The sequence below is a fragment of the Chitinophaga sp. Cy-1792 genome, from assembly GCF_011752935.1.
Classification (GTDB): domain Bacteria; phylum Bacteroidota; class Bacteroidia; order Chitinophagales; family Chitinophagaceae; genus Chitinophaga.
The window spans coordinates 1-57,671 of the sequence record NZ_VWWO01000001.1 but is presented as its reverse complement, the minus strand read 5'-3'; the positions used below and the strand labels follow the sequence as shown (position 1 = coordinate 57,671).

At 45.5% G+C, this 57,671-nt stretch carries 46 protein-coding genes and 2 tRNA genes; 25 read left to right on the top strand and 23 right to left on the bottom strand.

Translation table 11 applies throughout. From position 1 onward, the window contains the following. Positions 1–8: 8 nt before the first annotated feature. The 3 genes from F3J22_RS00240 to F3J22_RS00230 are packed head-to-tail and all read right to left on the bottom strand — an operon-like array spanning position 9 to position 3,777. The gene (locus F3J22_RS00240; RefSeq protein ID WP_167013129.1) at positions 9–1,634 is read right to left on the bottom strand and encodes a glycosyltransferase family 39 protein; all 1,626 of its coding nucleotides are present in this window, start codon (positions 1,632–1,634) and stop codon (positions 9–11) included. A 19-nt stretch (positions 1,635–1,653) separates the two neighbouring features. Beyond that, positions 1,654–2,328: a phosphatase PAP2 family protein gene (locus tag F3J22_RS00235; protein WP_167013127.1), complete on the bottom strand. Its 675-nt coding sequence runs from the start codon at positions 2,326–2,328 to the stop codon at positions 1,654–1,656. Positions 2,329–2,340: 12 nt separating this feature from the next. Then, complete coding sequence (locus F3J22_RS00230) at positions 2,341–3,777, bottom strand: LptF/LptG family permease (RefSeq protein WP_167013119.1); 1,437 nt, start codon at positions 3,775–3,777, stop codon at positions 2,341–2,343. A gap of 126 nt (positions 3,778–3,903) precedes the next feature. Between F3J22_RS00230 and F3J22_RS00225 the strand changes: the two genes are divergently transcribed. After that, positions 3,904–4,518 carry a hypothetical protein gene (locus F3J22_RS00225; protein ID WP_167013117.1) on the top strand — a complete coding sequence of 205 codons (615 nt, stop codon included), beginning with the start codon at positions 3,904–3,906 and terminating at the stop codon, positions 4,516–4,518. Here F3J22_RS00225 and F3J22_RS00220 read toward each other — a convergent pair. Further along, on the bottom strand, positions 4,515–4,895 hold the full coding sequence (locus tag F3J22_RS00220) for an START-like domain-containing protein (RefSeq protein WP_167013115.1): 381 nt from the start codon (positions 4,893–4,895) through the stop codon (positions 4,515–4,517). The two genes, F3J22_RS00225 and F3J22_RS00220, sit on opposite strands and share 4 nt — an antisense overlap. Positions 4,896–5,259: 364 nt before the next feature. Between F3J22_RS00220 and F3J22_RS00215 the strand changes: the two genes are divergently transcribed. From F3J22_RS00215 to F3J22_RS00175, 9 genes are all read left to right on the top strand, one after another. After that, a complete protein-coding gene (locus F3J22_RS00215) occupies positions 5,260–6,129 on the top strand; it encodes an RNA polymerase sigma factor RpoD/SigA (protein WP_073083942.1) in 870 nt (289 codons plus the stop codon). Between the two features lie 263 nt (positions 6,130–6,392). Further along, entirely contained in the window at positions 6,393–7,721 is a 1,329-nt protein-coding gene (gene ffh / locus F3J22_RS00210; protein WP_167013113.1) for a signal recognition particle protein, read from the top strand. A 182-nt stretch (positions 7,722–7,903) separates the two neighbouring features. After that, positions 7,904–8,353: a 30S ribosomal protein S16 gene (gene rpsP, locus F3J22_RS30730; RefSeq protein WP_167013111.1), complete on the top strand. Its 450-nt coding sequence runs from the start codon at positions 7,904–7,906 to the stop codon at positions 8,351–8,353. Between the two features lie 74 nt (positions 8,354–8,427). After that, positions 8,428–8,949 (top strand): ribosome maturation factor RimM, encoded by a 522-nt coding sequence (gene rimM, locus F3J22_RS00200; RefSeq protein WP_167013109.1) that lies wholly within the window; start codon positions 8,428–8,430, stop codon positions 8,947–8,949. Positions 8,950–8,994: 45 nt separating this feature from the next. Continuing rightward, entirely contained in the window at positions 8,995–9,666 is a 672-nt protein-coding gene (gene trmD, locus F3J22_RS00195; RefSeq protein WP_167013107.1) for a tRNA (guanosine(37)-N1)-methyltransferase TrmD, read from the top strand. A gap of 118 nt (positions 9,667–9,784) precedes the next feature. After that, positions 9,785–10,132 carry a 50S ribosomal protein L19 gene (gene rplS / locus F3J22_RS00190; protein ID WP_167013105.1) on the top strand — a complete coding sequence of 116 codons (348 nt, stop codon included), beginning with the start codon at positions 9,785–9,787 and terminating at the stop codon, positions 10,130–10,132. A gap of 166 nt (positions 10,133–10,298) precedes the next feature. Beyond that, the gene (locus F3J22_RS00185; protein WP_167013103.1) at positions 10,299–10,556 is read left to right on the top strand and encodes a twin-arginine translocase TatA/TatE family subunit; all 258 of its coding nucleotides are present in this window, start codon (positions 10,299–10,301) and stop codon (positions 10,554–10,556) included. 56 nt (positions 10,557–10,612) lie between these two features. After that, positions 10,613–12,058 carry an Asp-tRNA(Asn)/Glu-tRNA(Gln) amidotransferase subunit GatA gene (gene gatA, locus F3J22_RS00180; protein WP_167013101.1) on the top strand — a complete coding sequence of 482 codons (1,446 nt, stop codon included), beginning with the start codon at positions 10,613–10,615 and terminating at the stop codon, positions 12,056–12,058. 10 nt (positions 12,059–12,068) lie between these two features. Next, positions 12,069–13,319, top strand: coding sequence for a lytic transglycosylase domain-containing protein (locus F3J22_RS00175; RefSeq protein ID WP_167013099.1), 1,251 nt, complete (start codon positions 12,069–12,071; stop codon positions 13,317–13,319). Between the two features lie 313 nt (positions 13,320–13,632). Here F3J22_RS00175 and F3J22_RS00170 read toward each other — a convergent pair whose 3' ends face one another. From F3J22_RS00170 to gap, 3 genes are all read right to left on the bottom strand, one after another. Then, entirely contained in the window at positions 13,633–15,054 is a 1,422-nt protein-coding gene (locus F3J22_RS00170; RefSeq protein ID WP_167013097.1) for a cation:proton antiporter, read from the bottom strand. A gap of 138 nt (positions 15,055–15,192) precedes the next feature. After that, positions 15,193–16,383 (bottom strand): phosphoglycerate kinase, encoded by a 1,191-nt coding sequence (pgk, locus tag F3J22_RS00165; RefSeq protein ID WP_167013095.1) that lies wholly within the window; start codon positions 16,381–16,383, stop codon positions 15,193–15,195. A 168-nt stretch (positions 16,384–16,551) separates the two neighbouring features. Next, the gene (gap, locus tag F3J22_RS00160; protein ID WP_167013093.1) at positions 16,552–17,568 is read right to left on the bottom strand and encodes a type I glyceraldehyde-3-phosphate dehydrogenase; all 1,017 of its coding nucleotides are present in this window, start codon (positions 17,566–17,568) and stop codon (positions 16,552–16,554) included. A 140-nt stretch (positions 17,569–17,708) separates the two neighbouring features. Between gap and F3J22_RS00155 the strand changes: the two genes are divergently transcribed. After that, positions 17,709–17,780, top strand: a tRNA-Glu gene (locus F3J22_RS00155). A gap of 260 nt (positions 17,781–18,040) precedes the next feature. On the opposite strand, the gene F3J22_RS00150 is transcribed toward F3J22_RS00155, so the two are convergent. Then, positions 18,041–21,226, bottom strand: a complete 3,186-nt coding sequence (locus F3J22_RS00150; RefSeq protein ID WP_167013091.1) for a sensor histidine kinase — start codon at positions 21,224–21,226, stop codon at positions 18,041–18,043. 143 nt (positions 21,227–21,369) lie between these two features. Between F3J22_RS00150 and F3J22_RS00145 the strand changes: the two genes are divergently transcribed. Beyond that, complete coding sequence (locus tag F3J22_RS00145) at positions 21,370–21,816, top strand: SRPBCC domain-containing protein (RefSeq protein WP_167013089.1); 447 nt, start codon at positions 21,370–21,372, stop codon at positions 21,814–21,816. 41 nt (positions 21,817–21,857) lie between these two features. Here the strand turns inward: F3J22_RS00145 and F3J22_RS00140 are convergent. Beyond that, positions 21,858–21,929, bottom strand: a tRNA-Glu gene (locus F3J22_RS00140). 130 nt (positions 21,930–22,059) lie between these two features. Further along, complete coding sequence (locus tag F3J22_RS00135) at positions 22,060–23,316, bottom strand: MFS transporter (protein ID WP_167013087.1); 1,257 nt, start codon at positions 23,314–23,316, stop codon at positions 22,060–22,062. A gap of 190 nt (positions 23,317–23,506) precedes the next feature. Here F3J22_RS00135 and F3J22_RS00130 point away from each other — a divergent pair, with 190 nt between their 5' ends. From F3J22_RS00130 to F3J22_RS00115, 4 genes are all read left to right on the top strand, one after another. Beyond that, on the top strand, positions 23,507–23,911 hold the full coding sequence (locus F3J22_RS00130; protein WP_167013085.1) for a hypothetical protein: 405 nt from the start codon (positions 23,507–23,509) through the stop codon (positions 23,909–23,911). A 187-nt stretch (positions 23,912–24,098) separates the two neighbouring features. After that, the gene (locus tag F3J22_RS00125; protein WP_167013083.1) at positions 24,099–25,181 is read left to right on the top strand and encodes an efflux RND transporter periplasmic adaptor subunit; all 1,083 of its coding nucleotides are present in this window, start codon (positions 24,099–24,101) and stop codon (positions 25,179–25,181) included. Positions 25,182–25,208: 27 nt separating this feature from the next. Continuing rightward, positions 25,209–28,385, top strand: a complete 3,177-nt coding sequence (locus F3J22_RS00120) for an efflux RND transporter permease subunit (RefSeq protein ID WP_167013081.1) — start codon at positions 25,209–25,211, stop codon at positions 28,383–28,385. Next, positions 28,378–29,811, top strand: coding sequence for a TolC family protein (locus F3J22_RS00115; RefSeq protein WP_167013079.1), 1,434 nt, complete (start codon positions 28,378–28,380; stop codon positions 29,809–29,811). The genes F3J22_RS00120 and F3J22_RS00115 overlap by 8 nt, the downstream gene beginning before the upstream one ends. Positions 29,812–29,867: 56 nt before the next feature. On the opposite strand, the gene F3J22_RS00110 is transcribed toward F3J22_RS00115, so the two are convergent. Further along, on the bottom strand, positions 29,868–30,611 hold the full coding sequence (locus F3J22_RS00110) for an SDR family oxidoreductase (protein WP_167013077.1): 744 nt from the start codon (positions 30,609–30,611) through the stop codon (positions 29,868–29,870). A 74-nt stretch (positions 30,612–30,685) separates the two neighbouring features. On the opposite strand from F3J22_RS00110, the gene F3J22_RS00105 reads away from it, so the two are divergent. Next, positions 30,686–31,078, top strand: coding sequence for a helix-turn-helix domain-containing protein (locus tag F3J22_RS00105; protein ID WP_167013075.1), 393 nt, complete (start codon positions 30,686–30,688; stop codon positions 31,076–31,078). A gap of 40 nt (positions 31,079–31,118) precedes the next feature. Here the strand turns inward: F3J22_RS00105 and F3J22_RS00100 are convergent, their stop codons facing one another. From F3J22_RS00100 to F3J22_RS00075, 6 genes are all read right to left on the bottom strand, one after another. Next, positions 31,119–31,526 (bottom strand): DoxX family protein, encoded by a 408-nt coding sequence (locus tag F3J22_RS00100; protein WP_167013073.1) that lies wholly within the window; start codon positions 31,524–31,526, stop codon positions 31,119–31,121. Positions 31,527–31,711: 185 nt separating this feature from the next. Beyond that, the gene (locus tag F3J22_RS00095) at positions 31,712–33,115 is read right to left on the bottom strand and encodes an MBL fold metallo-hydrolase RNA specificity domain-containing protein (RefSeq protein WP_167013071.1); all 1,404 of its coding nucleotides are present in this window, start codon (positions 33,113–33,115) and stop codon (positions 31,712–31,714) included. Positions 33,116–33,140: 25 nt separating this feature from the next. Further along, positions 33,141–33,653, bottom strand: coding sequence for a DUF4442 domain-containing protein (locus F3J22_RS00090; protein WP_167013069.1), 513 nt, complete (start codon positions 33,651–33,653; stop codon positions 33,141–33,143). Positions 33,654–33,661: 8 nt separating this feature from the next. Next, positions 33,662–34,171 carry a thioredoxin family protein gene (locus tag F3J22_RS00085; protein ID WP_167013067.1) on the bottom strand — a complete coding sequence of 170 codons (510 nt, stop codon included), beginning with the start codon at positions 34,169–34,171 and terminating at the stop codon, positions 33,662–33,664. 25 nt (positions 34,172–34,196) lie between these two features. Next, positions 34,197–36,173, bottom strand: coding sequence for a polyphosphate kinase 1 (gene ppk1 / locus F3J22_RS00080; protein WP_167013065.1), 1,977 nt, complete (start codon positions 36,171–36,173; stop codon positions 34,197–34,199). A gap of 11 nt (positions 36,174–36,184) precedes the next feature. Then, the gene (locus F3J22_RS00075; RefSeq protein ID WP_167013063.1) at positions 36,185–37,456 is read right to left on the bottom strand and encodes a Pycsar system effector family protein; all 1,272 of its coding nucleotides are present in this window, start codon (positions 37,454–37,456) and stop codon (positions 36,185–36,187) included. Between the two features lie 72 nt (positions 37,457–37,528). On the opposite strand from F3J22_RS00075, the gene F3J22_RS00070 reads away from it, so the two are divergent. Then, entirely contained in the window at positions 37,529–38,386 is an 858-nt protein-coding gene (locus F3J22_RS00070) for an SdiA-regulated domain-containing protein (RefSeq protein WP_167013061.1), read from the top strand. Next, the gene (locus F3J22_RS00065) at positions 38,383–42,036 is read left to right on the top strand and encodes a BamA/TamA family outer membrane protein (RefSeq protein WP_167013059.1); all 3,654 of its coding nucleotides are present in this window, start codon (positions 38,383–38,385) and stop codon (positions 42,034–42,036) included. Before F3J22_RS00070 ends, F3J22_RS00065 begins: the two co-directional genes overlap by 4 nt. On the opposite strand, the gene F3J22_RS00060 is transcribed toward F3J22_RS00065, so the two are convergent. From F3J22_RS00060 to F3J22_RS00040, 5 genes are all read right to left on the bottom strand, one after another. After that, positions 42,019–44,367, bottom strand: a complete 2,349-nt coding sequence (locus tag F3J22_RS00060; protein WP_167013057.1) for a GAF domain-containing protein — start codon at positions 44,365–44,367, stop codon at positions 42,019–42,021. The genes F3J22_RS00065 and F3J22_RS00060 overlap by 18 nt on opposite strands. A 195-nt stretch (positions 44,368–44,562) precedes the next feature. Continuing rightward, positions 44,563–45,786 (bottom strand): diaminopimelate decarboxylase, encoded by a 1,224-nt coding sequence (gene lysA / locus F3J22_RS00055; RefSeq protein ID WP_167013055.1) that lies wholly within the window; start codon positions 45,784–45,786, stop codon positions 44,563–44,565. A 132-nt stretch (positions 45,787–45,918) separates the two neighbouring features. Further along, a complete protein-coding gene (locus F3J22_RS00050; RefSeq protein WP_167013053.1) occupies positions 45,919–46,317 on the bottom strand; it encodes an RNA-binding S4 domain-containing protein in 399 nt (132 codons plus the stop codon). 71 nt (positions 46,318–46,388) lie between these two features. Next, on the bottom strand, positions 46,389–47,759 hold the full coding sequence (locus F3J22_RS00045) for a dipeptidase (protein ID WP_167013051.1): 1,371 nt from the start codon (positions 47,757–47,759) through the stop codon (positions 46,389–46,391). 315 nt (positions 47,760–48,074) lie between these two features. After that, positions 48,075–48,539 carry a response regulator gene (locus F3J22_RS00040; RefSeq protein ID WP_167013049.1) on the bottom strand — a complete coding sequence of 155 codons (465 nt, stop codon included), beginning with the start codon at positions 48,537–48,539 and terminating at the stop codon, positions 48,075–48,077. 394 nt (positions 48,540–48,933) lie between these two features. On the opposite strand from F3J22_RS00040, the gene F3J22_RS00035 reads away from it, so the two are divergent. The 4 genes from F3J22_RS00035 to F3J22_RS00020 all read left to right on the top strand — a co-directional run bounded on the left by F3J22_RS00035 (position 48,934) and on the right by F3J22_RS00020 (position 51,804). Next, positions 48,934–49,512, top strand: coding sequence for a LemA family protein (locus F3J22_RS00035; RefSeq protein WP_167013047.1), 579 nt, complete (start codon positions 48,934–48,936; stop codon positions 49,510–49,512). 76 nt (positions 49,513–49,588) lie between these two features. Beyond that, positions 49,589–50,044 carry a TPM domain-containing protein gene (locus F3J22_RS00030; RefSeq protein WP_167013045.1) on the top strand — a complete coding sequence of 152 codons (456 nt, stop codon included), beginning with the start codon at positions 49,589–49,591 and terminating at the stop codon, positions 50,042–50,044. A 38-nt stretch (positions 50,045–50,082) separates the two neighbouring features. Beyond that, on the top strand, positions 50,083–50,871 hold the full coding sequence (locus tag F3J22_RS30725; protein ID WP_167013043.1) for a YgcG family protein: 789 nt from the start codon (positions 50,083–50,085) through the stop codon (positions 50,869–50,871). Between the two features lie 21 nt (positions 50,872–50,892). Continuing rightward, on the top strand, positions 50,893–51,804 hold the full coding sequence (locus F3J22_RS00020) for a DUF1835 domain-containing protein (RefSeq protein ID WP_167013041.1): 912 nt from the start codon (positions 50,893–50,895) through the stop codon (positions 51,802–51,804). 143 nt (positions 51,805–51,947) lie between these two features. Here F3J22_RS00020 and F3J22_RS00015 read toward each other — a convergent pair whose 3' ends face one another. Next, positions 51,948–54,479, bottom strand: a complete 2,532-nt coding sequence (locus F3J22_RS00015) for a M1 family aminopeptidase (protein WP_167013039.1) — start codon at positions 54,477–54,479, stop codon at positions 51,948–51,950. A 289-nt stretch (positions 54,480–54,768) separates the two neighbouring features. On the opposite strand from F3J22_RS00015, the gene F3J22_RS00010 reads away from it, so the two are divergent. Together F3J22_RS00010 and truA are read left to right on the top strand one after the other, a co-directional pair. Then, complete coding sequence (locus F3J22_RS00010) at positions 54,769–56,337, top strand: DUF4476 domain-containing protein (protein WP_167013037.1); 1,569 nt, start codon at positions 54,769–54,771, stop codon at positions 56,335–56,337. An 84-nt stretch (positions 56,338–56,421) separates the two neighbouring features. Next, positions 56,422–57,177 carry a tRNA pseudouridine(38-40) synthase TruA gene (truA, locus tag F3J22_RS00005; protein WP_167013035.1) on the top strand — a complete coding sequence of 252 codons (756 nt, stop codon included), beginning with the start codon at positions 56,422–56,424 and terminating at the stop codon, positions 57,175–57,177. The last annotated feature ends 494 nt before the right edge of the window (positions 57,178–57,671 follow it).

The window sequence follows — 57,671 nt, the reverse complement described above, 5'->3', positions numbered from 1 at the left end:
ATAGTGCGTTATTTACGTCTGAAGAATACAAACCCGTTCTTCTCTCCAATTACCTCCAGATTAGGATGATGCCTGTATTCGTCAGCATCGGTGATCCTGCAGATGAAATACGCAGGTTTATCTATCTGACCATTTAGCAGCCAGTCCAGATTATAGTAATTCTGGTTGGCATGCGGCATTTCCCTGCTGTAATAATGCTGTGCATAACTGTGATAGCTCAGTGCCTTCACATATACATCCTTGCCTTGCAGCGACTCAAAGAATTCGATAGCCGCCCGCTGTGAATAGGCTTCCACTTTAGGCACAAAATGTACGACAGTAACCTGTATTGCCACGATAGTACTTACAAACAGGCAGATCAGACCCTGCCTTATCTTTTTCTTTGCCAGTAGTACACCGCTGATAATCACCAATATGGCGTAACCAATGCCGTAACCCGCTTCAGTAACCGACCACGGTACATCTGCCTGTAGGTTAGCAACTGCAAACTTATCGCCGATATAAGGAATCAACTCGTTTTTATATACACCCACCAATGGCAACAGCCCGATGGCAATTCCCAGTATTACACCAATGCAGAGTAATAGGCCAAGAACCCACCCACGAAGGCGTATTTTGCCTTCTGCCAATTGGTAAACCTGGTTGGCAGCCAGGAAGGTAAGCGGAAAATAGCAGAGGGAAGAATAGTGTACGATCTTCGTTTTAACAATAGAAAACAGGATCAGTACCACCCAGAACAATACCCACATCCATTTTTTGAAATCCTTCAATTCCTGGTTAGCAGCACCGCCACTGTAAATAGACTGCTTTTTCCCCTGGAAATACGTGAAAAGAAATATGCTTGCAGGAAAGCAGCCTGCCAGCAACACTATCCAGTGGTAGAAGAATGGCCCGCCATGCCCCGCGTCTTCTGTAGTCAGCAGGCGGATCTGGTATTTCACGAATTCGTTGACAAACCACCAGCCATGGGCAATGATTTCATAACCAAACCAGAGCAGGGTAGTGAAGCAGGCGAATAAAGCGATGAGCCCGATATGCGAGAATCTGATGGCAATACGGCCTTTGTTAACAATCCAGTATACCAGCAGGCAAAGGATGGCTACCAGTATCGCCACAGGTCCTTTGGTCAGTACAGCGAGCCCCAGTAGGAAGCCGCTGATCACCGCCATGTACAACGGTTTCTCAGCAAAGGCAATGCGATGCGCGAAATAGATGGACAGGAAGATAAACAGGTTAAAAGTAGGGTCTATAATCCCGGATTTGAAATAGAAATGAGGTAACCATGAACCTGCATATACCAGTGCCCACCAGAGCCCCAGCTTTTCATCAGCAGTTTTTTTGCCGATAGCATATACAGATAACAGGGTGATGATACCAATGATTGCATTAGGGAAACGTGCTGCGAAGTCGTTGACGCCAAAAAGCATCATACTGCCGGCCTGCATCCAGATGAATAAAGGTGGTTTTTCCCAGAAAGGTCTGAAATCGATTTGAACCTGACTAAAGTTGTGCGTGACAATCATTTCCCTTGCGGCTTCAGCGAAGTTTATTTCGTCCCAGTCAAAAAGGTGCACTGCACCGAGGAAAGGAATAAACAACAAGGCCGCCACGATGGCAATCAACAGATATCTCATTATAAATCAGAAAATTTTTCTAAGCTGGCGCGTTGGCATTTAAAATGGCTTCTGCACATAGTTCATTGGCAGAAGTGGTATTACGGAATTGGAAAAAGCTATAAGCGGCGATGGAACTTAATGTTCCGATGATACTACCTACATAAACATCTGCGAAGAAATGTTGAGCGAGGTAGATTCTGGAATAACCGGCAATGAGTGCAAGCGCAATGAATGCGATACCCCATCTTTTGTTAGGAAGAACAAGGGAAAGAAAGCAGAACATGGCAAAAGCACCGGCAGAATGGCCGGAAGGGAAGCTGTTGCTGCTATGAACAGTTACCCATTTTACGGTATGAACCAATGCGCCTGCCTGGTCGCCAAAATAGCTGATCGGGCGGGGGGCGCAATAATAATGTTTAGCTACCTGTACGATGAGTACGGCCAGCAGAAAAGAAGCCAGCCCGGTAAAAAAGAGCTTGAATCTTTTGGTAACTAACATCAGCAATAATACCAGGCTAAACATGATACCATCGCCGAGATAGGTCATTCCTGTTACTACCATGTCTGCCCAGGAAGCATGTACTCCGTTGATGTGGAGAAACAGCTCACGTTGGCCAATGGAGCAAAGCAATACACCTCCCAGGATCACCCATGAGAAGAATGGCAGAAAGAAGTAGGCATTCTTTCTGAACAGTGTAAGCAGCGTTTTCACTTTTTGTAGGTTTTAAGTTGTAGGTTGCCTTTTAAATCTCCGTAAGAACTTCTTAACTTTTTGTATAATGCGAAAATAGAATTCTTTATTGAAAAGCTGCGAATCATTCATGGCTTTATAAATTAAAAAAGCCGCGATTGGCAACAATACAATATTGGAGAGCCACATCCCCGACCAGGTCATCATGACACCACTTCTGGCCATCTTCTCTCCGATCATGAAAAATACGTTAAATATCACAAAGAAGATAACCGCAAACACAAGTGGGGTACCCAATCCGCCCTTACGGATAATAGAACCCAGTGGAGCACCTATCAGGAACATCACGATACATGCTGCCGCCAGTGTGAATTTACGCTGCCATTCTACTTTGTGCATTAATATAGCTCCATGTCGGTCTTCATAGTCTTTAGCAGGAGTTTCCAGGGCACTTAAGCCTTCACGAACGGTTTGTTCCGCTCTCTCCAGCACATTTCTGCGCTGTTCCAACGGAATAACCTCTTCGAAATCTTTTACTTTAAGGGGTGGTACAGTTTTGGCCCAGGCGCTGTCTTTCCATTTGGAGAAAGTATACCGGCTGGATACATAGGCGTGCATGGTTTTACCATAGGTAGCTTCCACTTTCTGGAGCGAATCGATGGCCTGGTCCAGCTGGCGGACGTTCAGCATCTGCTGGTTGGATGCAAAAAGGTCCATGTTCAGGCGGTTGAATGCAAACGCGCTGAGGTCAAAAGCCTTACTGTATTTATGGAAACCAAACCGGATCATGTCCGGTGGTACGGTGAAGCCACGGTTGCCACGTTCTTCGTATCTCCAGCCGTTTTCCAGGATGAAGTAGAGAAAACGTTTATTGGCAGTAAGCACCATCTGGCCTTTTTCCGCAGTAATAATTTTGTCGCCTCCACCGGTAGAGTGGTCAAATATGATGACCTGGTGGATGGTCTGGTTATCTTTATCTTTCTGGGCTACCTTGATGGTATAGCCGGGAATATCTTTATAAAAAACACCTGCTTTGATATTGAATGCCGGTTTGGCATTGGTGATATCCCAGAGGAGTGATTTGGCCTGGAGGTTGGCTACAGGGATGACGTAGTTGGCAAACAGGAAGGCGCCGATGGCGATGACGGTACAGATGGCCAGGAGAGGTCTGATAAAGCGCAGCAGGGAGATGCCGGCTGATTTCAGGGCTACAAGCTCAAAACTTTCACCCAGGTTCCCGAAGGTCATGATGGAGGAGAGGAGTACAGCCAGCGGAAGTGCCAGGGTTACAAGCGTTGCACTGGTATAGGCAATCAGCTGAATGATTACCATGGTATCCAGTCCTTTTCCCACCAGATCGTCGATGTACTTCCACAGGAACTGCATAATCAGTACAAACAGCGTCACGAAAAAAGTGGCTATAAAGGGACCAAGAAATGTTTTTATAATGAGTTTGTCGAGTTTTTTCACTGATAATGCTGTATTTGATCTGAATCCCGAACTTCGTATACACGAGCTTCCGGGTACTATAAACCGTAAAGTTAGTATGATTTCACAAAGGAGCGTAAAGAACGCCCTAAATTACCGTTAAATTATATGGAAAATTTTGAATTGACAGCAGCGGAGGCATCCATAGCGGCCGATGCGGAGTTATTACGGATGAAGAATCGTGTGATGGTGAAGGCGGTGCAGCTGATGGGGGTGATACAGGAGGGGCTGGCAGGTCATGCGGCGCATCAGCGGTTTCCGTTTGAGGCGGAATGGCTGGGCAGGCATGCGAAGATCTCGAAAGGAGAGCAGTATAAGGGTTTGCCGTGGGTAATGCTGGATTATCCACGATTTTTCAGCAATAGTGATGCGTTTGCGTTCCGCACCATGTTTTGGTGGGGGCATTACTTTAGCAGTACCCTGCATCTTGCGGGAAGGGTGAAAGCTATGTTCAGTAACGTATTAATACGCAACCATGCGGTATTAGCCAGTAATGGTTTTCAGGTTTACCTGGGAGATGATCCCTGGGAACATGATTTTGAAGGAGGGAATTACAGGCCCATAGGAAGTATAAGTTTAGAAGATTGGAGCGTAATAATTAATCGTCATGATTTCCTTAAAATAGCGAAGCCATATTCGCTGGCGCATTGGGGTAAAGTAAGCAGGGAAGTAGTTGCGGCTTACGCAGCACTTCTTGCATTACTAGACACAAAGGCTGGTTAATTGCCGATTCTGTGAAACAGATCTTTTACCTGATATTCCCATAGCTGGCTCTGGTCCTTGATTTCTTTCTTTTCAGCGAAATCTTTTACTACCAGGATGGTTTCGTTGGTAACTTCAGAAATCTGAATCCTGAATTCGAAGTATTCTTCTTTCGGGGCATGGGTCCAATGTAGACGGATAAATTCATCCTCTTCCTGCTCCAGTACTTCCGCTTCTTCTTCCGCGCCGTTCCAGGAGAAAGAGAAAACATTATCTCTGAAGTCAACCTTATCAGCGAACCATTCCTGTAAGCCTGCCGGCGTGGAAAGAAATTCGTATAGAATAGAGGGTGAGCATCTAACCGGGAATTCCAGCTCGTATAGCACTTTCTTAGACATCTCTCAAATAATTAGTAAATCAATATCATCAGTTTGCAATTATAGAAAATTATTTATTCTGTCAAAATAATTTACGGTTTTTTTTTAACTATCTTCAAAAAACTTTCTTCGCTTTAAAAAAAATCTATTTATTATTATAAATAATAATATTAATATATTGATATATGGGTGTATATTCGCGAAGATGGTTTCTATGGTAAAAATTCATAAAAATTGCAAGCGCTTAAACATCAATCGATTTTGTTTTGAAATGTTTTAAAAACCTAAGAAATTTTTTGGTCGGTATCTAAAAAAAGTTATTTTTGTCAGGCATTCATCAAATCTTAACATTTTATTAACCTGTAACTGTTCCGACTCTATGTCAATGCGCCAACTTAAAATCACTAAGTCCATTACTAACAGGGAATCGCAATCCTTGGAGAAGTACCTGCAGGAGATAGGGAAAGTGGACTTAATCACGCCGGAGGAAGAGGTTAATCTTGCTATCCGGATCAAGCAGGGCGATCAGAGAGCGTTGGAAAAGCTAACCAAAGCCAACCTTCGTTTCGTTGTATCCGTTGCTAAACAGTATCAGAATCAGGGCCTGTCGCTCAGCGATCTCATCAATGAGGGCAACCTGGGGTTAATTAAAGCTGCTCAACGTTTTGATGAAACGCGCGGTTTTAAATTCATTTCCTACGCAGTATGGTGGATTCGTCAATCCATCCTGCAGGCTTTGGCTGAACAATCCCGCATCGTGCGTCTGCCGCTCAACAAGGTAGGCCTGAGCAACAAAATCAGTAAAGCGTATTCACAGCTGGAACAGGAGTTCGAACGCGAGCCTTCTCCCGACGAACTGGCTACCATTCTTGAAATCAATACAGATGAGGTAGAAGCTACGCTCGGCGTTGCAGCCCGTCACGTATCGATGGATGCGCCTTTTATTGACGGAGAGGATAACTCCCTCCTCGATGTACTCGAAAATCCAAATGCCGTTTCCGCCGATGAAGAACTGGATCACCATGATTCTTTACGCCGCGAAATTGAGCGCTCCCTTTCCACGTTAACGGACCGTCAGAAGGATGTAATCATGTTGTACTTCGGTATTGCCGTTGAACATCCTATGTCTTTAGAAGATATTGGCGAAAAATTTGGCCTCACACGCGAACGTGTACGCCAGATTAAAGATAAAGCCATCACTAAATTAAGAACTACTTCCCGCAGCAAATTGCTCCGCAATTACCTGGGAAGCTGATAATATTGATATCTTGGTTTAAAGCGATAGGCCCTCCGGGCCTGTCGCTTTTTTATTTTATACAGCTTGTTTACCCGGTGATTTGTCCCGGGAAAGAATGGGCCCGGCCATCGGCCGGGCCCATTCTTTCCCGGTTCCCGCCCGCCTCCGGCGGGCGGGAACCGGGAGAAAACATAATACAGGTCTGCTTTTACAATTCAATTCTTTACTGAAAAAATCTCCGGGAAAAAAACTACATTTGCCATCCGTTTAAAATACCGACAATGTTTGAATCTCTATCAGAGCGGCTCGACTCCGCGTTTAAACAACTTAAAGGGGAAGGCCGTATTTCGGAAATAAATATTGCCACAACCATTAAGGAAATCCGCCGCGCATTGGTGGACGCGGATGTGAACTACAAGATTGCGAAGGAATTTACTGATAAGGTAAAAGATAAAGCACTGGGAGAAAAGGTACTGACCTCCATCTCTCCGGGACAGCTCATGGTGAAGATCGTGAAAGACGAACTCGCTGAACTGATGGGCGGTACCGAAGCCGAATTTGATATCAAAAATACTCCTACTGTTGTACTGATCGCAGGTTTACAGGGTTCCGGTAAAACTACCTTCTCCGGTAAACTGGCGAACTACCTCAAATCCAAGAAGAACAAAAAACCTTTGCTGGTTGCTGCCGATATCTACCGCCCTGCGGCGATCGATCAGCTGAAAGTACTGGGTGAACAGATCGGGGTAGAAGTATACAGCGAACCAGAAAATAAAAACGCCGTTCAGATCGCTGAAAATGCGATCAGACACGCTAAATCCAATGGTAATAATATCATCATCATCGATACCGCCGGCCGCCTTGCGGTAGACGAAGCGATGATGACCGAGGTAGCCAACGTCAAAGCAGCCGTTAAACCACAGGAAATCCTCTTCGTAGTGGATTCCATGACCGGTCAGGATGCGGTGAATACGGCTAAGGCCTTCAACGATCGCCTCGACTTCACCGGTGTGGTACTGACCAAACTGGATGGTGATACCCGCGGTGGTGCTGCCCTTACGATCAAGTATACGGTTGAAAAACCGATCAAGTTCGTAAGTATGGGTGAAAAACTCGATACCCTCGATGTTTTCTACCCTGAACGTATGGCACAGCGTATCCTGGGGATGGGTGATATCACTACCCTGGTAGAACGTGCACAGGCCCAGTTCAATGAAGAACAGGCCAAAAAACTGGAAAAGAAAATCCGCCAGAACCAATTTGATTTTGACGATTTTCGCGAACAGCTCCAGCAAATCAAAAAAATGGGTAACTTGAAGGACCTCATGGGAATGATTCCAGGGGTTGGCAAGGCAATCAAGGATATCGACATCAGCGATGATGCCTTCAAAGGTATCGAGGCGATGATCAACTCCATGACACCTTCAGAAAGAGGAAATCCGGACCTGATCGATGGCAGCCGTCGTAAGCGTATCGCAACAGGTAGCGGTAAAAATATTCAGGATGTAAACCAGTTCATGAAGCAGTTCGAGCAGATGCGTCAGATGATGAAAATGATGAATAAGTTCGGCGGCGGCGGAAAAGGCCTGGGTAGCATGATGAAACGCTAATTTGATGTAACCGCCCGAAGCTTTAAAATGGTATCCGTTTGATTGTCAGGGCTCTAGATAAACCAGGGTAAAGTTTATACTGAGTTATATAAATTTTTTTTGCAAATATCGAATTACAGGTTACATTTGCATCCCTAATTAAACAATATTTCCTAACTCGCAAAAAATAACTCGACTTATTTATGCCAGTAAAAATCAGACTGCAAAGACATGGCGCGAAGAAAAGACCTTTCTACTTTATCGTAGTAGCTGACGCTCGCGCTCCAAGAGATGGTAAATTCATCCAGAAAATCGGTACTTACAATCCACTGACTGTACCTGCTTCAATCAACATCGATACTGAAAAAGCATTGCGTTGGTTACAGAAAGGTGCTCAGCCTACCGATACTGTAAGAAGAATCCTCTCTTTCAAAGGTGTATTGTATTTGAAACATCTCCTCAGAGGTGTTACCCTGGGACTGTTCGACGAGCCTACTGCTTACCAGAAGTTTGCACAATGGCAGGCTGAACACGAACAGAAAGTTTCTGCTCGCCGCGATGGACACAGAAAGTCTAAACTTGCTGCTCCTATCGTTAGAAAAGTAGAAGATACTCCTGCTGCTCCGGCAGAAGGCGAAGGTACAGAAGCATAAAACGGCAACGTTTTACAAATACCTGAAAAGGAAATATTTGCAGCCGCAAATATTTCCTTTTTTAATTTCCAATTATGAGCAATTACTTCAGTATAGGGAAAATGTTGTCCGCACATGGCCTGACAGGGGAAATCCTGGTCAGACATAGCCTGGGCAAGCGCTCCACGCTTAAAGGTGTTGAAGCGGTTTTCCTGGAGGAAAGAAAGAATACTTTTATTCCTCATTTCATTCAGCACGTTACCGCCAAAAATGCGGAACAGCTCTATATTAAACTGGAAGGCATTGATACCAAGGAAGCGGCTCAAAAGCTGCTTCCCGGTCAGATTTACCTTCAGGAAGCTGATTTTAAAAGCCAGGCCGCCTCTTCTTCTCCATTGGCATTACTGGGTTTTACAGTGGAAGATGAACAATATGGAACACTGGGCACCGTAGAGGAAGTTATCGAAATGCCCATGCAGGTATTGATAAAAGTACAGATCCAGGGCAAGGAAGCCTTACTGCCTGTCAATGAGCAATCGCTCGTAAAGGTGGACAAGAAAAACCAGGTAGTGCACCTGCAGCTTCCGGAAGGCCTGGTAGAGCTTTATACCGGCTGATAGGGAATTAAAACAGTAGTGGAACTGATAAAACACACCTGCATTATGCGTATTGACATTATAACTGTGTTGCCGGAACTCCTGGAAAGCCCAATGGGGCATTCCATCATGAAACGCGCTCAGGCAAAGGGTTTGCTGGAGGTACACGTGCATCCGCTGCGGGAGTATTCTACCCTGAAGCACCAGCAGGTGGATGATTACCAGTTTGGCGGTGGCGCCGGCATGGTAATGATGCTGGAACCCATTGTAAACTGTATAGAATCACTGAAAGCCAAAGTGGAGTACGATGAAATCATCTACATGACTCCCGATGGTGAAACCCTGAATCAGAAGATGGCCAACACGCTGTCTATGAAAGGGAACCTGATGATCCTCTGCGGCCATTACAAAGGGATAGATCAGCGTATCCGCGATCACTTTATTACCAAAGAGATTTCCATCGGAGATTTCGTGCTTTCCGGCGGTGAGCTGGGGGCAGCTGTACTGGTAGATGCGATCGGCCGCCTGTTGCCAGGTGTGCTGAATGACGAAACCAGCGCATTATTTGACTCTTTCCAGGACAATCTGCTGGCACCGCCGGTGTATACCCGCCCAACCGAATTCAGGGGCTGGAAGGTACCCGATGTGCTGCTGAGCGGCGACCATCGTAAAATCGATGAATGGCGCCATCAACAGGCCTTAGATAGAACCAAGGAAAGACGACCTGACTTATTGTAAATTAATTACTTAAACATTAGTCCAAAGGTATTTTGAACTTTTTGCAGAATTAATGCACTATTAATTTGGTAAATGTGAATTCTTAGTATACTTTTGCACTCCCATAAATATTTGAAAGATGAACGCAATTTCGTTTGTTCACGAACAACTGACAGCTAAAAAACAGTACCCGAAGTTTAAAGCAGGCGACAACGTCACTGTCAATTATAAAATCGTGGAAGGTAATAAAGAAAGGATTCAGTCCTTTAAAGGTGATGTGGTGAAAATCCAGGGTACAGGGTTTACTGCGTCTTTCACTGTTAGAAAAATTTCTGACGGTATTGGTGTTGAAAGATTGTTCCCGCTTTACTCTCCTAACATCGATGGTATCGTGTTAAACAAGGTAGGTAAAGTTAGAAGAGCAAGACTGTACTACCTGCGTCAACGCGCTGGTAAAGCAGCCCGTATTAAAGAAAAAAGGGTTTAGTAATAAATACAGGGAAATTTGTAATAAGCGGGGCCAGCAGGCTCCGCTTTTTTCGTTTTCTTAAAAAGATATTAAATCTATATCCGCTCCTGTATTTTGGCGGAAAAAAGCGGATTTTATAGTTTACCTTTGTAGACTGAATTTTTAAATAATCAATCAAAAAAAGATGACTGCTGTTTTCGCTAAATCTACTTTTTTATTCCTCGGTGATCTGGGTGGTTCTGAAGTGCTGCTGATTGCTATTGTGGTGTTGCTGCTGTTCGGTGGCAAAAAAATTCCTGAGCTGATGCGTGGCCTTGGTAAAGGCATCCGTGAATTTAACGATGCCAAAAACAATGTGCGTCAGGAAATTGAAGAAGGAATGAAAGATAAACCTGCTGCTCCAACTCAATCATCTACTACCGACACCACCCACGGTGCGTAATCGATAGTACACGTTACGGAGTATCTATATTTTAATCTGTTTTAACTGGTTTAGCTTTGCCTGAATTCAGCAGTATAACTACTTTTCATAAAGCATTATACGCCGGCAATACTACCTGTACGGAAAAGGTACGTAGCTATCTCAACCGTATAGCGGAGCTAAAACATTTGAATGCCTTCCTGGAGGTATATGAAGAAGAAGCCATGGAAAAGGCCCGTCAACTGGACGATCGTATTAAAAACGGTCAGCCGGTAGGCCCCCTGGCAGGTGTGGTGGTAGGTATCAAGGATGTTATTTGCTATAAAGGCCATAATGTAAGTTGCGCTTCCCACATTCTGGAAGGTTTCAACGCTTTATATTCTGCCACCGCAATCGAACGATTGCTGGAGGCAGATGCTATTATTATCGGTAACCTGAACTGCGATGAGTTTGCTATGGGTTCTTCCAATGAGAACTCCGTATACGGTCCGGTATTAAATGCATTGGATACTACCCGTGTTCCGGGTGGATCATCAGGAGGCTCAGCCGTAGCAGTACAGGCTGATCTCTGCCAGGTGAGCTTAGGTAGTGATACCGGCGGCTCAGTCCGGCAGCCTGCCGATTTCTGTGGTATTGTAGGGTTAAAGCCCACATATGGCAGAATATCCCGATATGGTTTGGTCGCCTACGCGTCATCTTTTGATAATATCGGGGTTTTTGGCAAGGATATTGCCGATGTGGCAGCAGTTCTGCAAATTATAGCAGGACCTGATGAGTTCGATAGCACGGCTTCTCAAAAAGAAGTACCAGATTACCAGACAGGTCTCACACACAATAAATCCTATAAATTTGCGTATTTAAGGGATGCATTGTATCATGATGGCCTTGATCCGGAGATAAAGAACGCATTTATAGATCTTTTTGAATCTTTGGTAGATGATGGTCACGAAGTAACCGGCAGCGGTTTTGACCTGATCGATTATGTTGTACCAGCCTATTATGTGCTGACTACAGCCGAAGCATCTTCCAATTTGTCGCGTTATGATGGTGTGAAGTATGGCCACAGAACGGAACAAAAAAACCTCGATCTGACCGATTTTTATAAGAAAAGCAGATCAGAAGGTTTTGGTAAAGAAGTAAAAAGGCGTATCTTACTGGGGACTTTTGTACTGAGCTCGGGCTATTACGACGCGTATTACACTAAAGCTCAACAAGTTAGGCGATTGGTTGCTGATAAACTAAACGAGATTCTCAACCAGTATGACGCCATTTTAATGCCAACAGTGCCTTCAACGGCATTTAAATTAGGGGAAAAAACTGACGACCCTATAGCTATGTACCTTGCCGACATATACACGGTCTTAGCGAATTTGGCGGGTGTACCTGCAATATCGGTCCCCATGTGGAAGCATTCTAACGGGATGCCTTTTGGTGTACAGATCATCACAAAGAAGTTTGACGAGTCTAACCTGTTAAACATTGCCCATCAATTGATGGAACGCAACCAGGGATCGATTGTATAAAATAAATTGTATGAGAAAAATCTTTTTACTTACGCTCTTGCCAGCATTGAGTTTTGGAATTGTGAAGGCGGATAGCAACGGCATACCTAAAAAGACGGATATCGCTACGCGATATGCCGATACTGCTGTATTAAATCAAACCAGGGTAAAATTACCTAAGGATACCGTTCGCGCTACTCCTACTTCCATTGCAGTTAAAAAGGCGGCCCAAAGTCTGCCTAACAATATTCGTAGCCCAAAAGTCTACGAACAGATAAACAATAACCTGGTAGCCGGTTATGTGAATAACTACGCTACCCGTTACAGCCAGCACCTCGCCATCATGATCGAAAAGGGCCAGCCTTATTTCGCCATGGTGGAAAAGATTTTCCGTGAACACGGAATTCCTGAAGAAATGAAATACCTCGCTGTTATCGAATCCAGCTTCAACACCAACGCACGTTCCAGAGTGGGCGCCGTAGGTGCGTGGCAGTTCATGGCAGGTACCGCCCGTATCTTCGGTCTGAGTGTCGGTAAAAAAGTAGACGAAAGAAAAGACTTCTATAAATCTACACTCGCTGCAGCACAGTACCTCAACCAACTGTACGATCAGTTTGGTGACTGGTTACTGGTAGTAGCAGCTTATAACTGCGGCGCCGGCGGCGTTCAACGCGCTATGAAAGCCAGCGGCCGTGAAGACTTCTGGGGCATGCAATATTTCCTGCCAGCTGAATCACGTAACCACGTGTACAAATTCATCGCTACAGGTTATATCCTCGACCGATTCAACAACTTCTTCGGTGTTAGCATGGACGATAACAAAGCTGTAGTTACCAATGCTACAGAAGTTGCCGCTCCTGTTGCTGCCGTAGCAAGAGGTCCGTTGACAGAAGATGAAATCTTTAGCTCTGTTGAAGTAAACGTTACCGGTAAATACAGACTGGAAGCCATCGCTAAAGGCCTCGATATGGACGCCGCAGCACTGGACCGCCTGAACCCTGGTTTCGCAAAAGCTATGGCTTCTCCGGCTAATGCCTACGATCTGCGCATTCCTAAAGATAAAATGAAGCAGTTCCTGGCAGATAAGGAAGAAATCCTGAAAGAGTCTGTTCAAATGACCCTGGATGATAAAGCTTCCGCTGTGGATAAATCTAAATTCCCTGCTCCGGCTAAAATGCCTGAAGCAAAAGCACCGGCTGCAAAAGCAGCTGCTGCTCCCGCAAAAAAATCAGGGACTCACCACCACAGCACCAAGAAGAAACATCACACTAAGAAGAAATAAGCTGCATCGGTTACGATAAAGCATAAACGATATAAAGCAAAAAGGCCGTCTCTACTGAGTAGAGACGGCCTTTTTGCTTTAATAACTACACCCTGCCCCATTAAGCAAATACAGGCGTAGGTGTTAGATCAATATGTGTAATAATATCCGCAATGCAGCCCTGTATTGCTACGCTTTAATCATCTGCCTGAATAAACATACAGACATCATCGTTAGATATACCGGAAAAAAGAAGTCCGGCCGCTACTTAGTAGAGACCGGACTTCTTTTTATATTTTTTTGATTAAATACAAAACGGGTACAGGCGTAAGCGTTATGCCGTAACCGCTTTGGTATCATGTTGTTTACGCTCGGAATAAGCCACAATATCCAGCAGCGGGCCGGTCATGAAGGTCGTTGTCAGCGCCATCAGTACCATCATGGCAAATATTTCCGGAGAGAGGATGCCCAGATCGTAACCGATATTGAGCACTACCAGTTCCATTAAACCACGTGTATTCATTAATGCGCCTATGCTTACCGACTGGCGCCAGCTGGAGCCCATTAAGCGCGCGGTAATGGTGCTGCCACCGAATTTACCACCAACGGCAACCAGCATAATCATACCGAATGCAGCCCAGAGATGTCCCTGGGTAAGTAGCCCGATATGTGTACGCAAACCGGTGAATGCAAAGAAGATGGGCAGGAGAATCAGCAGGGAAACGTCCTGTAATTTGTCGGTGAATATCTTGCGGATCGTTTCCTGTACAGGCATGATGGCGCCTGCCAGAAAAGCCCCGAATAAGGCGTGAATTCCGATTACTTCGGCCATCCATGCAGACAGGAGCAAAGCAAGGAATACGATGCCGGCTGCGCCTTTTTCGTTGGATTTATCCAGCTGGCGCTGAATTACTTTTTTCAGCCACGGACGTACCAGCAGCAGCATGACTGCCACAAATACAATAGCAAGTGCAATAGTAATAATAGCCGTCGCTATACCTGTTGATTTAGCGATCGCTACCACAATAGCCAGGATACACCATGCGGTGATATCATCTGCTGCTGCACAGGTGATAGCCAGCGTGCCCAGGGGGGTGCCTGTTAATTTCCGCTCCTGTACAATCCTTGCCAGTACCGGAAAGGCGGTAATACTCATGGCGATGCCCATAAACAAGGCAAAAGCCATAAAGCTGATATTGGCAGGGGCATATGCTTCAAAGATGAAATAGGCGAGTCCTACGCCCAGGAAAAACGGCACCACAATGCTGGCGTGAGAGATCATCACGGCATCATGTGCTTTATTCTTGATTTTGCTGAGGTCTACTTCCATACCCACAATGAACATAAAGAATGCGAGACCGATCTGACTCAGGAACTGGAGGCTTTTTAAAGAATCCGAAGGGAAGAGGAATCCGGAAAAAGAAGGAGCTACCCAGCCCAACAGGGATGGCCCGAGGAGAATACCCGCGATGGTTTCACCTACCACCGAGGGCTGGCCGATCTTATTGGCCAGTTTTCCGAATACACGCGCCGCCAGCATGATCACCACGATCTGCAACAGCAGCAGGGCAAGCGGATGTTTGAAGTTGTCCAGGTACCTAACCCAGGTACTGCCTGAAGCCAGTACAGTTGCCGGGGAATTAGGGGTGGAAATGGCCTGTTTTATAGGGAGCGCCTGCCCTTTGCTCAGTACGAACCAGATCAGTGCGCCGAATATTCCGATAATAACAGGATACCAGATAAAGCGTTTATTCATATCTATCTAATTGAAATCTATCTGAAAGATAAAAAAAACCTGTTACCCATTAATATTATGAAATTGATCATCTGTATATATTAGAAAAGGTCTCTGTTCAACAGAGACCTTTTCCAATATATTTTATCGTGGAAATGCTTAGATAGCAGCGATTCCGGGAAGGGTTTTGCCTTCGAAGAATTCGAGCATGGCACCACCACCTGTAGATACATAGCTTACTTTATCAGCCAGGCCAAACTGGTTAACAGCGGCTACGCTGTCGCCACCGCCTACCAGAGAGAATGCACCTTTTGCTGTAGCTGCAACGATCGCATCAGCAACGCCTTTGGTACCTTTCTGGAAGGCTTCCATTTCGAAAACGCCCATAGGACCGTTCCAGAGAATGGTTTTAGATTGGCTGATTACTTCGCTGAAAAGTTTTACGGAGTCTGGTCCGATGTCGAGGCCCATCCATCCAGCAGGGATGTTATCGTTGGAAACGATCTGGGTGTTTGCATCAGCAGCGAATTTATCAGCAGCAACAGAATCTACTGGCAGAACCAGTTTCACGTTTTTCACCTTTGCTTTGTCCAGCAGTTCGAGTGCAAGGTCCAGTTTATCGTTTTCCACGAGGGAGTTACCGATTTCTTTGCCTTGTGCTTTCAGGAAGGTGTACGCCATACCACCACCGATGATGATGTTGTTAGCACGTTCCATGAGTGTTTCGATGATGAGGATTTTATCGCTCACTTTAGCACCGCCGAGGATAGCGGTAAATGGAGCTTCTGCGTTGTTCAGTACTTTTTCTGCACTGCTTACTTCTGCTTCCATGAGGTAGCCGAACATTCTGTTTTCAGGTGCGAAGAACTGTGCGATAACAGCAGTAGAAGCGTGTGCACGGTGGGCGGTACCGAAGGCATCGTTTACATAAACGTTGCCCAGTTTGGACAGTTGTTCAGCGAAGGAAGCATCCCCTTTTTCTTCTGCTTTGTGGAAGCGAAGGTTTTCGAGGAGCAGCACTTCACCCATTTGCAGGTCGGCAGCAGCTTTTTCAGCAACAGGACCTACGCAGTCGTCAGCGAATTTAACGGTAGCGCCGTCGAGGAGGGTGATAAGGTGGTATACGAGGTGTCTTAAAGAATATTTATCAGAAGGGCCATCTTTTGGTCGGCCGAGGTGAGACATCAGGATAACTGCGCCGCCATCTTTGAGGATTTTTTTGATGGTAGGAACAGCTGCGCGCATACGGGTATCGTCGGTGATTTCGAATTTATCGTTTAAAGGAACGTTGAAATCTACGCGGATCAAGGCTTTCTGGCCGTTGAAGTTATGATCGGAAAACTTACTCATGGAGTATCAGTTTTATTATAACAGAGAGAGTATTCAATAAAAAAAACCGCGGAACCAACAGCACAAAGCATGGAATCATCCGAAGATAAATCGGTGGTTTGCTGTTATGGTGTAGTTGCGCGGAATTTAAGACAAAGCCCCTGCCATGGAGGCGGGGGCTTGTATTAATTATTTAGAGATCAGCTGAGCGAAATGTTTCACGGTGCGAACGAGCTGAGAAACATAGCTCATTTCGTTATCGTACCAGGATACAGTTTTCACCAGTTGAGTATCGCCTACAGTTTGAACTCTTGTCTGAGTAGCGTCAAACAGGGAGCCGTAGTGGATGCCGATGATGTCGGAGCTAACGATTTCATCTTCAGTGTAACCGAAAGATTCGTTTGCAGCAGCTTTCATAGCAGCATTGATTTCTTCAACGGTAACTTTGGTACCGAGGATAGCGGTCAGTTCAGTCAGGGAACCGGTGATAGTAGGAACGCGTTGAGCGGAACCATCCAGTTTACCTTTCAGTTCAGGGAGAACCAGGCCGATTGCTTTAGCAGCGCCGGTGCTGTTAGGAACGATGTTCGCAGCAGCAGCACGTGCACGACGCAGGTCACCTTTTGGATGTGGAGCATCCAGGGTGTTCTGGTCGTTGGTGTAAGCGTGGATGGTAGTCATCAGACCGTTAACGATACCGTATTTATCCTGGAGAACTTTCGCCATAGGTGCGAGACAGTTGGTAGTGCAGGAAGCACAGGAGATAACTGTTTCAGAACCGTCGAGGATGTTATGGTTTACGTTGAAAACAACAGTTTTCAGATCGCCGGTAGCAGGAGCAGAGATAACTACTCTTTTTGCACCAGCAGTCAGGTGAGCAGAAGCTTTATCTTTATCAGCGAAGAAGCCGGTACATTCGATAACTACGTCAACATCGTGCTGTCCCCAAGGAATTTGTGCAGGATCTTTCTGTGCATATATTTTTACCTCGTCACCATTTACAGTGATTGAATTGTCAGAATTTTTAACCTCTGCATCAAATCTACCCTGCGCTGAATCATATTTCAGCAAATGCGCTAACTGCTTAGGGCTGGTGAGGTCATTGATAGCAACAACATCAATGCCTGGCATTGCGTAAATCTGGCGGTATACCAAACGACCAATACGGCCGAAACCATTAATACCAATTTTGAGAGTAGTTCCCATTTTACATCGTGATTTGAATATGAAAAAATCGAAGGCGAATTTACAATCAATAGATCTAGAAATCAATATATTTTTAGGTTATCAAAATTTTTTTTGGTGGATTCAAAAATATTCCTACTTTTGCAATCCCAAAACGATACGCCGCGTTGGTCAAGGGGTTAAGGCGTCTCCCTTTCACGGAGGAATCACGGGTTCGATTCCCGTACGTGGTACGAAAAAAGGTCTCTACTCAGTAGAGACCTTTTTTATTTATACCATATTCTTCTGTTCTCTTCTTTCTGAAAAACTTCGCAGATAAACGGTACTTCATCTATCTTTTCACCTTTCGTTTTTATATAAGTCCTGGGTGGGGCTTTTTTCTTGCATAAATATTGATTTATAAATTGGTTAACCTTTGATCGGCTGAAGATAACCAGGTGATTGTTTGTGATAACTGACGATCACCGGTTATCGCCGATTTTGGGGCGATATCCTAGTTCAGCTCCACGGGAAACCATAATGTAACCCTTGTCCCTGCCGCATTACCATTTTCATCATATAAGTCCTCGATCGTAAAACCTGCATCCACACCAAATTTGCTGCTGAAAATTGAAAGCCTGTCCCTGGTAATCTGCAAGCCCCTGGAAGAATGCTGGAGGCCCTGTAATTGCTTGATTGCCGCAGACCTCTCCCGGCCAACACCATTATCCTCTATTGTGCAATGTACCCGCTCTGCCACCTCGCGGAAGCATATCGTTACGCGGCCCTTGTCCTTTTTGTGGACGAGACCATGCCAGATCGCATTTTCCACAAAAGGTTGTACGATCATGGTAGGCATCTGTATCATATCCGCATCCAGCGCAGGATCGATATTGATTTTATATTCAAACTGGTCGGTGAAGCGAAGTTTTTCCAGCTCCATATAATTCTCCAGCATGCTTATTTCCCTGGAGATAGAGATGTTGTTTAGCTGGGAGTTGTCCAGCACGTTCCGTATCAGCTTCGCAAACCTGGAAAGGTAAGCCTGTGCCGATTCCGTTTCATTCTTCATCATAAATATCTGAATAGAATTCAGTGCATTAAAGATAAAATGCGGGTTCATCTGCGCCCGTAATGCTTTCATTTCCAGCTGTGCGATCTTCTGCTGTACGGCGTTCCGGTGTTTTGCTTCTTTTCTGATGAGCGATACACGTAGCCTGAAATAGCAATATATGAGTGCTGCCGTCAGCATCAGGGCCAGTAGCCGGAACCAGTTGGTTTGCCAGAAGGCCGGTTTTATTCGTATGTGCAGCTCCGTTATATGCTCTGAAAAAGTGCTGGTGGCATTGGCTGCCTTAACCCTGAATGTATAGCTGCCAGGAGGAAGATTGGTGTAACGCGCTGTCAGCAAGCCTTCTGCGTTCATCCATTTTTCGTCCATGCCTTCGAGCTGGTAGTAGTAGTTGATCTTTTCGGGGTGGTATTGCAGACTTTTGAATTCAATGGTGATGAAGTTCTGGCGGTAGTTCAGCTGGACGGGCTGATTTTCTCTCAGCGCTGCTTCGATCTGTATCGTGCTGTCCATGGCCTTCAGATTAAGTATGGTGACATCCGGCGGTGGCGGCGCGGGCAGCAGGCTGGCAGGATCGAAAGTTACCACATGGTCCGAAGCGCCTACCATCATCATTCCATTCTGCAGTTGGAGGATTCGCTTTCTGACTTTACGGTTATTGTCGATGATATCTGCGCCCTGCACGAAGGAAAGTAGCGTTCCTGTGCGGGTTTGCAGCTTATAAAAGCCGTGTTGCGTCGTTAGCCAGATATTTTTCTGGTCATCTTCCTGTAAGCATAATATCCACTCATTAAACGGCTGTCTGTTTATCAGGAAAGGTTCATAGTAGAAAGTGCGGGTATTAAAGAGCCAGAGGCCATGGTCCGTTCCTATCAGTAAGGTTGAATCATTTTCTCTCAGGATAGAAGTGACATTGCTGTATGTTTTGTCGTTCCACCTGAAGCTGATCTGGCGTAGCAGCTGGCCGGTGGCAGGTTGGAATAATACCAGTCCGGTATTGCTGGTAGCCAGCCAGAGGCGGCCATCACGGCCAGCTTCAATATCCATGACTGAAGTGGGTTTATGCAGACTGTCCAGCAATGTTTTATAATGGTGGAAAGTGTTGTTCTTAGGGTTCCAGCTGGCAAGGCCTTTTTTATACAGGCCTATCCAGACGGCGGTATCACTCAGTGGGAGTATGTGCAGTAGTGTCTGATCGTAGAATGCAGCATCGTGAAAGTGCCTGGTGAACCGGTGTTTGATGGGATCGTACAGGGAGAGGTTTCCATTTTCCTGTCCTACCAGGATGGTGCCGTCTGGCATTTCCGCGAAACTCCATACCAGGCCACGTTCTTCGGGGATGGTATTGTCGCCGGCTTCCCTGCCGGGCAAGTAAGTATTAATGAGTTCGAGGTTGGAATTCAGTACAGCAAAGCCTTTGCCCCAGTACCCGATATATACGTTGCCGTTAGTGCTCTGGAAGATACCGGTAACCTCGCCTGTGGGCAGGCGTTTGGAGGTATTGGAGAAGGTTGTATTGGTATCCAGCTGATGGAAAGTTTGACTGTAGAGGCTCAGGATATTCACGCCATGGTCTGTGCCGATCCATAGCTGGCCTTCGCGGTCGCTGGTCAGGCAGTTGGCTTCGTAGTTGAAATGGAATCCCTGCGGGTCGTTGTTGTTGCCGGTGATATTGAGGTCGAACTTAAGCGTGTGGTAGTTATACCGGAAAAGGCCGCCGTTTTCAGTGGCTACCCAGACATTCTCCTCGACATCACCGGAGACATCAAAGATGGGGTCTTTTTCCTGTGGCTGCTTCATGGTGGCAGGAGGTGGGCGGAAGGAGAAGGAGTCGAGCTGGTGGCTGCCGGGATTGTATTTATAGACATATCCGCCACGGGCTGCCATCCATATATTGTGGTGGATATCTGTATAGAATTTTTTAAAAGAGTGGTTTATGTTGAAGATGGGCAGCTGTTGCGGGTTGTTGCGACTATGATAGACCCGTTTGCGGTCGCTGGAAAGGAGATACAGGCCGTTGCGGCCGCCTAGCCAGAGGTTTCCTGCTTCATCTTCGAGGATGCCGTCCTGTATTTCAGCACGGATAGGCTCGGGGAGGATAGTGGCTTTGTGAAAAGACTGGCTCGCCTCATTGTATTGAAAGAGGCCGTCGCGGGTGGAGGCCCAGATGATACCTTTACGGTCTTCTATGATATTGCTGCATTCCAGGCCTTCGGGAACCTGGCTTTTATCGGCGATGGTGAGTGTCTGGACTTTGGTGGTAACGGGGTCGTATACACGAATATTCTCCGGTGTTCCCATCCAGATACGACCTTTTTTATCTTCACACAGGCAGATATCATCATAATAGATAGAGCCGGGGACTTTATCGAAATTGGCGACTGTTATGAGATTGGTACCGTCGTAGCGCTGCAGGGCAGTGCTGGCGATCCAGATAAAGCCTTTGTGGTCCTGCATGATGGCAGAGACATGGTTACTGGCGAGTCCGTCGGAGATGTCGAGGTGGGTAAATTTGTGAGGTACGCCGGTTTGGGCATTTCCCTGGAAGATAATGGCACAACAAAGTAGCAGGGCAACGACCGCAGCACAGAAAGAGGATAAGCCTGGCATAGAACGAAGCTGGCGCATTATAGGGGTACTTATTATTATGGTTAGTGTAAAGATAGTATCTATCTGCGCAATTTCCGGGATATCCTCCTGCCGGAATTAGATGAACGGTTTTTTTAAGCGCTGCCAATCGGTTATTTTGAAATCGCTTTAATCATCTGCATATGACAGAAAAATTTACCATCAGTATAACGGTTAATTGTACAAAAGCCAGGCTATGGCAGATTTTGACGGATTTAACACTGATACCAATATGGATGGGTGGTGATGAAATGCGGATTACTGTAGAAACGGACTGGCAGTTAAATGCGCCAATGGTAATACGCGGGTTTCATCATGTGGCTTTTGAGAACAGGGGGACTGTTATGATGTGGGAGCCTGAGCGGCGATTGGTGTATAGTCACCTGAGTACTGTTTCACGGTTGCCGGACTTGCCGGAAAGTTATAGTGTTATTGGGTTTGAGCTGAGGGAGAATAATGATGCCACTGATCTGATTATTACTGTCAGTAATTTCCCTACGGAGATTATCCGTAAACATCTGGAGTTTTATTGGAGAGGTACGATTTATAAGATTAGAGAGATGGCGGAGCGATCAACATTTCAGGCATAAAAAAAAAGCTACTCTGTTGAGAGTAGCTTTTTAATTTTTCGTACCACGTACGGGAATCGAACCCGTGATTCCTCCGTGAAAGGGAGGCGTCTTAACCCCTTGACCAACGCGGCGTTTCCGTTTTGGGATTGCAAAGATAGGCAATTGTTTTTAACTGCAAAATTTATTTTCAAATTTCCTGAAATTTTTTTTGCGAGGCGCAATTGCTATCAAAGAACTGGGATGCAAATATCGTAATAAATCTCAATTTTCCTTCACTTCAGCAAAAGAATTTGCAGGTATTTCCTGCATAAGTTGCTGTCTGCGCCTGATAAGACGCAATGAATACAGGCCAAGACACAGTGTGAATAAGCCTTGCAGCATGACGGTGTCTGGAGTGCCAAGTGTCTGGGAAATAATACCAATGAGTAATCCGCCGAGTGGCTGCATCCCGAAAAACGCCATGGCGTACAGACTGATAACCCTTCCACGCATGGATGGATCAACTGTTGTTTGAATGATGGTATTACTGATGGTTATCTGCGACATCATCCCGAATCCGCATAAAGTGGCAAATATCAGTGCCAGCGGATAAAACGTAGTATGAGAGAAAGATATTAATCCGATACCGAATATGATCGTATTGACAGCGAGTATTTTCCGGAGGTTATGTCCCGGCTTCAGAGATGCGAGGTATAACGCGCCAAAGAAGGCGCCTAATCCGATGGCACTGTCGATTACCCCGAAGGTGGCTGCGGAGCCTTTGAAGATATCCTTTGCATAAACTGGGATCAGGGTAGTGTAAGGCAGTACAAAAAGACTCATTAACCCCAGTAATACAAGCACTTGTGCAATGGCGGTTGTTTGCCGGGCATAGGCCAGTCCCTCCTTCAGCTCCGTAAATACCTTTTTTTGCCGCTTTTTAGCCTCATATGCGGGTAATCTCATCATCAGCAATGATCCGATCACGGCGACGAAACTAACCGCATTCAGGGCAAAACACATATCATCTCCCAATTTCTCTAATATAATACCCGCAATACCCGGCCCGATTAACCTGGAAAGATTGACCATAGAGGAATTTAATGCCAGAGCATTGGGAAGGTCTGCCTTATCTTCCACCATTTCATATACCAGCGATTGGCGGGCAGGCACATCAAATGCATTTATCAACCCCAGCAGTGCACTGAGGGCAATAATCTGCCATACCTGGTAATGCCGGAAATAAATAAGCAGCGTGAGCAGTACTGCCTGCAACATGGAGGCAAACTGTGTCACGAGCAGTAATTTGTAACGGTTGTACCTGTCTGAGGCCACCCCTCCGAGGAAAGAGAATACAAAAGAAGGGAACATGCTGGCGAACAGTGTTAATCCCAGCATGAATTTGGAATGAGTCTGGGCGTAAATTACCCAGCTGACAGCCGTTTTCTGCATCCAGGTGCCTATAAGAGAAATGGATTGTCCACTGAAATAAAGTCGGTAATTGCGACTCCTGAATGCACTGAATGTTTGTATCCTCATGATCTGTATCCCACCCTGAAAATAGTAAAGAAACTTTATTAATTAACTTTGCAAAAGTAGCGCCGTACCCTTCCCTGAAATATTAAATCTTCCTTAAAGTTTGAAGTGCATGTCTTAAGTTTCCTATTTATGAAGTTGTTTTACGTTCTAATCGAATTCTAATTTTATTTTAATAGCCTTTGGCGAACAGATGAGAGTAGTTGTATTTTTTGTATGCCTGTGCCTCCTTCTATTCAGAGGGGATGTACGCTTGTTTGCGGAGACGCAACGGAATGGCATCTGCAATACACACGCTCCCTTTACCGACAGAACACAACATGTCATCAAGGCTTCTCCCGCTCAGGATTTTGTACTGATGAATGATGAATCTCCCAACGAGGATAAGGCGTACATGATCAGTGAAACTATCGAGGAAAATGATAATTCGGAGTGCTTCTCTGTCAAATTCAAATTACTATTCAAATACTTTCTCATAGCGTATTACCAGACTTCCCCATCTGGATTAAGTAACCTACATAAATACTTTAAAGCCCCGTCTTCCGATATCGGGCAGGAATCCTGCAAGTATATCCTACAAGGTGTTTTAAGGATCTGACCTGCTTTGTACGTCTCGGCTCATGCTTGCATGTAGGCCCTGGTATATATGTATTTAGCTAGAAACCATTCTTATCTACACATTGCCGTGCCATGCTTTACCTCTGGTCGTTGACTCATGCTGATTGCAGGTTCTCTTAACTATTTACTTCCAACCAACTTGTCGAATAATATCCTTTTTAATTATCATGAATAGAATTGTCATGCTCGCCGGCTTGTCTGCGGTACTATGCTACACAAGCTGTAAATCGAAACCAGAAGAGAAAGAAGAAGCCAGTAAATACACGATCACCAGTCCTGTACGGATGGATACGTCTTTTACGAAGGAATATGTTTCTCAGATTAAATCTGTCAGAAATATTGAAATCCGTGCCCTGGAAAAAGGTTACCTCCAGACCATCCTGGTAGACGAAGGTCAGTACGTAAAAGCTGGCCAGGTGCTGTTTAGAATGATGCCTAAAATGTATGAGGCAGAATTACTGAAAGCAGAGGCAGAAGCTAAAGCTGCAGAGGTAGAACTGCAGAATACTAAAATGCTGGCGGAGAAAAACATTATCTCCAAAAATGAACAAACGGTAGCGCAAACGAAGCTGGACCAGGCCAGAGCGGAAATCGCCATGGCTAAACTCCACCTCGGCTTCACCGAAATCAAGGCGCCATTTGATGGTATCATCGACCGTATCCCTAAAAAACCTGGTAGCCTGGTGGATGATGGTGAGCTGCTCACCAGCCTCTCCGACAACAGCCAGATGTTCGCGTATTTCAACGTTTCCGAACCGGAATACCTGGACTATGAAACGAACCTGAAAAGCCGTGGTGATAACAAGGTAAATCTCCTGCTGGCCAACAATACCCAGCTGAAATATACCGGAGAAGTAACTACCGTTGAAGGTGAGTTCAACAACGAAACCGGTAACATCGCCTTCAGGGCTAAGTTCCCTAATCCTGATAAACTCCTGAAAAACGGTGAAACAGGTAAGGTACTGATGAACATGCCACTGAAAAATGCTTTGCTGATCCCACAGAAAGCCACTTATGAAATCCAGGATAAAGTATACGTGTTCCTGGTGGATAAAGATGGTAATGTGAAATCCAGACTGATCACTGTTGGTAGCCGCATGCCTGACCTGTACGTTGTTACAGATGGTCTGGCAGAGTCAGACAGAATCCTGCTGGATGGTGTACAGAAAACCAAAGATGATGATAAGATCAACTTTGAGTATAAAGCGCCTGCAGACATTATCTCTCACCTGAGATTAAAAGCGGAGTAGTTGTTCAATTACCAATAACGTAGAGAAATGTTAAATAAGTTTATACAAAGACCGGTACTGTCAATAGTAATCTCTCTCATCATTGTATTCCTTGGTGTGATTGCTGTGACCCAGTTACCGATTACCCAATTTCCATCTATCTCGCCACCGAAAGTAAACGTAGTAGCAGAATATCCTGGTGCTAACGGTGACCTGATGATTAAGTCAGTGATTATTCCGCTGGAACGCGCCATCAACGGTGTTCCCGGCATGAAATACATGGAATCCAGCGCCGGTAATGACGGTGAGGCCAATATTCAGGTAGTATTCAATCTGGGTACCGACCCTAACCAGGCCTCACTGAACGTGCAGAACCGCGTGGCTTCTGTAACCAATAAACTGCCGCCACTGGTTGTACGTGAAGGGGTGAAGATCAGCCGTGAAGAATCGAACATGCTGATGTACATCAACCTTTTCAGTACGGATCCCAAGGCCGACCAGAAGTTCCTGTTCAACTTCGCAGACATTAACCTCCTGCCGGAAATCAAACGTGTAGACGGAGTTGGTTTTGCGGACATCCTGGGTACCAGGGAATATGCCATGAGGATATGGCTGAAACCTGACAGGATGCTGGCTTACAAGATTTCTGCAGATGAAGTAATGGATGCACTGGATAAGCAAAGTCTGGAAGCCTCTCCGGGTAAAACAGGTGAAAGCTCCGGTAAAAGATCACAGTCGTTCGAATATGTACTGAAATATTCCGGAAGGTTCAACAGCAAGGAGCAATACGAAAACGTTATCCTTCGCTCCAATGCCAACGGTGAGATCCTTCGCCTGAAAGATGTTGCTGAGATTGAGTTTGGTAGCTCCATGTACGATATCTATTCCAGTCTGAATGGTCACCCTTCAGCGGCATTGGTATTAAAACAATCATACGGTAGTAACGCCCAGCAGGTTATTAAAGACGTAAAAGCCAAGCTGGAAGAGATTAAAGCGACTTCCTTTCCTAAAGGAATGGATTATGAAATCAGTTACGACGTATCCAAGTTCCTGGATGCTTCTATTGAAAAGGTGTTACACACCCTGGTAGAAGCCTTTATCCTGGTGGGTATCGTGGTATTCCTCTTCCTGGGCGACTGGCGTTCTACGCTGATCCCTACCATGGCAGTACCTGTATCCCTGATCGGTACTTTCGTGTTTATGCAGTTCTTCGGTATCACGCTGAACCTCATCACCTTATTCGCATTGGTACTGGCTATCGGTGTGGTAGTGGATGATGCGATCGTGGTAATTGAGGCAGTGCATGCGAAGATGGAAGAAGAGCACCTCGGACCATTCAAGGCTACCAAACGGGCCATGAAAGAGATTGCCGGTGCTATCATTGCTATCACCTTCCTGATGGCGGCGGTGTTCATTCCGGTGGCGTTCATGTCGGGTCCTGTAGGTATCTTCTACCGCCAGTTCTCTATCACCATGGCTACGGCGATCATCCTGTCGGGTATCGTAGCGTTGACGCTGACACCTGCGCTTTGCGCCATGATCCTGAAAAACAACCATGGTAAACAGAAGAAGAAATCTCCTGTAGATAAATTCCTGGATGGTTTCAACAAAGGATTTGATAAAACTTCCAATAAATACCAGAAAATCCTGGGTGTAATTATCAATAGAAGAGTAGTCACCTTCGGTATGCTGGTGGCCTTCAGTATTGGTACTTACTTCCTGAGTGGCAGCGTGCCTTCCGGCTTCATCCCGAATGAAGACCAGGGTATGTTCTACGCTATTATCCAGACTCCTCCGGGATCATCTCTGGAAAGAACAAATGAAATTTCTGAAAAACTTCAGAAGATAGCGGAGAAGGTAGAAGGTGTTAAATCTGTGTCTGCACTGGCGGGTTATGAGATCCTGACAGAGGGTACAGGTTCTAACTCCGGTACCTGTCTGATCAACCTGAAAAGCTGGGAAGAGCGTAAGCATTCTGCACAGGAAATCATCAATGAGCTGGAAGAGAAATCGAAAGATATCACCGGCGCGAATATTGAATTCTTCCAGCCACCAGCCGTTCCTGGTTATGGTGCTGCGGGTGGTTTCGAGTTGCGTTTGCTGGATAAAGCCGGTATGGGTGATGCCCATAAGATGGAGCAGGTGAGCAACGATTTTGTGAAAGAGCTGAGTAAACGTAAGGAGTTAGCTTCTGTGTTCAGCTTCTATAGCGCCAGCTTCCCGCAATATATGCTGGATGTGGATAATGACCTTGCCCAACAGAAAGGTGTTACCATCGATAATGCGATGAATACCTTATCCACACTGGTAGGTAGTAACTATGAGATCAGCTTTATCAAATTCGATCGTCAGTACAAGGTGATCGTGCAGGCAGCCCCTGAATACAGGGCCTTGCCGGAGGATATCCTGAAATTATATGTGAAGAACGACCGTGATGAAATGGTGCCATTCTCTGCATTTATGAAGATGACCAAAGTGTATGGTTTGTCTGAAAATACCAGGCATAACATGTACAGCTCTTCACAGATCAGTGGTTCTGCAGCGCCAGGCTACAGTAGTGGTGAGGCTATCCGGATTATTGATGAAGTAGCGAAGAAAACATTGCCAAGAGGTTATGGTATCGACTGGGCGGGTATTTCCAAAGATGAGGTAGCGCAGGGTAACCAGGCGATCTACATCTTCCTGATCTGTCTTGGTTTCGTATACCTGATCCTTTCTGCACAGTATGAAAGTTTCATTCTGCCACTGGCGGTAATTTTATCGTTGCCAGCGGGTATTTTCGGTGCATTCTTCCTGTTAAAGGTAATGGGCCTGGAAAACAACATCTATGCGCAGATTGCGATGGTAATGCTGATTGGTTTGCTTGGTAAGAACGCGGTATTGATCGTGGAATTTGCTGCACAGCGACATGAAGCAGGTATCTCTGTATTGAAGGCTGCGATGGAAGGTGCCAAGGTAAGGTTCCGTCCTATCCTGATGACATCCTTCGCCTTCATTGCCGGTCTTATTCCGCTGGTATTTGCCAGTGGCCCGGGTAAGGTAGGTAACAGAACCATCGGTACAGCTGCTGCGGGTGGTATGTTGTTCGGAACAGTTTTCGGTGTACTGGTAATTCCTGGATTGTACTACATATTCGGAACTATTGCCTCTAAACGGAAACTGGTGAAGAAGGAAGATGAAAATCCATTAACCGAAGAAATCGAGGAGAATAAAGTATATGCATAAGCAAAAGATAAATAAAGGTATTGGAGCACTGGGAATTTGCCTGGCAATTGCAAGCTGTAAAGTGCCTGCAATTGTTCAGGTAAATGAGAACAAAAGTGTGCCTCAGGCCTATAATGATAAACAGGATTCAACAAATATTGCTTCCATACAATGGAAGGAATTCTTTACCGATAAAGACCTTGTAAACCTGATCGATACTGCGTTAAAAAATAACCAGGAACTGAACATCACTTTACAGGAAATAGAAATCGCTAAAAACGATATCCGTTCTAAAAAAGCTGCATTACTGCCTACCGTAGGTGGCAGGATAGGCGCCGGTTACGAGAAGGTAGGAAAGTATACCAGCCAGGGCGCTGGTGATGCTTCCGCTGAAATCATACCGGGAAAAACAGTACCTGAAGTACTGGGAGATTATAATATCTCTGCTTATGCCAACTGGGAAGTGGACATCTGGAAAAAGCTGCATAACTCCAAGAAAGCAGCTGTTACGAGGTACTTATCTACAGTAGAAGGTAAGAACTTCGTTATCACTAACCTGATCGCGGAAATAGCTAATTCCTATTACGAGCTGTTATCACTGGATAATCAATTACTGATCGTCAGACAATCAATAGAACTGCAGAAAAACGCGCTGGATATCGTTAAGATCCAGAAGGAAGCTGCCAGGGCTACTGAGTTGGGTGTGAAGAAGTTTGAAGCGGAGGTATTGAAGTCGCAGAGTATGGAATACGATATCCTGCAGCAGATTAAAGAAGCGGAAAATAAGATCAATCAGTTATTAGGTCGTTATCCACAGGAGATTCCAAGAGAAAAGGGCAATTTCCTGGCATTGCTGCCGCCGATGGTACAACAGGGGATTCCTTCACAGCTGCTGGCTAACCGCCCGGATATCAAACAGGCCGAACTGGACCTGTCAGCTGCGAAGCTGGATGTGAAAGTAGCCCGTGCAGAATTCTACCCTTCTTTCGGGATCTCTGCTACACTGGGTTTCCAGGCATTCAGACCTGATTACCTGTTCAGACTCCCTGAGTCGCTGTTATCTTCACTGGCAGGTGATCTGGCAGGGCCGTTGATCAACCGTAATGCTATTGCAGCTGAATTCAACAGTGCCAATGCACGACAAATACAGGCTATGTACAACTATGAACGCACTATTCTGAATGCATATATAGAAGTATCTAACCAGTTGTCTAATATCAATAACCTGGATAAGAGTTATGATATAAAATCTAAGCAGGTAGATGCATTATCTAAATCCATCGATATCGCTAATGATCTGTTCAAATCAGCCAGGGCAGATTATTTCGAGGTACTGATGACGCAGCGTGATGCACTCGAGGCTAAACTCGATCTGATAGAAACAAAAAGAGATCAGCTGAATGCTGTCGTTAATGTTTATAGAGATTTGGGGGGTGGTTGGAAGTAACGCTGCTCTTCTTTTAGGTAGCCGTCTCTACACGTAGAGACGGCTTTTTTATTTTATCAGGCAACGCTCATACCGCCGTCCATAACGAATTCGGCGCCGGTAATAAAGTTGGCTTCCGGACTGCAGAGATGTGCCACCATCTTACCTACATCTTCCGGTTTTCCCATATGATGCAAAGGAACTTCGCTGATGATAAGTGCCTGTAAGTCTTTCAGCTGCTGATCGCTCAGGCCTTGCTTAGCAAGGATAGGCGTTTCTATCGGTCCCGGACTCACGGCATTTACTCTTATCTTTCGTGGTGCCAGCTCCATGGCCGCCGTCCGCATAATGGCGTTCAACGCAGATTTGCTGGAAGAATATATGGACGAATTGGGGCGGTTCATATGTGCGGTATTAGAAGAGAGGAACACCACAGCAGCTCCCTCGTTCAGTAATGGAATAAAGCGACTGAGGGTAAAATAAGCTCCTTTGAAATTAACGTTCATTACGCTGTCAAACACTTCCTCAGCTGCATCTTCGATGGCTGCGCCGCCTAATATGCCGGCATTGATAAACAGGATATCTATCTTACTATATTGCTGTTTAATATTTTCTGCAAGGACTTCAATGTCAGCAACTTTGCCCTGGTCAGATACCATTGCTGTAACGCCAAGTGCCTGTCCCGCCGCTTCCACGGCCTCTTTCCTGCGGCCGGTGATAATCACATCTGCGCCTTGTTCCTTCAAAACCTTTGCTGTAGCATATCCTATACCGCTGTTTCCGCCGGTGACAACCGCCACCTTATTTGTTAATCCTTTCATGGCTTTTTTATTTTTTGTCAAAGTTATAGTGAGATTGGTATAACTTTGTAACCAGTATCACAGAGTATACCAGTATGAAAGATGATAAAAGACTGGAATTGGTGAAGGAAGTCCTTTCCAATCCACGCAATCAGAAAGATGAAGTGCAGGCGCTGCAGGACACGATCTATGTGATCGGTGGCAAATGGCGGCTGCCTATCATCAATGCGATCTGTAACGGTAACCACCGTTTCCGTGAGATAGAGCGCAGCATTCCGGGCATAACTACCCGTATGCTATCGCGGGAGTTAAAAGAGATGGAGGCCAATCAGCTGATAAAAAGAACAGTAACGCCTGATTATCCGGTGGTAGTGGAGTATACCGCTACTGATTATTGCCGTTCTTTCGGAGATATCATCCTGGAGATGATCAAATGGGGAAAACATCACCGCGAGAAAATCATTAAGGGAAAATCAACTGAAGCATAAAGAAAGCGGGCCGCAGCCCGCTTCCACACCCCGTCAATAATCAGCCAAATACTGTTTCCGTTGTATTTGGTGTGATGTCTACCCTATATAATTTTCTGAACATAATGTAGGTTACTGACACCATTACAAATGCTACTATGGCGTCTGTGGCAGCTGCAAATCCCAGCACTGCTATCTTTGAGCCAAAGGCAAATAGGATATCAAAAAATACACCTGCAAAAACCCATTCTTTTAATCGTAATAATTTACCTGGTACCAGCAACACTGCTACACCGGATAATTTCGCTATTCCAAGTAAATAGATGAAGTGCGGAGGGTAACCCAGTTGCTGCGTAATGCCCCATACTATCTGGTTTCCGGTGATTTCAAAGAAACCGCTTGCGCCAAACCATAAAGAAGTTAAGATGACGCCTGTCCAATAAATAAGTGTAGTTGTTTTCTGTTTCATAATATCAGGAGTTTTATGTGTGAATGATGATGACACAAAATTGCGTCGCTGATAGCGCCTGACATAATGAAAGTCCCTGAGTTGGACGAATAGGCCGGTGACCCGGACAGGAGCAGAGGTGGAAAAACAACAGGCCGTCTCTACTGGGTAGAAACGGCCTGTTGAACAAAAGCTTTATACTGTTATCAGGTTAATCCGATTTCATAATGTCTGTAAGGGATTTCAATATCGAGAAATCCTTTTTTATGTAACCAGTTTCTGAAAATTTGTTGTACTTCATATTCTCCATGTACGAGGAAGAGCTTTTTAATTTCTCTTGGGTCCTGGCAGGAGAGCCACTGGCTGAGATCTTCATAATCGCCATGGGCACTCATGGAGCGGATAACGCCTACTTCTGCGTTTACTTCAAAGCGGGTACCATAGATAGATACCTCTTTGGCGCCACGCATCAGGCGGCCACCTAATGATTCGGGCTCGCAATAGCCTACGATCAGGATGGTGTTTTTCGCATCATCGATATTATTGGCGATGTGGTGTTTCACCCTTCCTGCTTCCGCCATACCTGAAGCAGAAATGATCACACAAGGTTCCTTCCTGAAGTTCAGGTTCTTGGATTCGTCTACTGATTTTACATAGCGCAGGCCAGGAAAATCAAATGGATCGTTATCACGTTTCAGCAGATCAGACACCTGTTTATTAAACACCTCCGGATGCTCTTTGGTAACTTCGGTCGCTTCCGTGGATAATGGACTATCTACGAAGATATCGATATGCGGCAGTTTTCCGGACAGTTGTGCATTATTCAGTGCATATAATAATTCCTGGGTACGGCCAACGCTAAATGCAGGAATGATCAGCTTTCCGCCTTTTTCAACGCAGGTATGCTGAATATAACGTAGCAGCTCATCATCGGCAGGTTTGGCATCTGCGTGGAGTGTGCTGCCGTAGGTGGATTCCATCAGTATATAATCTGCCTGTGGAAAAACAGCAGGAGATTTGAGAATAGCATCGTTATAGCGTCCGATGTCACCACTGAAAGTAATCTGTTCTGTCTTGCCGTTTTCAGTGATGCGGAGATGCACGGCGGCAGCGCCTACGATATGTCCTGCATCTGTAAACATAACCTGGATATCCGGGTCTATTTTTGTCCAGGTGTTATAGCCGGTTGGTTTCAGAAAGCCGATAGACATTTTAGCATCTTCCACTGTGTAAAGTGGTTGCAGGTAAGGAGCGCCTTCTTTTGCGCGTTTCTTGTTGGAAAACTTGATATCATCTTCCTGTATTTCTGCAGAATCCAGCAGGAGAATTTCTGCCATATCCCTGGTACCTGGCGTACAATAGATAGGGCCATTGTAGCCTTGCTTGATCAGTCGCGGTATAAGGCCGGTATGATCAATATGAGCGTGAGACAACACCATGTACGTGACTTCCTTCGGATCGAAGCCAAACTCCCTGTTTAATGCGTCTGTTTCTTTTCCCATACCCTGGAACATACCACAATCGAGCAGGATTTTTTTACCACTCTTCAGAGTGATCAGGTGCTTGGAACCCGTTACTGTACGGGCGGCGCCATGAAATGCTATCTTCATAACTTAGGATATTTTGTTAACAGATTTACTTTGATTTAAAAGACCATGTGATTGCAAATGAGGCAACGAGTATGCCATCTTTATTTTTACCTTCTGAACGAACAGTTACTGATGTTGGTGTTTTTTCCCTGATGGCCTGCTCCATGGCTGCTTTCATGGCAGGAATATCCGTGCAGGTAAAATATGTTTTACCTACTGCCTTCTTCATATAATCTGCCTGCATACTTGTAACCAGCATGGATATATGTGCTTTTGTACTTTGGGTATACATCATGGCTGGCAGTCCTGTGCTTAGTTCTGCGGCCATAGACAGACATGCGAAATAGGTAGAGTTAAATGGATTTTGCGATAGCCACATATAAGGTACACTGGTTACACATTGCTCCTCTGATACCGATACCAGCCTGACGCCGGAAGTCCATGCAGCGGGTAGTTTCCAGAACATGAATGCTGAAAACTTAAACGGATGCTGTGCAAATCTTATGAAAGATTGCACAGCATCCGTATCAAAGTAGGTGATGCCATTATCTGTGGCCATAGCTTTAATTATTCATTGACATAATTAGATGGCTGTAATGCTGCCGGGCTCCATTGTTTCAGCATATCCTGTACTTTCTTCTTATCATAGGAATCTGCTGACTCCAACAGGCCGGAATTCTGGGTGTGCAGGCGGTTGCCTTTGGCATCCAGGATAACGATTACAGGGAATCCGAAACGCTGTGGATAACCTAACTCTTTTAATATAGGCAGGTTTTTATTTTCCTTGCTATAATTCAGGTGATATACCACATAATTCTTTTCCATGGCTGATTTCAGGTCTGCATCATCTTCCGTGAATTTGTAGAAGCGTTTGCACCAGATACACCAGTTGCCGCCAATCTGAACCAACACATGTTTGTTTTCTTTTGCTGCCTGGGCAATGGCTGCGGTTAAATCTTTCTTCGCATCGGCAGTTGGATTGTAGATATGTTCTAAATCCAGGTTATGTGTTTGAGCGTTGGCTGCGGGAATAATAAATCCGAGACTCAACATCAACATCCATACGTACTTCTTCATAAACAAAATATTCAATAATTGTAATTTACTCTATTTTCCCGATATACGCTGTTATTGCAGATTGTGCATGTGCAGGGTCCTGTAATTGCAGGTCTACTATGTCTTTCAGCTGCCGGCGGATGGCCGGGTCATATACCGGCACACATACTTCGATGCGCCTGTGCAGGTTCCGGTTCATCCAGTCTGCGGAGCCCATATAGATCTCTTCCTGGCCGTCGTTATGGAAAATGAATACCCTGGCATGTTCCAGGAACCTATCCACAATGCGTACCACTTTAATATTGGGATCAGGCACCAGGCAGCAGATACTTCGAACGATCAGATCTATCTTGATACCTGCTTCGGCGGCTTCATATAGCTTGGCTATCATGGCTTTTTCCTGCAGGTTATTCAACTTGATAGTGATCCTGGCGGGTTTTCCTGCCCGGACATTGGCAATCTCCCGGTCTATTAGCCATTTGAAGCGGTCAGTCATGTTAAACTGAGCCACCAGCAAATGTTTGAACTCCAGGTATTGATAATCTGCCGGTTGCTCCCTGCTTTGAAGGTAGAGAAACAATAGTTCCATTTCCCGCGTTATGCCGGGATGGGAGGTAAACAGGATGTGATCTGCATAGAAACGGGCGGTGCTTTCGTTGAAATTGCCGGTGGCTATCAGCCCTGAATAATCATGGTAGTAACCACGCTTACGCTTCACCAGCGCAGTTTTTGCATGCACCTTCATACCCGGTATGCTATATACGATTTTAACGCCGGCATCTTTCATCCGCTTTGCCCAGCGGATATTATTCGCTTCATCGAAGCGGGCTTTCAGCTCCACGAATACAGTCACCTGCTTACCATTTTTAGCGGCGGTAATCAGTGCCTGTGCTATCTGTGAGCCGGATGCAATGCGGTACAGCGTGACATATATCTCTGTAACATCCCTGTCTATGGCAGCCTCGTTAAAGAATCGCAGAACATAATCATAGCGCTGATAGGGCACGTGCACGATCAGGTCCTGGCGTTGTATCAGGTCCAGGATATGATCAGTTTCAGCTGCCATGGCTATTTTAGCAGGTGTATTTTTAGGGTAGAATACATCTGTCAGCGGGAGCGGTAAAGGGAAGTCGTTCAGATCTTTGAGATTATGGTACCTGCCGCCAGCCACCATTTCTTCCGGTTTTATTTTCAGGTAACCGGAAAGGTACTGTTGCAATGGCATTGGCATTGCAGCGTCAAAAAGAAACCTGGTAGGCACGCCCAGCTCGCGTTTCCGGATCAGCGTTTCTACTTCTTCCAGTATATCTCCCTTAAACTCGTCCATATCCATTTCTGCATTACGGGTCAGCTTAAAGCTATAGCAGCCATTGATCTGGTATCCGGGGAAGATATAATCCAGGTGATAGCGGATGATATCATCCAGCATGGTTATCTGCGCCAGTCCGTCTTCTTTTGGTAGTTGAAAAAAGCGGGGCAGGGCGGCAGGTATATTCAGCAAAGCATATTTGATCTGATCAGGCTTTTGCCGGCTGGATAGGGACACCGCGAAATACAATGCGTTGTTTTCCGGGAAGTAGTCTTTTTCAGAGTCGGCAAGAAATACCGGTTGCAGATAAGTAAGTATGCTGGTAAGCAGATATTCTTTTGTTAGTTTTAACTGAAGATCAGTAAACGGCTCATTATAGCAGAGGTGAATACCCCGATCTTTTAATGCCGGCAGGATTTCTCTGGTAAGTATCTGCCCGTAGGTTTCCTGCTGCCGGTTGATTTCGGTCAATACCTGCCGCAGCGTATCCTGGCTGACAGTTTCATCCCCGCCGGCATCCGGTTCCTTTTCCAGCAGTTTGTTTACCGCCATGATTGCCGGCATCCTTACCCTGAAAAATTCGTCCAGGTTAGAAGAAAATATGGACAGGAATTTTATTCGCTCATATAAAGGTACCTGTTGGTCCTGTGCCATGGTAAGTACCCGGAAATTGAATGATAACCAGCTAAGGTCCCGATTAAACAAAGGCGTCATAACTATATCACTTAGGCTTTAACCGGAAAAAATATTGCTGCGATCAAAAAGGCCAGCACAGAGGCTATCAGGCCAAACATAAATACGTTATAGGATATACGAAGCAGCTTGTATTTCTTACCCAGCACTACACCAAGATGATATACATCCCTGGTCATGCTGCTATAGAGAAAATCTGCATCGTTCATCATCTGCTTCATACCCCATTCATATTCTTCCAGCTTCATCCTGTAGAAATTCCCAAAGAACAAGAGATTGGCATCTTTACGGGAAATATCTTCCCTGGTAAAAGTACCGCTGGTAACATTGGGCCTGGTGGCCAGCACCGCGAAGATGACGGTGACTACGCTGGTGGTGATAAACAGAATGGAGGGAATGAGGAAGTTCGGATAATCTTCCAGTCTGCGTATAAGAACGCTGAGTAAGATGGAAATGATGATGGAGTTTACCGTGATCATAATATGCGCCTTGCTATCGGCCATGGAGCTGAGACGGATATGATTGGTAGAAGTGATACGGAACATGGTTTCGACGCCGCGTTCAGGCTTTTTCACTTTCTCCTTTTCCTTATTACCAGGTCTGTTGATTCTTGTTAGTGGTTGTGTAGTGGGCGTACTCGCAGTTGTATCTGTGGTTTCCGCGGTTTCAACTGTTTTTTTCTCTGCCTTGCTTTCTTCTTCCAGTCGCTTATCCAGCTTTTTCTGCAGCTGCCTGATATTGTCCTCTTTCTGCTGTTTGAGCAGAGTCCGGGCGTAGTCTGTCCAGTACTGGTGTTCGGTCAGGAACTTAATATTGCCTCTCAGCCAGTCTATACGATTGATTTCTTTCTGATGGATGAGTTCTATTTCATGCCTGAGCAGTTTAGCTCTGTCGGCATATTCCTTAGTTCCAAGGTGAAAGAGGTCAGCATCACAAACTATTTGTTCTATAAGGTTTTTGGGCGACTGCGGCATTTTTGTTGCCAGGATACAGCCTTTTACCATTTGCTGTAATGTGTCGGAGGCTCCTTGCTGCTGGAGGAAGAGCACTGCCTGCTGGGCACCGTTTTGTTCATGTACTTTGCCTTCTCCTTCCAGGTAGCCTTCATCATGAAACCAGGCAGCAACATATACGGCGGTCAGCTCATCATCCTGAAGGTGGTAATGGGCAGCTATCTGTCCGGCAGCATTCACTACCGCCTGCGTATGTACGAGGTTATGATAAAGCAGCTCGGGTTTGGGATGGGCTGTATACCTTGCCAGTACGTATTCTTTTGCTGCTTCTATGATGGCCGTATTTTCCATAGTACGAAGATGATTAAATCCAATCTGAAGTTACTGTATTTTTGAGTTAAATTTAAGCTATAATATATCACTATGGATCGCCGATTCCTTCCATTGTTGCTGATTTTTCTGGTATCATGTAACTATTTCGCCGACAGGGAAGAAAGAATATTCTCTTCACCTGCCGGCTACGACCTGGCAAGTCCTGTCAGGTACCGTGTCAGAGAGTCTATGCAGGAAATTTCCGGTATTGTCTTACACCCCGATGAACATAATATCATCGCCATCAACGATGAAGAAGGCTACATTTACCAGATTGATGTTGACGCCACCAAAGCCTATCCCAAATGGAAATTTGGTAAAAGCGGAGATTATGAGGATATCTGCCGAACAGATAGCGGCTGGTTTGTGTTGAAGAGTAATGGCAGCCTCTATCGTGTTCATGGATTGTTTACGAATGATTCTCTTACAACGGATCATTATAAACTCAGGAAAAGAGACGGTAAACAGGAGTTTGAAGCCACCTACTATGATAAGGCAAAAAACAGCATCTTTATGATATGTAAGAATTGTGAAGATGATAAGAAAGAAGGTGTTACCAGTGCTTTTCAGTTTCACCTTGACAGTATGACTTTCGACTCTGTACCTGCCTATCAGTTCAGTGCGCCTGAAATAGCAAAACTGGCCGGTGCAGACATTCGTTTCTTCAAACCCAGTGCCGCCGCTATTCATCCGCTGGAACACCGCCTCTATATACTGGCTTCCGTGAATCAGCTACTGGTAATTGCCGATTTGGACGGCCATGTGCAGGAAGCACATAACCTGCGTCACCGGTTATTCCGTCAACCCGAAGGCATCGGCTTCGCTGATAACGGAGACATGTACATCTCTAATGAAGGTGGCTACGATGGCGTAGCCAATATTCTAAAATTCACCTATCATAAAAAATGAGACTGAAATATACATTTAGCATCATCTTCTCCCTACTGTCCGCATCATCCCTGTTTGCACAGGACGATCAGGTGAAGCAACGTTTTATCCTCATTGGCGATGCCGGCGAACTCCATGCCAATGGACATAATTCCGTCGTAGATGCCGTAAGGTCCAAATATAATATGCAGGATAGCCGCAATACTGTCCTGTTCCTGGGAGATAACGTATACCCGTTGGGGTTACCTGATTCACTCAATAAAAAATATCCAACGGCAAAACAAATCCTGGACTACCAGATAGACCTCGTGAAAGGCACCGCCTCCAGAGGCTTTATCATCCCCGGAAACCACGACTGGCAGAAAAGTAAACCGGGCGGCTGGCAGCAAATCCGTAACCAGCAACGTTATGTCGACTCCCTACAGCTGCCAAACGTTGCCTTTTTCCCGAAGGATGGCTGCCCTGGCCCTGTAGCAGTCAATATCTCCGACGACGTCACCCTCATTATCATGGATAGTGAATGGTGGGTCTTCCCCTATGAGAAACCAGGCGTAGAGTCCGACTGCGATTGTAAAACCAGGGAAGAAGTATTAGTGAAGATATCTGAGCTGGTAGCACTCAACAAAAATAAACTCATCGTTTTTGCCACCCACCATCCATTCCGTAGCCACGGCCCTCATGGTGGATATTATACCATCAAACAGCATATCTTCCCGCTGACAGACCTGAAACCATGGCTGTACCTGCCTTTGCCGGTAATCGGTTCCATATATCCGCTTACGAGGGGCGTTTTCGGAACACCGGAAGATCTTCCCAATCCACAATACCAGGAAATGGTGAAAGGTGTGGAAGAAGCTACGAAACAGCATGGCCCGGTAGTCTTTGTTTCCGGCCATGATCACACATTGCAGCTCATAAAAGATAACGGTAACGACTATATCGTCAGTGGCAGCGGCGCCAAAAATAACCGCGTGAAAATGGGCAAAAATTCGCTGTACGCCACCTGCGATAATGGTTTCAGCGTACTGGAACTTTTAAAGGACAGCTCCGTTCATGTTAAATATTTCCTGGCCTCCGATCTCAGCAAGCCTTCCTTTGAAGATACATTGCTGCATTTCTCCGACTTCCGCCGCCTGGGGCTGACATTTCAACAACCAGCTTCCCTGCCGAAAGAAGTGACCCTGCCGGCAGACTCCACCTACAATGATGTAGGCAGGTTCCATAAATGGCTGTTAGGAAAGAACTACCGCGATGTTTGGGCCGCCCCTGTTACCTTCCCGGTGATCGACCTCAGAACAGCCAAAGGCGGACTGAAAATACTCCAGCGCGGCGGCGGTATGCAAACCCGCTCCCTTCGCCTGGAAGACAGCACCGGCACCGAATACGCCATGCGTTCTTTGAAGAAATACCCTTCGGCAGCCATACCGCCTATTCTGAGAGAAACAATCGCCAGAGAAGTAGTACAGGACCAGATATCAGCAGCCAATCCTTATGCGCCGCTGGCAGTAAGCATCCTGGCGGAAGCTGCCAAAGTACCACATACACATCCTACATTCGTATATCTTCCCAAGGATACCATCCTGGGCATCTATGCCAACGACTTCGGAAATGATGTCTACCTCATGGAAGAAAGAGAACCTAAAACCGGCGACAAAGACAAAACATATAACACACCAAAGGTTTTAGACAGAGTACTGGGAGATAATGACAACGTTATAGACCAGAAAAATGTACTGAGAGCCCGTATTTTCGATACCTACATAGGAGATTATGATCGCCATGATGACCAGTGGAGATGGTATAGAGAGAAACATAAAGGGGTGGAATACTATTCGCCGGTGCCTCGTGACCGCGATCAGGCCTTCTTTATTAATACCGGTTTCCTCCCTCGTATTGTGGCCAGACCTGCCTTCATGCCGCAATTCTACGGCTTCCGGAAAAATACGCCACACATCGGCCCATGGAACTTCTCTACCCGCTACTTCGATCGCTCTTTCCTCAATGGCTTAGAAAAAAGCGATTGGGAAAAACAAACCCGTAAACTCGTGGAAAGAATGACCGATAGCGTGTTGGAAGCCGCCGCTTCCGCATTTCCAGATACGGTAAATCATCTCGTAAATCCCTATATGCTCAATACCCTGAAAGAACGCAGGAAGTATATGGACGACATCATGATGCGGTACTACCGCTTCCTGGCCAAGAGAGTTGATGTGCCGGCCACCGAAAAAAATGAACTCATCAAACTCGATAAAAAAGATAATGGAGGCGTCTCCCTGGATATTTATAAAATCAGCAAGAAAAACGAAATCCAGCAAAACATCTACAGCAGAACATTTGATCCGGCAGAAACCAAAGAACTCAACGTCTATGGTCTCGGTGGTAAAGACCGCTGGGAAATCACCGGAGCAAACAGCACACCTATACGAATCCGCCTGATAGGCGGCGCCGACGCTGATTCCTACGTAGATAGCTCCAATGCGGACGGAGGCAAACGCATACGCATATACGACCAGAAAACCGGAAAAGATACCTTTAACGTAAAAGGACAGGAAGCATTAAGACTCTCCAACGACCCTGAAAATATTACCTATGTCAGGAATTTCTATAAATACGATAAGTTCCTTCCTTTACTGGCCGTAGGTTTTAATAAAGATGATGGCATTCTGTTAGGACTCGGCGGGCAATACCTCAAACACGGATTCAGAAAGGAACCATTTGCTTCAAGGCAGACATTTTCCGCCACACATGCACTGGCTACCCGTGCCTGGAACTTCCGCTATGAAGGGATTTTTACAGATGTTATCGGTAAAACAGACCTCGTCGCCCGCGTAACCGCAAAAGCACCGAACAATACCATCAACTTCTTCGGCTTCGGCAACGAAACCGTTTTTGATAAATCGAAACCCGGCAAAATCAGCTACTACCGCGCCAGGTTCAACTTGTACAGCGCAGAAATGCTGCTGAAAACAGACTTCGGTCCCAAATTCAATATCTCTTACGGCCCTGTTGGCGGATATTACGCTTTCAATAAAGGAGAAAACCATAACCGGTTTATCACCGACTGGGCAGTAAATGGCCTGGATTCTGCCAGCACCTACGCCAATAAAGGCTATGTCGGCGGTAAAGTAGTGTTGCAGCTGGATACCCGTAACAATAAACTGATCGCTACCCGCGGCGTATTGTGGACAACCACCTTCACCGGGCTCGGCGGACTCAACAGCTACAGCAATAACATCGGAACATTCAATACCGACTTGAGTATCTACCTCAGTTTCAATAATCCAGACAGATTTGTACTGGTAAGTCGCTTCGGTGGCGGAAAGGTATGGGGTAACTTCGATTACTGGCAGGCATATACGGTAGGTGGCGTGCAAAACCTCCGTGGCTTCCGTAACCAGCGCTTTGCCGGCGAAGCCGGTGCATATAACAATACAGAAGTGCGCCTGAAATTATTTGATGTGAAAACTTATCTGTTGCCTGCCAGCGTGGGTTTGCTGGTGTTTAATGATGTAGGCAGAGTGTGGGCAGCCAACGAAACCTCGCATGTATGGCATGATGGCTGGGGCGGTGGTATATACCTGTCTCCGGTGAATGCACTGATCGTAACAGCGGTGGTAGGGCATTCCAAAGAGGAAACCCTACCGTACTTCACTTTAGGCTTTAGATTCTGATGGGAGGCCATCTAAATTAACCTTTACCCGAAGAGCTTTCAGGCCACTTACGCCCTGAAGCTCTTCGAGGTCGAGCATTTCCAGCTCAGGCAATAAAATATTCTTACTCTGCAGGAAGGTGACATATTTCTTGTACTCTTCCATCTCCCTTACATTAGAATACACAATGGCAATCATACCCGGCTGGGTAAGTCTTTCCCCTGAATCCTTTACATGCACTTTGTCTATCCGTTTCTTGATGATCTCGTAACGGATGTTATAGGCGCCTTCCACGTCAAACCTGCGCTCATCATTGCGGAAGCTGATCGTAATGGGCGCGCTGTGCATCAGTATCATCTGTGTTGTCTGTAATGGTATCTTCAGGTCAGGGACCATTTTATGTGTGATCCTGGCGATGTTGGCCATCGATGAAAGCTGCCACAGTCGCAGGTTACGCAGGTATAAGTTGTCGAATTTCTTCTCCTGGGCAATCGACTGACCGATGTAAATCGTATACTCCACACCATCTGTCCGGTATTTCTCAAAATAACAAGGGAATGACTGTTGGATATACTGCCGCTCTTTCTCCAGGTATTTATTGATAGCACTGTTTACTTTGGCCAGACTCTCTTCATATTCTCTTCTGTGGTGGTAAACATGGCCTTCATGCGCGTCTACATAGGAATAATAGTGTTTCAGCACAGGTTCCAGCTCTTCATTGTTATTGCAGAGATGTTCCAGCACAGGCTGAATTTCCTGTTCTATGAACTCATTTATTTTAGCTTCTTCTCCTGCCAGTAAGGTAGTATGAAGATTGTCCAGTATGTCTCTCGTCTTAAACTGCAACTCTTCCAGCAAAGGCAGGTGCACCGTTTTTGCTACTTCCTGCAGTGTGCCGTTGATGAGCTGTAGCTGCTCTTCCAGGTCTTCACGAATGGCATTACCCTGTTCTATAGAGGAGTTGCGGATGTCTACAGCACCAAATAACGGATACACTTCTTCGAAGCTGATATTACCGATGTCTTTTCGTTCAGCCTCCGGCGTTAGCAGGTATTTCCAGGCGGCATCGGTAAACTTCCACTCCACAGAAGGTTGCAGGGCCGTGAACTGATCTTTGATTACTTCGTTGATGCGGCCTTCCAGGATATTGATACTCCTGTTCAGCATCAGTACCAGCAATGGAAAAATTCCCTGAAGCTGCCACAGTGGCCGTTCAGACAAAGCATTGGCGCGTGACGCTGCCAGTTCCAGCACACCCAGCAATTCTTTTTTATGAACGATAGGGAAGAGGATAAAGCTCCTGATTTTCTTCATGGTAAGATATTTCAGGAATGGGTAATTAGCGATACTCTCTTCTGTTACTTCAGGAATGATCAGTGGCTCCGGACGGCCATGCAGGAAGTCCAGCATCTGCTGAAAGAATAGCTGTTGCTGCTTTTTATTGCCAATGCCCAGCACAGGGTCGGAAGAAGTAAACTGCTCTTCCAGCACCGGTTTACCATTGACTTTAGGAAAAGGCACCATATGTGCCGTAATATCAAAAATCCCCAGGGTGGTAGGAATCATACGCTCCAATGATCGGTAACTGTCGATCTCATTGGTGCTGTTCATGTTCATAACCAGTCCTTTGATGGTATTGACCGCTTCTGATTGCGTTACGTCCTCAATGGTCCAGATGGCAAAGCCTTCCAGCGCAAAATTATCCAGCGGCAGTAAGGTTTCCAGCATATCTACCGACATCTGCCTGGTGCAAAACTGGTTGTAATCCAGCTTTGGCAGTTTACCTTTTACGCGTACATCCACGAAACGTGCGTCTATGTTCACTTTCACCTGTTTGCGCAGTCCGTCGGGCGTATCTATGGTGTGGATAATGTCATTGGCATAACCAATAGGGAAGTGGTAATGTCTGTCCAGGATCAGTTTGTATAACCAGATTTTCTTGTCACGCTTTACACGTGCGATAGACATGCCATGAGGCACTGTTGCCAGGAAATCGTTCTCCCCGGTAAACAGCTGTTTAAACATCTCTGAATAATAAAATACAGAGAATTTATACGGTATGCTGATGCCATAGATATCTTTTTTGGTATCTACGGTAACAGGGAAAATAGCCGCTATTACCAGGTCGAGGTAACTGCGGTATTCGTCCATATTCATATCATCAGGGATAGGGCCCAGTAATTCTGGTTTATCCTGAAATTTGTCGAGTATATATTGATAGAAGACAGTCCTGCCGTCGTGCTCTTTTTCAACCTTATTCTGTAAGAAGCGCAAAAACGGGGCAAACGACACGTTTGACTGAATCATTGTATCATCGTTGAACAGATCCTGGTGCGCAGTTAAAATTTTCATATAAATAATTATTCAGAACCATAGCTGATTCGCAAAAATAAATTCTTCAAAACTAATAACAGTTGAATACAGTGAAGGTTATACAGGGGGGCAGATAGTAATGGAGACGAATAAGAAGGGGCAATATTGTATTTAAAAGATCGTAAGCCGTTATTCTGACATTTGCATGATAACAGCTTACGATCATGCTATATTTTAAGCCAGTTCAATCTGGTTTTTCAGCAGGTCTTCCAGGGTATCTCTCCTGCGGATCAGCTGCGGAATACCATCTTTTACAAGCACTTCTGCCGGTTTCAGGCGGGAGTTGAAGTTAGATGCCATTTCGAAGCCGTAGGCACCGGCATTGTAAAATACCAGGAAATCACCCTCTTTCACTTCATTGATCTTTCTATCCCAGCCAAAGGTATCTGTTTCACAGATATTACCCACCACAGTATATATTCTCTCTGTACCTTTTGGATTAGAGATATTTTTAATGAGATGGAAAGAATCGTAGAACATAGGACGGATCAGGTGGTTAAAGCCTGAGTTTACGCCTACAAATACGGTAGCGGTTGTTTGCTTGATTACATTCGCTTTTACCACGAAATAGCCGGCCTGGCTTACCAGGAACTTTCCTGGTTCAAACCACAGCTGCAACGGGCGTGCATAATCAGCAGAGAATTTGTTGAATTTGTCGGTCAGTTTCTTACCGAGCAGTTCAATATCAGTTTCAGGATCTCCAGGCTGATAAGCTACCTTAAAGCCGCTACCAAAGTCGATAGACTCCAGGTCAGGGAATTGCTGAACCATTTCAAACATGATATCCACACCACGGAGGAATACATCCACGTCTTTAATTTCAGAACCGGTGTGCATGTGCAAACCTGTTACTTTCAGTTTGGTGGATTTCACGATACGTTCAATATGACGCAGCTGGTGAATGGAAATACCAAATTTGCTGTCTACGTGACCTGTGGAGATTTTAAAGTTACCACCGGCCATGATATGAGGGTTCAGACGGATACAGATAGGATAACTGTCACCAAATTGGTTACCGAACTGTTCCAGAATGGAAATATTGTCAATATTGATATTCACACCCAGGTTTTTCGCTGCTATAATCTCTTGAAGATCAACGCAGTTAGGGGTGAAGATGATATTTTTAGGATCGAAACCGGCTTTCAGGCCCAGTTGTACTTCCTGGATGGAAACGGTATCCAGACCACAACCCAATGAATTGATGTACTTCAGGATGTTGATGTTGGTCAATGCCTTACAAGCGTAAAAGAAGCGGGTGTCAGACTTATGAAAAGCCTTCTGAAGCTTTTCGTACTGCGTTTTAATCTTTTCTGCATGGTAGATATAAACGGGGGTACCAAATTCTTCCGCAATTTTCACCAGGAAATCGGTGCTGAGAACGTCACTTTGTTTAGGCATTTTGATCCTTTGATTTAGAAATTAGTTGGCAAAATTACTACGCAAATACGAGATTTTTATCTTTTCTCGTAACTACTGTGCAGAGATAGGAGATTTCAATGGCAAAGGGGCTACAGGAGGGCAGATGATGGATTATTCATCATCGCCATCCATAAAACCATCCAGGGTACGGCGGTTCTTTTTGGTCGGCCGCCCGATCTTACTCTGACGTTTACCGGTCTGAAACACACTGGCTTCATATTTAGGCGCCAGCTTATCTTCTTCAGGGGTGTTATCCACATAGTATTTGATGGCCTCGCTATAAGCCTGCCTGTTGGCCAGTAATCCAACTACCTCAATCACCCATTTACGGGCTTCTGTCTTGATCTCAAACTTATCGCCTACAGATACGGGCTTTGCCGCTTTTACCGTTCCGCCATTCATTTTTACCTTGCCACCGTCGCAGGCATCTGCTGCCTGGCTGCGGGTTTTGAATACCCTAATGGCCCACAGGTACTTGTCTACTCTTAATTTCTCGTTTGTACTACTCATACTGTGAAGTTAAAAAAAATGGTCCGATCAGCCGTAGGGCCAATCGAACCATTTTATGAATATCGATCGCACTACTTGCTTAATTCCGCAAAATACTTGTGGAAGTAAGGAATAGTCTCAATTCCTTTGTAATAGTTAGCTAAACCGTATTTCTCGTTAGGAGAGTGCAGGTTGTCGCTGTCCAGACCAAAGCCCATCAACACGGTTTTCAGTCCCAGTACCGATTCAAACAATGCCACGATAGGAATACTACCGCCGCCACGTACAGGGATTGGTTCTTTACCGAAGGTAGCGTTGATCGCCTGCTGTGCTGCTTTGAAGGCAACAGAGTCTGTCGGGGTCACATACGGACTACCGCCATGGTGCTTGGTTACCTTTACTGTCACGCTCTTAGGGGCAATCGCCTCAAAGTGTTTGGTGAACAGGTCAGAGATCTCATGCCAGTCCTGGTCAGGTACCAGACGCATAGAGATTTTCGCAAATGCTTTAGAAGGCAGAACAGTTTTGGAACCTTCGCCGGTATAACCACCCCAGATACCGTTTACTTCCAAAGTAGGACGGATACCGGTTCTTTCGATGGTGCTATAACCTTTCTCTCCCCATACATCATTGATGCCCAGGTCTTTCTTGTATTCTTCCTCGTCAAAAGGAGCAGCATTCAGTGCAGCTCTTTCGTCGGCAGTCAGGTCCTGTACGCGATCGTAGAAGCCAGGGATGGTAATGTGATTGTTTTCGTCGTGCAGACTGGCAATCATTTTAGCCAGAATAGTAGCCGGATTGGCTACGGCGCCGCCATAAACACCGGAGTGAAGATCGCGGTTAGGGCCGGTTACTTCCACTTCCATATAAGCCAGGCCACGTAAGCCGGTATCAATGGAAGGATCTTCCAGGCTGATCATGGAAGTATCTGAAATCAGGACTACATCCGCTTTCAGACGCTCTTTATTTTCTTTCAGGAAGATACCCAGGTTAGCAGAACCAACTTCTTCCTCTCCCTCAATCATAAATTTGATGTTGCAAGGGATGGAATTGGTTTTATTCATGGTTTCAAAAGCCTTCACGTGCATGTAGAACTGACCTTTATCGTCAGCGCTGCCACGGGCATAGATATTACCATCTTTGATTACCGGTTCAAACGGACCACTGTGCCAGAGCTCCAGCGGGTCAGCAGGTTGTACGTCGTAGTGACCATACACCAGTACAGTAGGCAGGGAAGGATCAATTAATTTTTCACCATATACGATAGGATGACCAGCTGTCGGACATACTTCTACATTATCAGCACCTGCTTCAATCAGGCGTTGTTTCACTGCTTCAGCGCAACGCTCTGTGTCTTTATTAAAACGGGAATCTGCACTCACCGAAGGTATGCGTAACAGATCCAGCAGTTCTTCCAGGAAACGATCTTTGTTTTGAGCCTGGTAATCTTTCCAAACTTGCATGATTGATGAAGTTAAGTTTCACAAAGGCTGCAAGTTAAGGATTTTGCTTACTGTGCCATGCCGAAAACTTATCCACCAGCATTATCTGCTATTGAATACAATGAAATATAATCGCCTATATTTTATCTAAATAGATTATTCAATCATTGTTCGTTAGATAAATGTCCGGGATTATTTTAAGGAGATAAAAATTCTGTAATTAACAGGCAGGTATTTATTCCTTATCAGGATGTTGGCAATGATTCAGCTGGAATAGGTTGACATTGAAATACAGGTAATAGCAATATTGTAAAGGATGCCGGCAATCTGACCTGTTTAGGAAATCAGTTTCTGACGAACGAGGAACTCCAGTTTCTCGTTTACATCTAATAATTTGGCTGTCAGCTCTTTGTTTTCCTTTCTCAGGGAATATACCTCGTAGGCCTTTTCAATGTTGTGCTTCAGTTCCTCTTCATTCCAGGGTTTGGAGAAGTACTTATACACCTGTCCCTTGTTGATAGCATCAACTACGGCATTGATGTCGGCATATCCGGTAAGTAACATGCGGATTGGTTCGGGGTGACGCTCAAGTATAGATTCAAAGAATTCGATACCTGTCATTTTGGGCATGCGCTGATCCGAAATAATGATGTGAAATTCCTGCTCTTGCAGCAGCTTTTCTGCCTCTTCGGCTGAAGTAGCGGTGAATACATTATAAAGCCTTCTGAATGAAGCTTTAAATGCATTCAGGTTGTGTACTTCATCATCGATATAGAGTATGTTAATGTGTTGCGCACTCATTTAAGAAGACTTAGATCCAAGTAATTAAAAATAAATGAGTTAGAAAACAATGAAACCTTAGAAATCGATTTAGTTACCATTCTGCCCCATTCATCTATTGCGATAATCCGCCTGAAAATGAGCAATTATCGTTGTGTAAAGGTACATATAAACATACTGTTTTAGCATGAATTTTTCATGCAATGGATGAACTTTTTTTAAAATTTATCGTTTCGCTATGCATTAGCGTTTTAGTGCATTTCTTTCGCTACATTCGTGTATAACGGAAATACTGGCGTTCACCGCCTTTTTTATAGTATTCACCGGAGTTTTTCACTACTTACACCGGTAATGCCCCAAAACAGGAATACGTTTTGCGCAATACCCGGAACTTAAACTTTAAATTCAAACTCAGATGAGAACAGGTATTATTGTACTTATTGTACTAGCACTTTTGGTAATGGTTGGTTGTGGTAAATACAACGGAATGGTACAGGAGGACGAAACTGTGAAAAATAAATGGAATACCGTTCAAAGTGCCTACCAACGCAGGGCCGATCTTATCCCTAACCTGGTATCCACCGTGAAAGGTGCCGCCAACTTCGAAACTACTACCTTGACTAAAGTAATGGAAGCACGCGCCAGCGCTACCCAAATCAAAGTAGATGCTAACGACCTCACTCCGGAAAAAGTTCAACAATATCAGGCCGCACAAGGTCAGTTATCTCAGGCACTCGGCAGACTCCTCGCCGTATCTGAAGCATATCCGGACCTGAAAGCGAATCAGAACTTCCGCGACCTCCAGGTGCAGCTCGAAGGAACAGAAAACAGAATCAACGTAGCCCGCAACGACTTCAACGATGCCGTTGCCTCCTACAACAAAACCATCCGCACGTTCCCGAATAACATTGTTGCCGGCGTTACCGGTTTCAAACAAAAACAAGGGTTCACTGCCGATGCTGCCGCTCAGGAAGCGCCTAAAGTGCAATTCTAATCTTCTTATATCCGGCATTTGAGATAAGTCCCCGCCCAACCTGCGGGGACATCTCTCCGATAAATCCATTTAAATCATGGGGCTTTTACCATTTAAACGAAAAGAAATTTTTTCTGAATCGGAGAAGACCAGACTCGTGCAGGCTATCCGGGTAGCCGAAAGACTTACATCCGGTGAAATAAGGTTATTCGTAGAAAGTCATTGCAAATATGTGGACCCCATAGAAAGAGCCAGAGAGGCTTTCACCTCCCTCGGTATGGAGAAAACTAAACAACGCAATGGCGTATTGGTATACGTGGCCATAAAAGACAAACAGTTCGCTATCCTGGGTGACCAGGGTATTCATGAAAAAGTAGGTACCGACTTCTGGATAAAAGAAGCGAACCTCATGCGCTCGCACTTCCGTGACAGCCACATCATTGAAGGTATCGAAGAATGTATCCGCGAAATCGGTGAATCCCTTCGTACCCACTTCCCACATGAAGCCGATAATGTCAACGAACTGCCAGACGATATCGTCTTCGGTAAATAGATGGCCACCCTTTTCAAACATCTTTAGCTTTGTTACTAATGAGAATATTACGTTGGTTCTTACCGGTAGTATTGCTGTTTTCAGGACTGCTGGCACATGCACAAAACATTCCGCCGCGTCCTAACCCGCCAACACTGGTAAATGATTACGCAGGCGTTTTATTGAGAGATGAAGACGAAGCGCTCGAAAGAAAATTAGTTGCTTACTACGACAGCACTTCTACCCAGGTGGCAGTGGTGATACTCAAATCTGTCGGTGATTACGATATTAGCCAGGTGTCCCTGAAAATCCTCAGAGATTGGGGTATCGGTACCAAAGGCAAGAACAATGGCGTCCTTATTCTTGTTGCTGTAGATGACAGGAAAATAAGAATAGAAACGGGTTCCGGCGCAGAAGGCGCACTCCCCGACGCACTGGCGAATCAGATCATTTCGAATTCAATACAGCCGGCCTTCAGAGAAGGCCACTACTACCAGGGCCTTGATGATGCTACCAATGATATCATCAAAGCAATGAAAGGGGAATACAAAGCAGATCCCCGTCAGAGTAAACCCGGTATTAGCCCTGGTGCATTATTCCTCCTGATCATGCTGATCGTAATCGTGATCTCCCTCATCGGAAGAGGAGGTGGTGGCGGTGGCGGCGGCGGTGGTCGCGGAACTACCTATAACCGCAGAGGCGGTTGGATCTGGCCAGTATTAGGCGGAATGGGTGGATTCGGCGGCGGTGGCGGCGGTTGGTCCGGAGGCGGTGGTTCCGGTGGTGGCGGCTTCGGTGGCTTCGGCGGAGGTTCCGGAGGCGGCGGCGGCGCCAGCGGCAGCTGGTAATTAACGCAAAAAAATATTGTTATGTCATACCTGCATGTTTTGAATGGAGATGCTGTCCTGACTGCCTTTAACCAAAGCAGCCTGCCCGGTGATATCGTAGTATGCAGGGAAGTCCTCTGCGAAGGAAAAGTCAAAAATACCAAAGACCCAGACGTATTCTTCGAAAGCAGGGCCAAACACCTCGAATTCCATTATGGTATTGACAAACAATCATATTATACACAGGTTGTACAGGAACTGGAGAAAATAAAACCCTCCGGTTCCTTACAGGAAATCATCCTCTGGTTCGATAATGACCTCTTCTGCCAGTTCAACCTGCTATTCATGATCCACCTCATCCGGCAACGCTTCAAAGCCTTGCCGCTGATCACCCTGGTGGATCTCCCCAGACACCCCACTCCCGAAAATTATGCTACCCTTTTCGAAACGCGCACTACCCTTACTGAAACTGATCTCGAAATAGCAGACGATATATGGGATGCCCTCTGTCTGGATACACCACAGGCCCTGGAACTCTTCTCACATATGAACAACGGCCATTTTAAACACATGGCCACCGCCATCACGGCACACCTTTCCCGGTTTCCCAATACCGAAAACGGACTCAGCTCCATACAGGAATTCTTCCTGCAACGCCTCCAAATGGGCGATTACCGCTGGTATGATCTTTATAAACTCTTCTGGGACTCACTACCTGTTTATGGCTTCGGCGACTTCCAGCTGGATGTCATGACCAACAGAATGATTAAAGCCGGCGTACTGGAACAGGATGATCAAATGCTTCGTATCACTTCCCTGGGATCGGAAATACTGGCGAATGAAGAAAATTATATGGATTATGCCCCCATGGAACACCGATGGCTGGGCGGGGTCAGACTCAAAACAAGCCGCTGGCGCTGGAATAAAAAGCTGCAACGTCTCGTCTCCATGTAAAAAATCAGGCAGGCATCTTCCTAAGGGAAAATCTACATAATATATTAATAATCAATATAATTATCTACATAAAAAAAGAGGATTGGCAATAGCCAACCCTCCTGTATTGTAAATGGTAAAACCTTGATAAAGGTGAACCCGAATTATTTAGTTTGAATCTCTTTCGCTTTTTGCTGCATATAGGCCGCCTGCTTGAATAATGCATCACGGTCGGCACCAGTCGCTTTTCCGGCGTTATCTTTCTTAACATCAGAAATATTCTCCAGGAAGTTAGCGATATACTTATTTACGGTCGGATTTTTAAATTGCTCGCACATTGCCTGTACCTGATCAACTCCCTTGATAACAGCTTCCGTATCATTGATTTTAGATAAGAAGCCCAGGTAGTCAAAAGCGGCATTCAGCTTATCTTGTCCGCCGGTTTCTTCAAACTTCTTCGCTACATACCCCAGATCCGCATTGCTGCCTTTCTTGGCATACACCAAAGTGATAGCATTTACCAGCTTGCCTTTAGAATCGGCCTGCAGGTCTTTGGCAATGCTGTAGGCCTTATCCAGGTCCAGCTGACTCAAAGCTTCCAGTGCAGCGCCTTCTACGCCATAAGACCTGTCTTTCGTTGCTGCCTCAAACAAAGGTATATATGTCTTGTCTTTCAGGCCGCCCAGTGCTCTGATAGCTGCCGCTTTGGCAATGGAGCTGGGATCATTTTTCGCCATCTCTGTCAAAGCAGGAAGAGTAGCGGATTTAACAGCATCCACATCGAGCTTGAGGCCTTCGGCTGTCAGTGCTCTCAGACCAAAGTATTTATCTTTCAACGCTGCCTTTAATACTTTAATGGCATCTGGCTTGTCCTGTTGGTCCAGTGCTTCTTCAATAGCCAGGCGGCGATCGAGGTAGTTAGGCGCATTGAAATATTGGAAAACATAGGTGCTGAAATCACGATGATCATCGCGTTTTCCGAGGATTACCTTATCGGCATCCACGTTTACCAGGTCTGGCTTAGCGGCAACATTGAAGGTAAAGGAGTCTGCACGGTTTTTCAGGGTCACATTATACCTTGTTTTGCTTCCGCCGGCGTACACATCGATGGCCATCGGCAGTTCCCATACTTTATCTGCTTTTTGCAGCTGATTAATCAGTACTGTCACTTTACCAGGTGCATATTTATAGCTGATATCCAGTTCTGGAGAGCCTTTTCCGAAATACCACTGGTTGAAGAACCAGTTCATATCCCTGCCGGTAACCTCTTCAAAGGCCAGGCGCAGGTTGTGTGCTTCGGCAGATTTAAAGGCATTTGTTTTCAGGTAGAGGTTCAGCGACTTAAAGAAAGCAGAATCACCAACAGCGTTGCGCAGCATATGCAGGATGCAGCCTCCTTTCTGATAGGTGATCTGATCAAACATATCTTCTTTGTCTTTATAATGGAACCTTACCAGGTCAGCATCGCCGGAATACTGCACCATTTGCATGTATTGGTTGGCATTATCCAGGATATGCTCGTCAGCAGCGTCTTTGCCGTACTTGTGTTCCAGCCATAGGTATTCGCTGTAATCTGCGAAAGACTCGTTAACAGTCAGGTTGCTCCATGATTCTGCAGTAACCAGGTCACCAAACCAGTGGTGGAACAGCTCATGCGCAATCACAGTTTCGTTGTAATTGTTGTTGTCGAGCAGCTCTCTGTCGGTTTTCTGCATGAATTCACCATGGAGGGTAGCGGTCGTATTTTCCATGGCACCGGAAACGTAGTCACGGCCTACGATCTGGGAATATTTCACCCATGGATATTCATAGCCCAGGATATTACTGTAGAAGGTCATCATTTCAGGGGTATTGCCGAAAATGTTCTTCGCATACTTCTCAAAAGGCTTTTCCACATAGTAATTCACTTCTTTTCCTTTCCAGCTGTCTTTTACGATGGCATAGTCACCAACGGCCATCATAAAGAGGTAAGGAGCATGTGGGAGGTCCATTTTCCAGGTATCTGTCCGGGTGCCGTCAGCATTTTTCTTCTGGCTGACCAGTTTACCATTGGAAAGGGTTACATATTTATTTTCCACCGTCATGCTGATTTCTTCGGTGGTTTTCTGGTTAGTTTTATCGATGGTAGGGAACCAGGCAGAAGAACTTTCTGTTTCTCCCTGTGTCCATATCTGGATTGGTTTATTAGGATCTTTTCCGTCAGGATTGATGAAATACAGGCCTTTGGCATCAGAGATGGCAGCACTGCCTTTTACTTTCAGCTCATCAGGTTTGGCGGTATAGTCGATGTAAACCGTATATTTCTCTTCTGGCGTATATATTTTAGGAAGATGAATGAATAGTTGGTTTTTGTCATATGTGTATTTCAACGGGACATTTTTCCCGTTCTGGACCATTTCCACCGCATTGATATCCATTCCTTTGGCGTCGAGTGTGAGGGAATCGGTATTATAGAAATGCGGTTTCAGCGTGATCCATGCTTTACCATAGAGGTATTTCTTTGCATAATCGAAGCGTACATCCAGTTTGGTGTGTTGCAGGTCATTGATTTTAGTGGCAGATGCCCGGTAGATTTTCAGGAGAGAGTCTTCAGGGTTAACTTTAGCTGACTGCGCATAGGTGTTGTGCCCTGGTCCCAGAAGGGCGGCTCCACCCAGGAGCAGTCCGAATAACGACAGCTTCAGATGTTGATTCATGTAATTAAATTTATTGTGAATATCTGCTTTATAGCAAATAAAGCGATTCAAATTTAAACAAATGGGTCAAATAGCAGCCAAGTGGTTAAAAATGCTATTTTTGTTTTAATTCGGTTCATGAGTCAGCACTACGATCAAGGCAGTAATCGATAGAATTGTCAGGGATGGATGTAGTTATCAAGCCTGTATGCGGCATATATACGCCATATATGAGGTATGAAATAAGGCAGGGCGCTTATCGTACTGGAATAATATTTGTTTAAGAGAGCTTTTATACGATCAATTAAGTATGCAGTTAAACTACAGGACTGTAATATTAGCCTGTTTATGTCTGCTGTTGGGTACCCGTATCGTGGCCCAGAGTCAGCAAAACCCGCACTATTACATATATATTCAGAGTGAAAAGGGGCAGCCTTTTTATGTAAAACATGACGGGGACGTCCTTAGCTCCACGGAAAGGGGATATATTATCCTTCCTAAACTGAGCAATGGTGCGGTCCCTATTACTGTAGGCTTCCCGAAAAACGAGGCGCCGGAGCAGCATTTCAATATCAGGGTATCCCAGGCGGACCAGGGTTTTCTGTTGAAGAAAGCTTCTGCCAACGCATATGCCTTGTATAATATGCAAACCTTCCGGGAGCTGAAATCTGACGCACTGCAGAAAGCTACGGCAGATGAATCAACCCAGGAGCCGGAAAAACCGGTGGAAACTGCTGCTGTAGCTACCACTGAGCCGGATACCAGAAAGGATATGATGAATGACCTGCAGAAAGATGTGCAGTCAGCTGTTGGCACTACCGCTGTTGTGACCAATACCGCTGTGAAAACACCGAAGCCTTCAGGAAATGGTTTTGCCTCAGCACTTGATAAAATCGTTGTTAGTGGCGATGACAGGGAAGACGTAGTTGCAGAAGCCAATAAAAATACTGCTGTAGCAAAAGGCTCCGGTAAAGCGGCTGCCGCTGCTGTTATCAAAGAAAAGGCAGAAAGGGCACCGCTTACAGATGATGAGAAAGCGCTGTTGGCTGATGTATTGGCAGAAGAGAGCAGAACAGCCGCCAGTGAAGCCGCTGCAGATGATGTAGCTAAAGGTGCCGGCAGCGAAGGAAATACCAGGAAGTCAAAACATCATAAGAAGAAAGAAAATGATCCTGAGTTTATAGATTTTCAGGATGATAAAAATGCAGCCCCTGCTGCACTGCCGCCAGCAACGCCGGCTCAGACATCTTCCGCTACCATCACTCCGGTAGAAGAAGAAGCACCTGCGCCTAAGAAGAAGAAACATAAAGCCAGTGAAGATGCTGACGTAGCAGTGCCTGTTACAGAAGCAGCAGTACCTGTAGATGTAGCAGAAACACATAGTACCGGTAAAAAGAAACATAAAAAAGAGGATACCCGCTCCGGTGAGATCGTAACAGATACCAGCGGCTATGGTGTGGCAATGTATGATCAGCCGGCACCTGCCAGAAAGAAAAAGAAAAAAGACGAGGACGAAGCCGTAGCAGCAACAGATGAATCAGCCGTAGCAGCGAATAAGAACGTGAATCCGCGTCTGATCAATTCTGACTGTGCCAATATCATGGATGATGCCACCTTCCGTAAAATGCTCCGTAGGTTCGTAGCGGCAGCCTCAGATGATGGTATGCTGGATGTTTTCCGTAAACAGAGCCGCAATTATTGTATGGAAACCACGCAGATCAAAACACTGGCGCAGCTGGTAGTAGGAGAGGATGCCCGTTACCGTCTGCTGGATATGGCTTACTCCAAAACATATGATACAGAGAAATATGCCGGACTGGAGTCTGTACTGACAGACAATTACTATAAAGGCAGATTTAAAGCGATGTTACATAAATAAAGAACTATCACAAATATTATTAACAGGGGGGATGTCCGGCACGGATATCTCCCCTGTTCTTTTTTCGTATTACCTTCGCGCCGTATGAACAGATACTTTATAGAGGTTGGTTATAAGGGGGCGCAATTCAGCGGCTTTCAGGTACAGGAGAATGCCCATACCGTACAGGCCGAGGTAGACCGTGCGCTCAGTACACTATTAAGGACTAAAATAGAGAGTACGGGCTCGAGTCGTACCGATGCCGGTGTGAATGCCAGGCAGAACTTCCTGCACTTCGACACGGATCTGCCTTTACATCCTCAGTTTTTATATAAGATCAATGCTATTCTGCCGGCAGATGTAGTACTGAACCAGATATACCAGGTACCGCCGGATGCACATAGCCGGTTCGATGCGGTAGCCCGTTCCTATGAGTATACATTATATACGCATAAGGATCCCTTTATGCAGGATAGGGGCTATTTCTTCCCGTATAAGCTGAATATGGACGCCTTACAGGAAGCTGCAGAGATTATTAAGTCTTATGAAGACTTCACCACCTTTTCCAAGCGGAACACACAGGTGCATACATATATATGTAGAATAGAGGAGTCTGTATGGAGAGCAGAAGGAGAGCGTGTAGTCTATAACGTTACAGCCAACCGTTTCCTTCGTGGAATGGTGCGAGGCCTTGTTGGTACGATGTTACGGGTGGGTAGAGGTAAGCTCAGTATGGCACAGTTCAGGGCTGCTATAGAGAGTAAGGATTGCACAAATGCTGATTTTGCAGTACCCGGACATGGGCTCTTTCTGATGAAAGTGCACTATCCGGAAGGATTATTGACCCCATATCCGTTCTGATCCCGAAAAATATTGTAGGCTGAAATGCTTTTTGGTAAAGTATTTCAGCTTTTTTATTAAAAATAATTAAGGAAAAAGTTGGTAGATATAAAAATCCGCTTACCTTTGCAGCCCGCTTTGATAGAAAGCACGGCAATAAAAGCTCTTCACGACATTGAATTTTCACCCGCTTCATGCAAATAGGCATCAGTGCTAACAGCTTGTTAGTATTGTGTTTGAAGGCACTGAAGCAAAAAAATAAAAATTGAAAAATTTTGAAGAAAAATTTGGTGAAAATAAAAAGTTGATTACCTTTGCAACCCCAACGATAACGGGGCGATAAGCGAAAAGCGATTGTCGGATTGAAATACTGAAATGTACGCCGAACGGGCACAGAGATCGGATCTCATACATTAACAACGGTTACTACAGAGTAATCGAAAGTTCTTTGAAAGAATGGAAACAACAGCACGAATCAAATTAGTGATAGTTTGATTCACATAAACACAGGTAAT

What these genes read in the sequence shown, in the direction of transcription:
- F3J22_RS00240 (WP_167013129.1), bottom strand. Translation starts at nt 1,634, where the DNA reads ATGAGATATCTGTTGATTGCCATCGTGGCGGCCTTGTTGTTTATTCCT.
- F3J22_RS00225 (WP_167013117.1), top strand. Translation starts at nt 3,904, where the DNA reads ATGGAAAATTTTGAATTGACAGCAGCGGAGGCATCCATAGCGGCCGAT.
- F3J22_RS00220 (WP_167013115.1), bottom strand. Translation starts at nt 4,895, where the DNA reads ATGTCTAAGAAAGTGCTATACGAGCTGGAATTCCCGGTTAGATGCTCA.
- F3J22_RS00215 (WP_073083942.1), top strand. Translation starts at nt 5,260, where the DNA reads ATGCGCCAACTTAAAATCACTAAGTCCATTACTAACAGGGAATCGCAA.
- ffh (WP_167013113.1), top strand. Translation starts at nt 6,393, where the DNA reads ATGTTTGAATCTCTATCAGAGCGGCTCGACTCCGCGTTTAAACAACTT.
- rpsP (WP_167013111.1), top strand. Translation starts at nt 7,904, where the DNA reads ATGCCAGTAAAAATCAGACTGCAAAGACATGGCGCGAAGAAAAGACCT.
- rimM (WP_167013109.1), top strand. Translation starts at nt 8,428, where the DNA reads ATGAGCAATTACTTCAGTATAGGGAAAATGTTGTCCGCACATGGCCTG.
- trmD (WP_167013107.1), top strand. Translation starts at nt 8,995, where the DNA reads ATGCGTATTGACATTATAACTGTGTTGCCGGAACTCCTGGAAAGCCCA.
- rplS (WP_167013105.1), top strand. Translation starts at nt 9,785, where the DNA reads ATGAACGCAATTTCGTTTGTTCACGAACAACTGACAGCTAAAAAACAG.
- F3J22_RS00185 (WP_167013103.1), top strand. Translation starts at nt 10,299, where the DNA reads ATGACTGCTGTTTTCGCTAAATCTACTTTTTTATTCCTCGGTGATCTG.
- F3J22_RS00175 (WP_167013099.1), top strand. Translation starts at nt 12,069, where the DNA reads ATGAGAAAAATCTTTTTACTTACGCTCTTGCCAGCATTGAGTTTTGGA.
- F3J22_RS00170 (WP_167013097.1), bottom strand. Translation starts at nt 15,054, where the DNA reads ATGAATAAACGCTTTATCTGGTATCCTGTTATTATCGGAATATTCGGC.
- pgk (WP_167013095.1), bottom strand. Translation starts at nt 16,383, where the DNA reads ATGAGTAAGTTTTCCGATCATAACTTCAACGGCCAGAAAGCCTTGATC.
- gap (WP_167013093.1), bottom strand. Translation starts at nt 17,568, where the DNA reads ATGGGAACTACTCTCAAAATTGGTATTAATGGTTTCGGCCGTATTGGT.
- F3J22_RS00150 (WP_167013091.1), bottom strand. Translation starts at nt 21,226, where the DNA reads ATGCGCCAGCTTCGTTCTATGCCAGGCTTATCCTCTTTCTGTGCTGCG.
- F3J22_RS00145 (WP_167013089.1), top strand. Translation starts at nt 21,370, where the DNA reads ATGACAGAAAAATTTACCATCAGTATAACGGTTAATTGTACAAAAGCC.
- F3J22_RS00135 (WP_167013087.1), bottom strand. Translation starts at nt 23,316, where the DNA reads ATGAGGATACAAACATTCAGTGCATTCAGGAGTCGCAATTACCGACTT.
- F3J22_RS00130 (WP_167013085.1), top strand. Translation starts at nt 23,507, where the DNA reads ATGAGAGTAGTTGTATTTTTTGTATGCCTGTGCCTCCTTCTATTCAGA.
- F3J22_RS00125 (WP_167013083.1), top strand. Translation starts at nt 24,099, where the DNA reads ATGAATAGAATTGTCATGCTCGCCGGCTTGTCTGCGGTACTATGCTAC.
- F3J22_RS00120 (WP_167013081.1), top strand. Translation starts at nt 25,209, where the DNA reads ATGTTAAATAAGTTTATACAAAGACCGGTACTGTCAATAGTAATCTCT.
- F3J22_RS00115 (WP_167013079.1), top strand. Translation starts at nt 28,378, where the DNA reads ATGCATAAGCAAAAGATAAATAAAGGTATTGGAGCACTGGGAATTTGC.
- F3J22_RS00110 (WP_167013077.1), bottom strand. Translation starts at nt 30,611, where the DNA reads ATGAAAGGATTAACAAATAAGGTGGCGGTTGTCACCGGCGGAAACAGC.
- F3J22_RS00105 (WP_167013075.1), top strand. Translation starts at nt 30,686, where the DNA reads ATGAAAGATGATAAAAGACTGGAATTGGTGAAGGAAGTCCTTTCCAAT.
- F3J22_RS00100 (WP_167013073.1), bottom strand. Translation starts at nt 31,526, where the DNA reads ATGAAACAGAAAACAACTACACTTATTTATTGGACAGGCGTCATCTTA.
- F3J22_RS00095 (WP_167013071.1), bottom strand. Translation starts at nt 33,115, where the DNA reads ATGAAGATAGCATTTCATGGCGCCGCCCGTACAGTAACGGGTTCCAAG.
- F3J22_RS00090 (WP_167013069.1), bottom strand. Translation starts at nt 33,653, where the DNA reads ATGGCCACAGATAATGGCATCACCTACTTTGATACGGATGCTGTGCAA.
- F3J22_RS00085 (WP_167013067.1), bottom strand. Translation starts at nt 34,171, where the DNA reads ATGAAGAAGTACGTATGGATGTTGATGTTGAGTCTCGGATTTATTATT.
- ppk1 (WP_167013065.1), bottom strand. Translation starts at nt 36,173, where the DNA reads ATGACGCCTTTGTTTAATCGGGACCTTAGCTGGTTATCATTCAATTTC.
- F3J22_RS00075 (WP_167013063.1), bottom strand. Translation starts at nt 37,456, where the DNA reads ATGGAAAATACGGCCATCATAGAAGCAGCAAAAGAATACGTACTGGCA.
- F3J22_RS00070 (WP_167013061.1), top strand. Translation starts at nt 37,529, where the DNA reads ATGGATCGCCGATTCCTTCCATTGTTGCTGATTTTTCTGGTATCATGT.
- F3J22_RS00065 (WP_167013059.1), top strand. Translation starts at nt 38,383, where the DNA reads ATGAGACTGAAATATACATTTAGCATCATCTTCTCCCTACTGTCCGCA.
- F3J22_RS00060 (WP_167013057.1), bottom strand. Translation starts at nt 44,367, where the DNA reads ATGAAAATTTTAACTGCGCACCAGGATCTGTTCAACGATGATACAATG.
- lysA (WP_167013055.1), bottom strand. Translation starts at nt 45,786, where the DNA reads ATGCCTAAACAAAGTGACGTTCTCAGCACCGATTTCCTGGTGAAAATT.
- F3J22_RS00050 (WP_167013053.1), bottom strand. Translation starts at nt 46,317, where the DNA reads ATGAGTAGTACAAACGAGAAATTAAGAGTAGACAAGTACCTGTGGGCC.
- F3J22_RS00045 (WP_167013051.1), bottom strand. Translation starts at nt 47,759, where the DNA reads ATGCAAGTTTGGAAAGATTACCAGGCTCAAAACAAAGATCGTTTCCTG.
- F3J22_RS00040 (WP_167013049.1), bottom strand. Translation starts at nt 48,539, where the DNA reads ATGAGTGCGCAACACATTAACATACTCTATATCGATGATGAAGTACAC.
- F3J22_RS00035 (WP_167013047.1), top strand. Translation starts at nt 48,934, where the DNA reads ATGAGAACAGGTATTATTGTACTTATTGTACTAGCACTTTTGGTAATG.
- F3J22_RS00030 (WP_167013045.1), top strand. Translation starts at nt 49,589, where the DNA reads ATGGGGCTTTTACCATTTAAACGAAAAGAAATTTTTTCTGAATCGGAG.
- F3J22_RS30725 (WP_167013043.1), top strand. Translation starts at nt 50,083, where the DNA reads ATGAGAATATTACGTTGGTTCTTACCGGTAGTATTGCTGTTTTCAGGA.
- F3J22_RS00020 (WP_167013041.1), top strand. Translation starts at nt 50,893, where the DNA reads ATGTCATACCTGCATGTTTTGAATGGAGATGCTGTCCTGACTGCCTTT.
- F3J22_RS00015 (WP_167013039.1), bottom strand. Translation starts at nt 54,479, where the DNA reads ATGAATCAACATCTGAAGCTGTCGTTATTCGGACTGCTCCTGGGTGGA.
- F3J22_RS00010 (WP_167013037.1), top strand. Translation starts at nt 54,769, where the DNA reads ATGCAGTTAAACTACAGGACTGTAATATTAGCCTGTTTATGTCTGCTG.
- truA (WP_167013035.1), top strand. Translation starts at nt 56,422, where the DNA reads ATGAACAGATACTTTATAGAGGTTGGTTATAAGGGGGCGCAATTCAGC.